Annotated in this window: 49 protein-coding genes and 1 riboswitch (2 of these 50 running past the window's edge); of the genes, 20 read left to right on the top strand and 29 right to left on the bottom strand. The window is 45.7% G+C overall.

The features are described from left to right. The 6 genes in view from E5672_RS00720 to E5672_RS00695 are tightly spaced (at most 29 nt apart) and all read right to left on the bottom strand, a layout consistent with a single transcriptional unit that may run on beyond the window. Nucleotides 1-677, bottom strand: the 5' portion of a protein-coding gene (locus E5672_RS00720) for an enoyl-CoA hydratase/isomerase family protein (protein ID WP_136780494.1). It extends 148 nt beyond the left edge of the window; the window shows 677 of its 825 coding nt (coding positions 1-677); its start codon is at nucleotides 675-677; its stop codon lies off the left edge, out of view. A gap of 29 nt (nucleotides 678-706) precedes the next feature. After that, nucleotides 707-1,621 carry a 3-hydroxyacyl-CoA dehydrogenase family protein gene (locus E5672_RS00715; RefSeq protein WP_240692126.1) on the bottom strand — a complete coding sequence of 305 codons (915 nt, stop codon included), beginning with the start codon at nucleotides 1,619-1,621 and terminating at the stop codon, nucleotides 707-709. A gap of 5 nt (nucleotides 1,622-1,626) precedes the next feature. Next, complete coding sequence (locus E5672_RS00710; RefSeq protein ID WP_136780492.1) at nucleotides 1,627-2,436, bottom strand: SDR family NAD(P)-dependent oxidoreductase; 810 nt, start codon at nucleotides 2,434-2,436, stop codon at nucleotides 1,627-1,629. A gap of 12 nt (nucleotides 2,437-2,448) precedes the next feature. After that, on the bottom strand, nucleotides 2,449-2,796 hold the full coding sequence (locus E5672_RS00705; RefSeq protein ID WP_136780491.1) for a cupin domain-containing protein: 348 nt from the start codon (nucleotides 2,794-2,796) through the stop codon (nucleotides 2,449-2,451). Continuing rightward, nucleotides 2,783-3,595, bottom strand: coding sequence for a cyclase family protein (locus E5672_RS00700; RefSeq protein WP_136780490.1), 813 nt, complete (start codon nucleotides 3,593-3,595; stop codon nucleotides 2,783-2,785). The genes E5672_RS00705 and E5672_RS00700 overlap by 14 nt, the downstream gene beginning before the upstream one ends. A 10-nt stretch (nucleotides 3,596-3,605) precedes the next feature. Beyond that, a complete protein-coding gene (locus E5672_RS00695; protein ID WP_136780489.1) occupies nucleotides 3,606-4,418 on the bottom strand; it encodes a cyclase family protein in 813 nt (270 codons plus the stop codon). 178 nt (nucleotides 4,419-4,596) lie between these two features. Between E5672_RS00695 and E5672_RS00690 the strand changes: the two genes are divergently transcribed. After that, the gene (locus E5672_RS00690) at nucleotides 4,597-5,382 is read left to right on the top strand and encodes an SDR family NAD(P)-dependent oxidoreductase (protein ID WP_136780488.1); all 786 of its coding nucleotides are present in this window, start codon (nucleotides 4,597-4,599) and stop codon (nucleotides 5,380-5,382) included. Nucleotides 5,383-5,384: 2 nt separating this feature from the next. Here the strand turns inward: E5672_RS00690 and E5672_RS00685 are convergent, their stop codons facing one another. The 3 genes from E5672_RS00685 to E5672_RS00675 are packed head-to-tail and all read right to left on the bottom strand — an operon-like array spanning nucleotide 5,385 to nucleotide 10,739. Further along, entirely contained in the window at nucleotides 5,385-6,914 is a 1,530-nt protein-coding gene (locus E5672_RS00685) for a class I SAM-dependent methyltransferase (RefSeq protein WP_136780487.1), read from the bottom strand. An 18-nt stretch (nucleotides 6,915-6,932) separates the two neighbouring features. Beyond that, nucleotides 6,933-8,330 carry an arylsulfatase B gene (locus E5672_RS00680; protein WP_136780486.1) on the bottom strand — a complete coding sequence of 466 codons (1,398 nt, stop codon included), beginning with the start codon at nucleotides 8,328-8,330 and terminating at the stop codon, nucleotides 6,933-6,935. Nucleotides 8,331-8,342: 12 nt separating this feature from the next. Then, nucleotides 8,343-10,739, bottom strand: a complete 2,397-nt coding sequence (locus tag E5672_RS00675) for a TonB-dependent receptor (protein WP_136780485.1) — start codon at nucleotides 10,737-10,739, stop codon at nucleotides 8,343-8,345. A gap of 164 nt (nucleotides 10,740-10,903) precedes the next feature. Here E5672_RS00675 and E5672_RS00670 point away from each other — a divergent pair, with 164 nt between their 5' ends. The 5 genes from E5672_RS00670 to E5672_RS00650 all read left to right on the top strand — a co-directional run bounded on the left by E5672_RS00670 (nucleotide 10,904) and on the right by E5672_RS00650 (nucleotide 16,709). Then, entirely contained in the window at nucleotides 10,904-11,962 is a 1,059-nt protein-coding gene (locus tag E5672_RS00670; RefSeq protein WP_136780484.1) for a 3-hydroxyacyl-CoA dehydrogenase family protein, read from the top strand. 9 nt (nucleotides 11,963-11,971) lie between these two features. Next, a complete protein-coding gene (locus E5672_RS00665; RefSeq protein WP_136780483.1) occupies nucleotides 11,972-12,970 on the top strand; it encodes a fumarylacetoacetate hydrolase family protein in 999 nt (332 codons plus the stop codon). A gap of 124 nt (nucleotides 12,971-13,094) precedes the next feature. Then, nucleotides 13,095-13,874 carry an IclR family transcriptional regulator gene (locus tag E5672_RS00660; RefSeq protein WP_136780482.1) on the top strand — a complete coding sequence of 260 codons (780 nt, stop codon included), beginning with the start codon at nucleotides 13,095-13,097 and terminating at the stop codon, nucleotides 13,872-13,874. Between the two features lie 13 nt (nucleotides 13,875-13,887). Beyond that, nucleotides 13,888-15,228: a fumarylacetoacetase gene (gene fahA / locus E5672_RS00655; protein ID WP_136781023.1), complete on the top strand. Its 1,341-nt coding sequence runs from the start codon at nucleotides 13,888-13,890 to the stop codon at nucleotides 15,226-15,228. Next, a complete protein-coding gene (locus E5672_RS00650) occupies nucleotides 15,225-16,709 on the top strand; it encodes a sodium:solute symporter family protein (protein WP_136780481.1) in 1,485 nt (494 codons plus the stop codon). Before fahA ends, E5672_RS00650 begins: the two co-directional genes overlap by 4 nt. A gap of 450 nt (nucleotides 16,710-17,159) precedes the next feature. On the opposite strand, the gene E5672_RS00645 is transcribed toward E5672_RS00650, so the two are convergent. The 4 genes from E5672_RS00645 to folB form a co-directional block, all read right to left on the bottom strand. Beyond that, entirely contained in the window at nucleotides 17,160-17,531 is a 372-nt protein-coding gene (locus E5672_RS00645) for a histidine triad nucleotide-binding protein (protein ID WP_136780480.1), read from the bottom strand. A gap of 183 nt (nucleotides 17,532-17,714) precedes the next feature. Next, entirely contained in the window at nucleotides 17,715-18,515 is an 801-nt protein-coding gene (locus E5672_RS00640; protein ID WP_136780479.1) for an undecaprenyl-diphosphate phosphatase, read from the bottom strand. Nucleotides 18,516-18,523: 8 nt separating this feature from the next. Next, nucleotides 18,524-19,018: a 2-amino-4-hydroxy-6-hydroxymethyldihydropteridine diphosphokinase gene (folK, locus tag E5672_RS00635; RefSeq protein ID WP_136780478.1), complete on the bottom strand. Its 495-nt coding sequence runs from the start codon at nucleotides 19,016-19,018 to the stop codon at nucleotides 18,524-18,526. Continuing rightward, nucleotides 19,018-19,371, bottom strand: a complete 354-nt coding sequence (gene folB, locus E5672_RS00630) for a dihydroneopterin aldolase (protein ID WP_136780477.1) — start codon at nucleotides 19,369-19,371, stop codon at nucleotides 19,018-19,020. The genes folK and folB overlap by 1 nt, the downstream gene beginning before the upstream one ends. A gap of 288 nt (nucleotides 19,372-19,659) precedes the next feature. Between folB and plsY the strand changes: the two genes are divergently transcribed. Then, on the top strand, nucleotides 19,660-20,262 hold the full coding sequence (gene plsY, locus E5672_RS00625) for a glycerol-3-phosphate 1-O-acyltransferase PlsY (RefSeq protein WP_136780476.1): 603 nt from the start codon (nucleotides 19,660-19,662) through the stop codon (nucleotides 20,260-20,262). Here the strand turns inward: plsY and E5672_RS00620 are convergent. Next, nucleotides 20,252-21,568 carry an alkaline phosphatase family protein gene (locus E5672_RS00620; protein WP_136780475.1) on the bottom strand — a complete coding sequence of 439 codons (1,317 nt, stop codon included), beginning with the start codon at nucleotides 21,566-21,568 and terminating at the stop codon, nucleotides 20,252-20,254. The two genes, plsY and E5672_RS00620, sit on opposite strands and share 11 nt — an antisense overlap. 193 nt (nucleotides 21,569-21,761) lie before the next feature. Beyond that, complete coding sequence (gene tsaD, locus E5672_RS00615) at nucleotides 21,762-22,787, bottom strand: tRNA (adenosine(37)-N6)-threonylcarbamoyltransferase complex transferase subunit TsaD (RefSeq protein ID WP_069943752.1); 1,026 nt, start codon at nucleotides 22,785-22,787, stop codon at nucleotides 21,762-21,764. Between the two features lie 522 nt (nucleotides 22,788-23,309). Between tsaD and rpsU the strand changes: the two genes are divergently transcribed. The 4 genes from rpsU to rpoD all read left to right on the top strand — a co-directional run bounded on the left by rpsU (nucleotide 23,310) and on the right by rpoD (nucleotide 28,492). Further along, nucleotides 23,310-23,525: a 30S ribosomal protein S21 gene (rpsU, locus tag E5672_RS00610; protein WP_012517258.1), complete on the top strand. Its 216-nt coding sequence runs from the start codon at nucleotides 23,310-23,312 to the stop codon at nucleotides 23,523-23,525. A gap of 241 nt (nucleotides 23,526-23,766) precedes the next feature. Continuing rightward, nucleotides 23,767-24,213, top strand: a complete 447-nt coding sequence (locus E5672_RS00605) for a GatB/YqeY domain-containing protein (protein WP_136780474.1) — start codon at nucleotides 23,767-23,769, stop codon at nucleotides 24,211-24,213. Nucleotides 24,214-24,402: 189 nt separating this feature from the next. Then, nucleotides 24,403-26,181, top strand: a complete 1,779-nt coding sequence (dnaG, locus tag E5672_RS00600; RefSeq protein WP_136780473.1) for a DNA primase — start codon at nucleotides 24,403-24,405, stop codon at nucleotides 26,179-26,181. Between the two features lie 478 nt (nucleotides 26,182-26,659). Beyond that, nucleotides 26,660-28,492 (top strand): RNA polymerase sigma factor RpoD, encoded by a 1,833-nt coding sequence (gene rpoD / locus E5672_RS00595; RefSeq protein WP_136780472.1) that lies wholly within the window; start codon nucleotides 26,660-26,662, stop codon nucleotides 28,490-28,492. A 167-nt stretch (nucleotides 28,493-28,659) separates the two neighbouring features. Here rpoD and E5672_RS00590 read toward each other — a convergent pair whose 3' ends face one another. From E5672_RS00590 to E5672_RS00570, 5 genes are all read right to left on the bottom strand, one after another. Then, nucleotides 28,660-30,279, bottom strand: coding sequence for a methyl-accepting chemotaxis protein (locus tag E5672_RS00590; protein ID WP_136780471.1), 1,620 nt, complete (start codon nucleotides 30,277-30,279; stop codon nucleotides 28,660-28,662). A 156-nt stretch (nucleotides 30,280-30,435) separates the two neighbouring features. Continuing rightward, nucleotides 30,436-31,617, bottom strand: coding sequence for a topoisomerase IV (locus E5672_RS00585; RefSeq protein WP_136780470.1), 1,182 nt, complete (start codon nucleotides 31,615-31,617; stop codon nucleotides 30,436-30,438). Nucleotides 31,618-31,651: 34 nt separating this feature from the next. Then, nucleotides 31,652-32,056, bottom strand: a complete 405-nt coding sequence (locus E5672_RS00580) for a type 2 periplasmic-binding domain-containing protein (protein WP_131136070.1) — start codon at nucleotides 32,054-32,056, stop codon at nucleotides 31,652-31,654. Between the two features lie 500 nt (nucleotides 32,057-32,556). Continuing rightward, nucleotides 32,557-35,664 carry an efflux RND transporter permease subunit gene (locus tag E5672_RS00575; RefSeq protein ID WP_136780469.1) on the bottom strand — a complete coding sequence of 1,036 codons (3,108 nt, stop codon included), beginning with the start codon at nucleotides 35,662-35,664 and terminating at the stop codon, nucleotides 32,557-32,559. A 13-nt stretch (nucleotides 35,665-35,677) separates the two neighbouring features. Further along, the gene (locus E5672_RS00570; RefSeq protein WP_136780468.1) at nucleotides 35,678-36,727 is read right to left on the bottom strand and encodes an efflux RND transporter periplasmic adaptor subunit; all 1,050 of its coding nucleotides are present in this window, start codon (nucleotides 36,725-36,727) and stop codon (nucleotides 35,678-35,680) included. 236 nt (nucleotides 36,728-36,963) lie between these two features. Here E5672_RS00570 and E5672_RS00565 point away from each other — a divergent pair, with 236 nt between their 5' ends. The 3 genes from E5672_RS00565 to E5672_RS00555 all read left to right on the top strand — a co-directional run bounded on the left by E5672_RS00565 (nucleotide 36,964) and on the right by E5672_RS00555 (nucleotide 39,582). Further along, nucleotides 36,964-37,509: an NUDIX hydrolase gene (locus E5672_RS00565; RefSeq protein WP_136780467.1), complete on the top strand. Its 546-nt coding sequence runs from the start codon at nucleotides 36,964-36,966 to the stop codon at nucleotides 37,507-37,509. A 65-nt stretch (nucleotides 37,510-37,574) separates the two neighbouring features. Next, the gene (locus tag E5672_RS00560; RefSeq protein WP_136780466.1) at nucleotides 37,575-38,342 is read left to right on the top strand and encodes a class II aldolase/adducin family protein; all 768 of its coding nucleotides are present in this window, start codon (nucleotides 37,575-37,577) and stop codon (nucleotides 38,340-38,342) included. Between the two features lie 55 nt (nucleotides 38,343-38,397). Beyond that, the gene (locus E5672_RS00555) at nucleotides 38,398-39,582 is read left to right on the top strand and encodes a mandelate racemase/muconate lactonizing enzyme family protein (RefSeq protein ID WP_120960909.1); all 1,185 of its coding nucleotides are present in this window, start codon (nucleotides 38,398-38,400) and stop codon (nucleotides 39,580-39,582) included. Nucleotides 39,583-39,652: 70 nt separating this feature from the next. Here the strand turns inward: E5672_RS00555 and E5672_RS00550 are convergent, their stop codons facing one another. Beyond that, a complete protein-coding gene (locus E5672_RS00550) occupies nucleotides 39,653-40,528 on the bottom strand; it encodes an amidohydrolase family protein (RefSeq protein WP_136780465.1) in 876 nt (291 codons plus the stop codon). An 86-nt stretch (nucleotides 40,529-40,614) separates the two neighbouring features. Then, nucleotides 40,615-41,406 (bottom strand): SDR family NAD(P)-dependent oxidoreductase, encoded by a 792-nt coding sequence (locus E5672_RS00545; RefSeq protein ID WP_136780464.1) that lies wholly within the window; start codon nucleotides 41,404-41,406, stop codon nucleotides 40,615-40,617. Between the two features lie 347 nt (nucleotides 41,407-41,753). Between E5672_RS00545 and E5672_RS00540 the strand changes: the two genes are divergently transcribed. Continuing rightward, nucleotides 41,754-43,514 (top strand): acyl-CoA dehydrogenase family protein, encoded by a 1,761-nt coding sequence (locus E5672_RS00540; protein ID WP_136780463.1) that lies wholly within the window; start codon nucleotides 41,754-41,756, stop codon nucleotides 43,512-43,514. Nucleotides 43,515-43,608: 94 nt separating this feature from the next. Here E5672_RS00540 and E5672_RS00535 read toward each other — a convergent pair whose 3' ends face one another. Both E5672_RS00535 and E5672_RS00530 read right to left on the bottom strand, forming a co-directional pair. Then, a complete protein-coding gene (locus E5672_RS00535) occupies nucleotides 43,609-44,154 on the bottom strand; it encodes a DUF3016 domain-containing protein (RefSeq protein ID WP_136780462.1) in 546 nt (181 codons plus the stop codon). Between the two features lie 112 nt (nucleotides 44,155-44,266). After that, complete coding sequence (locus tag E5672_RS00530; protein ID WP_136780461.1) at nucleotides 44,267-44,638, bottom strand: hypothetical protein; 372 nt, start codon at nucleotides 44,636-44,638, stop codon at nucleotides 44,267-44,269. A gap of 498 nt (nucleotides 44,639-45,136) precedes the next feature. Here E5672_RS00530 and ccoG point away from each other — a divergent pair, with 498 nt between their 5' ends. From ccoG to E5672_RS00505, 5 genes are all read left to right on the top strand, one after another. After that, the gene (ccoG, locus tag E5672_RS00525; RefSeq protein ID WP_136780460.1) at nucleotides 45,137-46,567 is read left to right on the top strand and encodes a cytochrome c oxidase accessory protein CcoG; all 1,431 of its coding nucleotides are present in this window, start codon (nucleotides 45,137-45,139) and stop codon (nucleotides 46,565-46,567) included. Then, a complete protein-coding gene (locus E5672_RS00520) occupies nucleotides 46,564-47,547 on the top strand; it encodes a serine/threonine protein kinase (protein ID WP_136780459.1) in 984 nt (327 codons plus the stop codon). Before ccoG ends, E5672_RS00520 begins: the two co-directional genes overlap by 4 nt. A gap of 119 nt (nucleotides 47,548-47,666) precedes the next feature. After that, a riboswitch (cobalamin riboswitch) is annotated at nucleotides 47,667-47,927 on the top strand. 90 nt (nucleotides 47,928-48,017) lie between these two features. Then, nucleotides 48,018-49,940 (top strand): TonB-dependent receptor plug domain-containing protein, encoded by a 1,923-nt coding sequence (locus tag E5672_RS00515; RefSeq protein WP_240692123.1) that lies wholly within the window; start codon nucleotides 48,018-48,020, stop codon nucleotides 49,938-49,940. 464 nt (nucleotides 49,941-50,404) lie between these two features. Then, the gene (locus E5672_RS00510) at nucleotides 50,405-51,037 is read left to right on the top strand and encodes a thiol:disulfide interchange protein DsbA/DsbL (protein ID WP_136780457.1); all 633 of its coding nucleotides are present in this window, start codon (nucleotides 50,405-50,407) and stop codon (nucleotides 51,035-51,037) included. 78 nt (nucleotides 51,038-51,115) lie between these two features. Further along, the gene (locus E5672_RS00505) at nucleotides 51,116-51,706 is read left to right on the top strand and encodes an HD domain-containing protein (RefSeq protein ID WP_136780456.1); all 591 of its coding nucleotides are present in this window, start codon (nucleotides 51,116-51,118) and stop codon (nucleotides 51,704-51,706) included. 70 nt (nucleotides 51,707-51,776) lie between these two features. Here the strand turns inward: E5672_RS00505 and E5672_RS00500 are convergent, their stop codons facing one another. The 5 genes from E5672_RS00500 to E5672_RS00480 all read right to left on the bottom strand — a co-directional run. Then, nucleotides 51,777-52,997, bottom strand: a complete 1,221-nt coding sequence (locus E5672_RS00500) for an alginate export family protein (protein WP_136780455.1) — start codon at nucleotides 52,995-52,997, stop codon at nucleotides 51,777-51,779. 129 nt (nucleotides 52,998-53,126) lie between these two features. Further along, complete coding sequence (locus E5672_RS00495) at nucleotides 53,127-54,002, bottom strand: ABC transporter ATP-binding protein (RefSeq protein ID WP_136780454.1); 876 nt, start codon at nucleotides 54,000-54,002, stop codon at nucleotides 53,127-53,129. Between the two features lie 16 nt (nucleotides 54,003-54,018). Beyond that, a complete protein-coding gene (locus E5672_RS00490; protein ID WP_205676460.1) occupies nucleotides 54,019-55,014 on the bottom strand; it encodes an ABC transporter permease in 996 nt (331 codons plus the stop codon). An 89-nt stretch (nucleotides 55,015-55,103) separates the two neighbouring features. Beyond that, a complete protein-coding gene (locus tag E5672_RS00485) occupies nucleotides 55,104-56,513 on the bottom strand; it encodes a CmpA/NrtA family ABC transporter substrate-binding protein (protein ID WP_136780453.1) in 1,410 nt (469 codons plus the stop codon). A gap of 569 nt (nucleotides 56,514-57,082) precedes the next feature. Next, on the bottom strand, nucleotides 57,083-57,671 hold the final stretch of the coding sequence (locus E5672_RS00480; RefSeq protein WP_136780452.1) for a methyl-accepting chemotaxis protein. It continues 728 nt past the right edge of the window; 589 of the gene's 1,317 nt are visible here — the last part of the coding sequence; its start codon lies beyond the right edge, outside the window; the stop codon is at nucleotides 57,083-57,085.

Genomic DNA, 57,671 nt, shown 5'->3' with positions numbered 1-57,671 from the left:
CGACTCTTCTTCATGATATCACCGGCGATTTCCCAAGCCCGATCGACGATATTTTCACGTTCTACCACTTCATTCACCGCACCTAATTCAAGACACTTCTGAGCATCGATAGCCTCACAGGTCAGCATGGCGTAATTGCCCCGCTTGATGCCTAAAATTTCCTGCAGGCAAAGGCCCATACCATCACCAGGTACGTGCCCGGAATCCATGCCAAAGTGGTCGTCCTGCAGTACAAAATCCGGTGTACACAGGGTGATGTCACTCATCATACACATTTCCCAGTGGATCCCTTTACCATTGATCACTGCGATTGTGGGGATTTCGATGTCATTGATAAAGTTCTCAACAATTTTAAGGGTGTCATAAATTTGCACGTCGAAACGCTTATCGTCATCTGGAGATTGCTCGACTTCCTTGAACGACTCGACATCCCACTCGTTAATCCATTTATCACCGGTAGAGGTTAAAATGAGTACTTCATTTTCTTTGTCGTGACCAATTACCGTCCATAATTCTGCGAGGGCGTGATGGAACTGATAGCTCCACTTTACAGGCCCATCTTTTGTGTGCATCTTGACTTCAAGAATGCCGTTTTCCCGTTTGAATTTGAAAAAGTCTTTAAATCTCTCGCTGTATTCTTCTAATTTCGGAACCTGATAATATTGATTGATAGCCATAACTAGCCCTCTCGTTCTGTAGTTAATTACTAATTGTTTTTATCTAATTGCGTCTGAATAAGGTGTTTCTGAACACGCTGCCTCACCTGTTCGGCCGTCGCTTCAGTCCAGGTTTTAAAACCTTCTCCGACTCTCATACCCGTTTTGCCTCTTGCCACCTTTTCCTGAAGCAAGCCTTGCGGAGTTTTGCTGTTATCTAAATGGGGATAAATGGTCGAAAGAATGCTGAGGGTTAAGTCCAATCCAACCAGATCCGACTGCTCAAGCGGACCAAGTACCGCCAACCGCTTGCCAAACCCGTGCTTCACTACTTCATCAATAGTGTCGGCATCGCATACTCCCTGACTGACCAGGGCAATAGCTTCCCGCTTCATTGCGTGTTGCAAGCGATTGCCAATAAAGCCAGGAATATCTTTCTTCACGTGTACCGGCTTCAAACCCACCTGAGAAAATAGTGTCATAGTGTTTTTTACTACATCGCACGTAGTAAACTGACTCTGCACCACCTCAACCAGGTCGACTAAGTGTGGTGGATTCCAGAAGTGCGCACCGATAATCCGCTGAGGCTTACTTTGCCCTTCAGCAATATCTCCAATAGGAATCGCTGATGTATTTGTGGCCAAAATGCAATGTTTAGGTGCAAACGTGCATAGTTCGCTAAAAATACATCGTTTTATGTCCTTTTTTTCGGGCCCGGCTTCAATGACCCAATCAGCATGTGAAACTGCTTCAGCCATTGACGTTGTGCATGTCAGTAGTTCACTTGAAGTGTCTTGCTGACACAGAATGTCGAATATTTTGGGGATCTGTTCTTTCGCATGTGCCAACGCAGCCTCATTGGGGTCGTAAAGATTCACTTTTAGACCCGCTGCCAAAAACCGCTGCGCAATGCCATGCCCCATAAGGCCGGCACCGACGATGCCAATCACTGGATTGTTCGTCATGCTCATTACCCCGCAGTGAATCCACCGTCTACGTACATGATTTGTCCGGTACAGAAGTTGGAGGCAGGCGATAGTAAATAGATAGCCATGCCAACCAAGTCCTCAGGCTCACCAAGACGTCCTAACGGCAAACGTGACAATGAACGTTGTTTCGTTGCCTGACCTAATTCATTGTTTTCGTCAAACATCCAGGCTGTAAGTTTTGACCTGAATACAGTAGGCGCAATAGCGTTAACATTAATGCCGTGGGCACCCCATTCAGTAGCCAGTACTTTAGTGAGCATATCGGTGGCACCTTTACTGGTGCAGTACCCGGTGTATCCGGAAATATTTCCGTGACGACCCCGCACTGACGAAACCATGACAACCTTGCCGCCTTTACGCTCGTTTTCGATGCGCCAGGTGCCGTAGGCCTTAGCCATAAACCAGTTACCGCGTACATTGGCGTCCATTACTGCTTGCCAGTCTTCGTAATTTTGCTCGTGAATAAAGCCTGCTTTGTTGTAACCCGAGCCGATGAACATCAGCTCGATATCGCCATAGGCTGATACAGCAGTGTCTATCATGGCGTTAGCATCTGCTAACGAGTCTGGCCGACGATTAATGGTCTGTACCCGTCCCCCGACTTCCCGACACTCATCAGCCACAGCTTCAAGCTCTTCTTTGTTACCTGCTACCAGGGTTAGATTTGCACCTAACGCCGCAAGAGCAATAGACACCGCTCTGCCAAATGCCCCGGATGCCCCGGTTACCAGAGCTGATTTACCTTTTACATCGAATAGCGACAGTGGTTTTTTTAATGGTTCTGATATCATTTTCTCGCTCTCCTAACTGGACACGACCACGAGCATGGTCACCACGCGATTGGTTCTGTTTTCCACAGCGCGCGTTTCGTTTAAACCGATAACACATGAATCCAATGTGCTTAGCTGAGTTTCCACTTCGTTGCCGCTGTCATCTTTGGTTAAAATGGTGATGTCACCATCTAACACTATGTACACTTTTTCATTATTAGACGCTGCCCATTCGGCCCCGCCTCCGGGCATAAAATAAGACAAACTGCAGGAAAAACTTTCCACGTCAGTGGTGTCCATTCCCTGCAAACGCAGTCCGGTCATTCCCCAGTGCAATTTGGCATCGTAGGCCTGAGCATCAGATAGCTTAGTTACTTGCATAGCGCTCTCCTTTCTCGATGGCGAAGGTTTGGTCCGGATTAATCACTGCAACTAAACGGATGCCGCAACCATCACCGCCCGGCCAACGCCACGGGTAAGCCATAAAGGTGCATCGTTTGCCAGTGATTTCATCAATATCTCCTCCCACGTTTTCAATACCGGGGATACCTGCTGCAAGTAACGCCTTGTGAGACGGTTCCCAATGCGGAAAATCTTCCATTACATTGCGCCCCGTTTCCTTTTTGTATTCTTCGAAAAGGTGATGATGTGTAGGACCGGGACCGTGATCCACCAGCTTAGTGCCGAGAGGGTGGTCCAATGCCTGAACATCAATGCCTAGCAACTTGATTTTGCGCTCTACCAGCCACTCTGCCCCTTCTTTGTAAAGGCCGGGTGAGTATTGGTAGTAGTCATCGTTATCACCTAAGTTTTTGTGGCTACCCGTGTTGATGATCACGATGTCGTTTTCTCGAATGGTAGGCTTTGCTTTTTCGAGATCTTCTGGTGTTACAACGCCCCACTTTCCTTTTGGAATTGAGACAACCACGCCGGTACCAAAGAACCGCCAGGGTTCAAACGCATCAATGTCTGGTGCATTTTCAGTAACGTGAATAGGAGAATCCATGTGAGTGCCACGGTGCATGATCCCTTCCCACTCCAGGATCTGACACCCGTGCATGGCGTGGAACTGCATGGTGGAAATAGCAATACCTTTAGGGCTCGAAGGCCACTGTGGCATACCGTGTCCCCAGCGATTACTGAGGTCATAAAACTTCAAGCCTTTCGTTGATGTAGTCATACATTACTCCTTACGCTGTAGTCTGGCCTGATTCAACCTGATAGCGGCCTTCTGGATCCATTAACGCCATAAGTCGAACCACACAGGCATCGCCTTCGTTCCAGCGCCATGGCATAGCATGGAATGTGCAGCGTCTTTCGGTCACAACGTCAAGGTCTCCTCCTACGTTCTCTATGGTTGGAATGTCGTTTTGAAGCAGCAAACGGTGGGCTGGCACCCAGTCTGGAAAATCGCCTTTTGCATTCCTACCGGTAGTGCGTTCATATTCTGGCGCCAGACGCTTCATCGTTGGCCCATTGCGATGCTCTGCCAACGAAGTTGCAAGAGGATGGTCGACTTGTGGTGTATCTACGCCAAGCAATTTGATTTTCTTGTCTATAAACCACTGTGCAGCCTCCACGGATAAACCTGGTGAGTGACCAAAGTAGTCCTGGCTGTCGGAATACCGTTTATGCCAACCGGTATTGATGAGCACAATGTCATCAGCCTGTACAACCCCTTCAAATACGCTGAGATCGTCAGCAGTTATCAGTTCCCACTGCTGTTTAGGGATAGACAACACCACACCCGTTCCCCAAAAGGTTTCCAATGGGATTTCACCCACGCCTTTTGCCCCCGAAACCAGATGGATGGGCGCATTAACATGAGTAGACGTATGAAATGTTGTTTTGAATTTCTGGCTCATAACACCGTGCTTTGCATGGTTTACAGAGCGATAAAGGATTAATTCATCCAGCCCGGGCAGAACGGGTTGATTGTGATGCCAGGGGTGGCTTAGCTCGACATACTGAAGGCCGGTTTCTGGTTCAGTTCTTATAGTCATGTTTCTTTCCACAGTGATTAGCGTGGAGAAAGTATTACATCCTGATGTGCTCCCTACGACACCACAATCTCAATAGTTGAAACAGATCGGAACTTTAGTTGGTTTTTATATCAACAGTGCAGAATACTTGGGTTGTACGCAGCATTTCTATGCCTAACCAAAATAAGGATTTACAAATATGTCACAATTATCGCCCACATCCCTATTTAACCTTAAGGGCAAGTCAGCTCTTATAGTTGGTGCTACTGGCGCACTAGGCGGTGCAGCAGCAAGGGCTCTCGCTGCTGCAGGTGCAAACATTACATTAACAGGCTCAAATAATGAGACACTTACAAGCCTGGCAGAGGAAATTCGACAATCTGGTACGAATGTCAGCGTTTTTTGTGGACGCCCTAGCGACGAACAAGTGGTAAAGGATATGTTTGCCACTGCCTGTGCGTCACACCCCATAGACATTGTTGTCTGTGCGTCTGGCACCAGCGTAGTGAAGCCAATAGACGATATGACACCTGAAGAATTCGACCGCGTTATGGATGCCAATGTTAAACAAAGTTGGCTGATAAGCCGGGAAGCCAGCCGGGTTATGAAATCTCAGGGCCGTGGAGGCAAAATTATTCTGGTGTCTTCAGTGAGAGCTCACTTTGCGACCGCAGCAGGCACGTCTGCCTATGGTACTTCTAAGGCGGCTATCAACATGTTAACCCGCTCACTAGCGGTGGAACTAGGTCCCCACGATATTTGCGTAAACGCTATTGCCCCTACCGTGTTCCGTTCATCACTCACCAGTTGGTTATTCGAACCTGAAGCTGCAGATAAGCGCCAACAAGTTTTAAGCCGAATTCCCCTTGGCAGGTTAGGAGAGCCTGAAGACTTCAACGGTATTTTCATGTTTTTGGCCTCTCAGGCATCAAACCTGGTAACCGGTGAAGTCATTAATATAGACGGTGGATTTTCCTGCAACTAGGTTTATTGCAGTATGCCCAAGCGAACCAGCTCGGGCGCTATTTTTTGCTTGAATGCTGGCAAACTGGACTGAATTATTGATACGAACTGATTTTCGTTCAGTCCTCTGCCATCAGGCCCGTGAAATACACCTCTCAACTCACCCAATGCCTGCCAGGCTTCTTTGAGATCTTCGCCGGTTAATGCCCATAAATAGAGTCGATCTTTAAGTGGAAGAACGAGCCTTGTACCTGTGACTGGAGAACAAAGAGGACGTCCGAACTCTAAGTGAATATCTTGCTTGAGCAAAAGTTGGTTTAATTTAGATGGCATAGATAACTCACCGGGAGTTTTTTGCAACACCGGCGCAATCGCCAGCGAGATAATACGTGTTGCTAAAAGCTGCGCTAAAAAGCTATCGAAAAATGTACACTCGCGGTTAAATGTCCCATTGTATTTGTCGGTAAAGACTTCTTTTAATGCTCCAAGGGATTGACTGTCAGCACACTTAGACAACAACGAAATATTACTTTGCGTCAGCAAGTTTGCAGCGGGAAACTGACGCGTGATAGTCGCCACCGCTTGGGTGTTCAGTGCACCTGGTGCTATGTAAAAATGAAATGAACCAAGCCGTTCACTCAATGGTTGTGTAGACGGTGCAGACTGCTTACAGTAAATATCCTTTCGCTGTGCAACGTTCCACGCTACATCCTGTAGCATTTGCTGACTACTTACGGATAGCTTATTCGCATCATCAGGCAGGCCAAGGTGGCTGGAAAATTCAGGTAAGTTGTGATGTAAACCTGCACTACCCACAAAGGAAAGACCACTCTGCTCTGCCTTTACAATAATTTCCTTACTCCACACCGCGTTGGGCTTAAGGTTAAGCACTTCGTGCGCTTCATCCTCTGCCGGGTTTGTCAGCATACGGGAAAAACGTTCTGTCGCCTGGCGATTACTTTCGAAAAATGGTCCGTTTTGTTTATGCAGCGGTGCAATCAATTGGGTGGCAGCCGTTACTCGCTGAGCGCTGGAGCCCTCGCATTCCTTTGCAACTTGCTGAACTAAGCTATACAAGGTAGCCGTTTGCGTGATACCTGGCAGTGCACAATAATCGAGGTATAACACCCCATTAGGCGTAAGAAGACGGTTTATCTGGTTGAAAATATGATTTTGCCGTTCAGCATCTAACCATGAGTATACGCCACTAATAGCACAATAATCGAAAGGCTCGAAGTCAGATGCCTGCAACGCCAGTAAGTCTGCACACAAATAGGTAACATTGGTGAGACCCGCGTCCAGCGCCACCTTTTGCGCATGAGCGACATGCTCAGCATTGATATCAATGCCCACAAACTCCGCCTGCGGATGCGATTCAGCGAGTAACGAAAGCGTGTGTCCGTTTCCGCACGCCAAATCTAAATAGCGAAAGTGACCGGAAATATCATTGGGCTGCCAGCCTGATAAGGCCTGAGCGGTAGTTAAATGAACTGGTGTTTGTAGAGCACCAAAGTCAGAATTAAACGTAACATCCTGCGTGTATTCAGAGTGCATACAAACACCTCATTGTAGTTATTGTGCAGATTCAGCCCACGGCTCCCGCGTTTCCGGTTTGCGAACGTTGTAGTTAAACGTGCCGTCTGGATTTCTGAACAGTGATTCTGGCGGTGGGCCTTTGGCCGCCTTAGACGGCAGTGAAAGATCTTGCTGCAAATAGCCTTGTAAACTCGATGCAATTTCCGGGTTACGCTTCAGCAAGTCAGTGGTTTCAAAACTGTCTTCTTCGAGATTGTACAAATGCAACTGCCCTTTGTCTGACAACAACTTCCACGGCCATTGATACACTGCTTTGGATTTTGCGGTGCCTACTATCACCGCTCGTGACGGTACTTCAACAGAACTTTGTTGTAGGGATGACAGCATGCTGACCCCTTCAAATTCGTCAGCGGAATAATCAATACCCGCGGCATCCAGCAGTGTGGGCAACCAGTCTTGGGTGAACAATGGAACATCCGTTGCGCCGCCTTCAATATTGCCTGGCCAGTGAACAATCATGGGCACGCGTACGCCACCTTCAAACGCACTGCCTTTGCTTCCTTTTAACTTCCCGTTACTGGCACCTGCTTCCAAGTTGCCACCATTATCACTCATGAAAACCACAATGGTGTTGTCAGCTAAACCAGTTTCTTTGAGGGTGGCCAGTACACTACCAATGTGAATATCCACATCGGTGGTCATTTCAGCAAAGACTCGGCGATCGGCATCGGCAATATGACTGTAGTCCTCGGTAGGATTAGGCACATATTGCAAAGGCGTGTGGGGCGCACTATAAGCCAGATACATAAAAAAGGGCTGCTCGCCTTGGTATGAGCTTAGGTGCTCTATGACTTTTTTGGTAAGGAGTTCAGTTACATGCCCTTCTTCTTTGACCGATTTTCCGTTGTGCTGCCAATCGAGCCCTCCGAAGTAAACGTGGGTGTAGTAGTCTACAAACCCACCTAAAAAGCCGTAAAAGTCATCAAAACCACGGTTGTGTGGCATAACCGTCTGCTTTGCCATGCCCAAATGCCATTTACCCACCATCCAGGTGCGGTAACCTGCTTGCTGAAAGCGTTCAGGCATGACAATTTCCTCTTCTGGTAACATGGCGTCATTTTCCATGGGTCCGTCGATGCCAAACGTTAGCGGATTTTTCCCCGTCATCAATGCCGCTCTGGTTGGACTACAAATAGGATATGCATACCCATGGTTGATGACCGTGCCTTGTGACGCCAGAGCATCAATATTCGGCGTGAGTATTTCAGACCCCTGATAACCCACGTCGTCGGCACCTAAATCATCGACCACAATGAACAGTACATTCGGACGGGTGTCTGATGATTTATCAACTAGCGCTTCATTTTTTGCATCCGTGCAACCAGCGCATAGCATCATCACCAGTGTCATTGTTAACCACGAATTAAATTTCATAACGACTCACTCTTAGAAGAAACTATAGGAAAGGTTGATACCCGCAGTGCGAGGCTGTCTCAACCGCACACTAGTGTTGTAAGACATACCCGCAATTCGGCCGTCAAAGAATCTCACTGCACCAGCTGGTGAGTCTTCATCGAAAAGGTTGTCTACGTAAAGTTCTACAGACCAGTTATCTTTTCTGATGCCGCTACGCAAATTCACCATAGAATAGCCGGGCAAGTAGTCTGTATTTATTTGTTCAACGTAACGCTTTGAACGGTATTGATAATCCGCCCGTGTATAAGACGTTAGCCCGTTGCCCAACTCTGCAATATACGTTGCATTTATCGCTGCGGTAAAGCGGGAAAGCATAGGCGGCGCGTTTCCACCAATGGTAGTTGCACAGCTATAAGGTTCTGTTCTGGTAGCAGTAACACCGTAATCGAGCGGGATAGGTGAACAAGCATCATCTTTGAATTCCAACCCGGTGTAGGAAAGCGTACCGCCAATATCCAGGTGATCAGTTGGCAACCATTGCCCCTCAAATTCAAGCCCTGCACCACTTAAATCCCCCGTGTTCATAAACAGCCGACTGTAATAGTCATCGGCTGCAGTGCCGTCTAATAATACGCCATCTGCGGGAGTCCAGTTAGCGGTAGCGGGTTGAACATAGCCTTCCCAGTCGAGGTAATACGCGGCCAATGAATACCGGAAATCGTATTCGTCTAAGCTCCCCTTTAACCCCATCTCATAGCTAACAATCACTTCTTCATCGTAGGTTTGGAAAGCTTCCAAAGCAAAGCCTTCAGATTCAGCGGTTTCTACTAACACCGGATCCAGCGCATTAGCGTTAAAGCCTGCAGGGTTAGTCCCTCTTGCCAGTTGAACATAAACATTGTTGTCGTCATTCAAAGCATAAGTAAGGGCGATACGAGGCTGAAAAGACGAGGTTTCACTGCTTGACGTAATATCTGAAGTTGCACCACGGGCCTCATTTTCCGGATATACACTGTCGATTTCATCCCACTGATAGCGCCCTTCCAGTGAGCCTGTTAAGCGTTCGGACAACTGATATCCCACGTTGAAAAACACCCCGATATTTCGAGCACCTTCGGAGTAAAGATCCATCACCGCGCCAGCACTTTTATTGGCATAAACGGTATTGAGATAATCGTATTCGTACATTGATGCACCCACCAACCAGTCGAACTTGCCTTCACCAGTAGAACTCAAGCGGGCTTCGGCGTATATTTCGTCACTTTCCGGGGACGAGGCCACGTGGATAGTGGTGACATCGGTGTAAGCATCGCGGTCAAACCAGGTTTCACCTTCTTCGTCTGTTACCGCACCTAGCAATGTCAACATCATGTCATTATCGAACTCAATTTCGACGGAGCCTTGCAGTCGCTCCCGGTCAATGCGCGTACCTGGGTCTAATACCGGGTTTACTGCATGGTCAAAGTTGAAATCGAACACCAATGGAACGTTATCTATTGCGCCATTAATGACACACGCATTCGAACCGCCATTGACCACACACAAACCATCACTGTCGAGTGCATAGGGTTCGAGCTGATCTAAATTGGCAAACAGTACCGCAGGATGATCGTCGTCAATATCCTGTTTTAGATACATAAGTTCAGCTTTGATGTAATCAGTTGGGGTGTAAACCAATTTTACTGAACCCAGCCTATCTGTGGTGCCCCCTAGCTGCACACCGCTTGTTGTGCGCCATTCGTCAGGGCCGCCATAGTTATTCGATTCAAGGGTAACCGCCATAGCCAAACGATCTTCAACGAGCGGAGTAATTAACGACAAACTGATATCCCGGGTATTATCGGTACCAATATTTGCCCGTACATCAAATTCCAATTCACCCAGGGTATCCGGATCACGGGTTACGTAGTTTATAGCCCCTCCAAACGTCGAACGCCCAAACGCTGAACTCTGAGGCCCTCGCAATACTTCAACTTGTTGTAATCCGGCGAACGAACTAATGCCCTGCGCTCCAACAATGGGGATGCCATCAATGAAGGTGGTTACTTTGGCGCGAATCGACGAATTTTCTGTTGAACCAACTCCGCGAATGGCGGGCTTATTGGCAATTCGGCTCCCGTCTGCGTTATTTTCAACACCTGGCATTAACTGGAACATACTGGTTATATCAGTGACACCGGCTTCTGCTAATTCATTGCTACTCATAGCAGACATGGAAACCGGAACATCTTTTTCCTGCTCTCCTCGTTTGCGTGCAAAGACGAGTATTTGTTCTACGTCGTCCGACTCCTTCGATGCTGGCGTCACTGCTGTAGCGGAGCTTTCCAACTCCTGAGCCTGCAAGAGGGGGGGTCCAGTGAATAATAGTGAACAAACAGCTACGGCAACTGGCTTCATTGGAAATACTTTTTGTGCGTCCCGATCCATCTTTTACTCCTTAATGCCTGTGCATTAATGTTAAAAAATTAAAATGTAATAATTTTGTAAAATCGAGGTTACATTCAAGAATTTCTACGCACAATCCTTCAGTTTCAATTATTGATACACTCAACAACTACTTAACAATTTATTTAAAAAATTATACAACCGCAATGATAACAGTCTCATTATTTGAGACACCTCTATTGAGTAAGATAATTTGCCACCCTAGAATTATTAACGAAACATTAACAACACGCGGAGCTATCGTGGCAGAAAGTCAAATTAAGCACATTGCAGTTATTGGCGCAGGTACCATGGGAGTAGGAATCGCTCAGGCATTCTTACTAGCAGGCAGGACAGTCACAATCATTGATGTTTCGGCTGAAGCACTGGAACGTTGTAAAACACAATTACAGCAGAACGTACAAAGTTTCATTCACCACAAGCTCACGACCCATTCCATTGAGAAAGTTATGGAAAACGTAACATTTCTGCAATGCGATATCACTGATATTCCACTGGATAACATTGATATGTATGTGGAATCTCTGCCGGAAATCGAGGAGCTAAAACGGTCACTGTTCAGTCAGCTTTGCAATACCGATGAACACGTCATTCTCGCAACTAATACAAGTAGTATGACAGTGTCCAGGATTTGTAACGAACTGCCAACTCAGCATCGGATGATAGGACTTCACTACTTCAATCCCGCTCACATAATTCCTGCGGTTGAGGTACACAAGGGGCCTCTCACCTCTAAACAAACTATCGATACCACCCTGTCGTTGATGAAAGCCATTGGTAAGCAACCCGTATTGGTACAAAAAGAAGTACCCGGATTTATCATCAACAGACTTACCGGTGCTATGGAAAGAGAAATTGACTTTTTACTCGATGAAGGTGTGGTGTCGCCGGAAGATCTCGATATCGCAGTTAAAGCCAGTTACGGTTTTCGCCTAGCTACGCTAGGGCCCATGGAAGCAGAGGACATGATTGGTCTGGATACTGCAGCTCGCGCTTCAGCAAATATATTTCCCACATTGAGTAATGCTCACCTACCGTCAAAACAGTTGCTGGAAAAAGTAGCCAACAATGAGCTTGGTATAAAAAGCGGCATTGGCTGGTACGACTATCGCAACAGCCAAAGTACTGAGGTGTTAGCTAACAACAACGAAAAGCTGCTAAAGCAACTAAGTTTGTTTCTTGCGCAGCAGCCGCAGGGTAAATGAGGAGCCTCTATGAAACTTGTTACATTTTCGACCCCAACACCACATGGCGATATTCAGCGAGTCGGCGCACTTCACGGTGACAACGTTATCGATCTCAACTACGGGTTAGTAGCCTTGTTGGAAGATCAGGGTGAAACCGAGCGCGCTCAAGCGGTTGCTGATGTTTATATTCCCAGTGACATGCAACAATTTCTAATGGGCGGCCAACTGAGTATGAGCAAAGCAAAAGACGCTTTGCATTATGTTCAAGCTCGTTATGACGGCACTCAAGCTATCTCAACGAGCAAAGACCAATGTATGGTTTTTGCGTTGTCAGAGGTAGCCTTACTTGCCCCCGTAACTCAGCCAACGTCAATTCGCGACACCATAAGTTTTGAAACCCATGCGAAGAACTTTGAAAAACGAACGGGCAAACCCATTCCCGAACTCTGGTACCAACAGCCTCTTTACTACAAGGGCAATACGCATACGGTACAGGGTAACAACGCGGTAATCCCATGGCCCCGGTATACAGAAAAGCTGGATTATGAACTGGAGTTCGGGATCTACATTGGCAAAACCGGCACCAATATTCCTGTGGAAAAAGCCAAAGAATATATTGCTGCCTACACCATATTTAACGATATCAGCGCCAGGGATGTATTACAGCAAGAGGTCACCATGTTGCTTGGACCAGCCAAAGGTAAAGACATGGATGGTGGCAATATCATGGGTCCGTGCATGGTAACACCGGATGAACTTGACCCAAGTAACCTCAGCATGGTGGCAAAAATAAATGGCGAGGTATGGTCACAGGGCAACACCTCAGATATGTACTGGAGTTTCGAGCAAATTATTGCTCATGTGTCGCAGTCTGAAACCCTTCACCCCGGAGACTTCATCGGTTCTGGCACCATCGCTTTTGGGTGTGGTGACGAACTCGAGCGTTGGATTCAACCCGGTGACGTTATTGAACTGGAGGTGGAAGGTATTGGTGTATTGCGCACGATTGTTGGTGAACGCAATTAATCGAGGAACCGTCGCCCGTTTGTTTTCGTTGCCTTGTTAAGCGCGTAAAAAAATGTAAACAACAATATCTTAACATAGCATCTCAAATATCAAGACAATACGGGCAACCCATGGAGTGTGATAAATGAAAGATTGTGAATCCGTTTCTACCGTCGACAAAGCCATCCGAATTTTGCTTACTCTGGCAAATGAAAATCAGGAAATGGGCACAACCTGGCTGGCAAAAAAGCTCGATATTCACAAGGCAACAGTCTCGCGTTTGCTCATTAGGTTAGCCGACCACGAATTTGTGTATAAAAACAAGGAAACCGGTAAATATTGGCTAGGTCCAGCCATTTATCAGCTTGCAATGACTATGGCCGACGTTAACTTTAACGATATTTTACACCTGGCAAGAGCCCATATTGACGAGTTGCGTGATACGCTTCAAGAAACAGTAACATTGGAAGTATGGTTGGGTAACTCTACTGTACCCACCTATTCTGCTGCATCAGAACACCCGCTAAAAGTGGTTTTGCCACCAGGCGAAGTTCTCCCCCTTCACACTGCAGCCGGCGCTAAAGCTATTTTATCTTATATTCACGAAGAAAAAGTGGAAATTCTGCTCAAGGGTGAACTGGAGGCAATCACGCCTAACACCATCACAGATAAAGCCACATTAAAGGCTCGCCTTACCGAGTACAACAAACAAGGTTTTGCCACTGATGAAGAAGAACTGCATTTAGGTATTTGTGCCGTTGCAGTGCCCATTTTTAACAGCATACGCCAACCCATTGCGGCCGTGGTCGTACTTATGCCCTCTTCCCGCTTTGCAGAGAAAGTAAACCCGGGTTTAATTAGTACGCTGAAGAAAAAAGCAACGGTGATTGGCACGGAGATGATGAAACGTGGTATCAGATACTGACACAACAATCGCTATTGCACAGCCAGACGAAACCCATGACGAAGCTCTCTTCTCGTGGCTGAAAAGTGCTAACCAACACCCGGATTTTCCCATTCAGAATTTGCCAATGGGGGTGTTTAAAACCCGTGATCTTCCGCCACGCTGCGGTGTGGCTATTGGCGATGAAATTATTGATCTTGCAAAACTGGCAACTTCGTCGCCGTTTGACGGGTTGGCTGGTGAGGCCCTTTCCACATTAACTGGCAAAACGCTAAACCCTTTTATTCAATTGCCTCGAAGCTATTCCGCAGCCTTCCGCCTGGCGCTTTCACGCAGTTTGCGAGCAGGTTCCCGTTTGGAGGCCATTGTCCGTGAAACGCTGATAAGTAAGCATGACGTTGAGATGTGTTTACCTTGTTCCATTGGCGACTACACGGATTTTTACACATCAATTCATCATGCCACTGCTGTCGGCAAGCTTTTCCGTCCGGATAACCCTCTTTTACCTAACTACAAATGGTTGCCCATAGGTTATCACGGCAGGGCATCAAGTGTTGTTGTGTCTGGGCAACAGGTTTACCGGCCCAATGGACAAGTGCTTCGCCCCAATTCCAATGAACCTGTGATGTTACCCAGTGAAAAGCTTGACTACGAAGCCGAGCTAGGCATTTTCATTGGCTGTCCGTCACCGCAATTTTCTCCGCTTGAAATTGAACAGGCAGAAAAACACTTTTTTGGTGTATGCATGCTGAACGACTGGTCTGCAAGAGATATTCAAGCCTGGGAGTACCAGCCACTTGGTCCCTTTTTATCCAAAAACTTTGTTACCAGTATTTCGCCCTGGATTGTTACCGCAGAAGCACTTATCCCCTTTCGGGTTCAACCAACCAAATATTCAGACAGGCCTTATGTGGCAGCGCTAAACAGCCCGTTCAATACTTCTAATGGCGGCCTTGATATTCAAATGCGTGTTTCACTGCGAACAGCCCAAATGAAGGCCTCAAATGAAGCGCCGGTGACTCTGAGTAAAACCAGCTTCAAACATGCCTACTGGACGGTAGCGCAGATGATTTCTCATCACACCACAACGGGTTGTAATTTAAATGCTGGCGATCTCTTCGGTTCAGGTACGCAATCAGGGCCAGAGCCAGAAGAAGCAGGTTCTTTGCTTGAGTTAACCGAAGGCGGGAAGAAGCCCTTAACATTACCCAATGGCGAGCAACGTACTTTTCTCGAGGATGGTGACGAAATTATATTGTCAGGCTTTTGCATTTCATCCTCTGGTCTTCGCATTGGTATTGGCAACGTGAGCGGGCAAATAGCCTCTACTACACCTGGGCCCGGTGCGCCCATGTTCTCTGGACAATCATTATGAATATTACCGTTATTATCTGTGTTTTGATGTACGAGCTCGTGCTGATTACTGGTGTTGGGTATTGGGTTGCGAGACAAACAAAACAGCAGCCTCATGCCCATGACGCAGAATTTACCCACGGAGGCAGACAATTGGGTGTAACTGTTATTGCTGCGACTCTTGCCCTGACCGTGCTTGGCACTCCTCACATAATGGGCATCTTCGAGCTTTCGTGGAGCATGGGAGCTACCTCCTTATGGTTTTCCATTGCCCACGTTATTTTGCTGGTTATCGTTTGCCTTAGTACTGGTTTGTGGATGCGCAGAACCGGTGTGACCTCTGTACCTGAGTTATTAGAAGCCCTTTACAGCCCTGTAGTGCGGATCATTGTTAGTTGTGTGATGGCGGGTTCGATTTTCGGTGTTCTGACTCTAGAAACCCAAGGCTTGGCTATTTTACTGTCGGCAATGACTGGTTGGAACGTACAGTACAGTGCCATTGCCGGCGGAGTGTTAGGCATTCTTTACGTAGTTCTTGCAGGCATTAAAGAGGTTGGTTGGATTAACGTGGCAAATGCGATCCTTATGTACATTAGCGTTATACTCGCCACTGTATTTATCGCCTTCCAATTACCCAACGGCGACTTCAGCTCAGTTTCCGATTACTACGTAAACGGCGGGAACGAAGCCGCGCTGTCTTTATTCGGGTCGCCCCATTTACTAATCACCTTTGCCTTTGGCTTGGTGGTAGCGCTTGTGTTTAGTCAGCCTGCTAACCAACCTCTTCTGCAGGTATGTATGAGTGCCAAGGATGAAAAAACTATCGTGAAGGCACTGTGGTTTGCGGCCCCTATTAATGGCATGTTTGGGGTATTTATTTGCGTTATCGGGCTTACCGCTAAAGCGCTACCGGAGTTTCACGCCCTGGGCCCAAAAACCGCAGCCACCGCCATGCTGGTATCCATGTTGCCAACCTGGTTAGTTACACTATTACTTGGATCATTTATGGCAGCCATTCTATCGTCATTTGCCATGACAGCATTGGCGCCGGCTACGATTTTCAGTAATGACATATACCGCCGCTTTTACCGGCCGGATGCCACCGAAAAGCAAATCGCAAAAGTTACCCGCATCGTCATTGTCATACTTTCCTTTATCGCTATTGCTGTGGGCTCATTTCTACCACAAATTCTCGCTTCAGTAGGATGGGTGCTGGCCTGGCTAATGCCTGTTTTGTGGCTAATTGTTTGCGGTTTATTTTGGAAACGTTCATCGACTGCCGCTGTGGTGACGTTGTCGAGCGTGTGGATCATCAACACCATTTGGTCATTTACCCGAATTCCCGAATACCTGGGTATGGCAGATATTAGCAATGCCTACATCATGCTTATGCTTACGCTGGCAATTGGTGTTAGTACTAATTTGTGTTTTAGAGGCAAACCAAAATATTTCAATTCTGCAGAATACAGCGCCCTAGTGGTCGCAAATAACGAGACAAACTAAAAAAGGACGCATTATGTTCTGGCATATATTTTTACAAGTGCTTATCATAATTATAACAATCATGATGTTGGGCTATGCGATATACCGGATATTCAGGATTGGACACGATTAACCTTTTCCACCTGGAGGAACTGTCATGCAAGATTTTGATATTACCCATTTCTGGATGCTGGGCGTGATGTTTATTATGGTGCTGTTCTTGGGTACGGCGTTGTTTGGCCATTTACATAAGCACTCGCAATAGATAAACCTTACCATCTATATCTTATTGAATTCCCAAAGGGCGTTTGCGCGCCCCTCATATTTTAATTGCTCATATAGCTAAAAGCTCATCTCAATTCTGTTTTATAGCCAACCAATTTGAGCATAGGGTGTAAAGAGTGCGTGCAATGAAAAATTTAATCGCTATACAAACTGAATTTAGACAATGCCAATTTAAATAGAAACTACTTACTCTACGTGTTGTTTCATGTTTTCAGTATATGGAGGCCAGCCTAGCGGTTTGCCCGCCAATACGTGAAGGTGAATGTGATATACCGTTTGACCACCGTATTCATTACAATTCATAACCGTACGAAAGCCCTGGTCGGCAAATCCTTGCTCCTTGGCTATTTTTGCCGCAACAAATGACAAATGCCCCACTACTTCGCGGTCTTCTTCGGTAATATCATTTACCGTTGCAATTTGCTTTTTCGGAATAACCAGAAAGTGAATAGGTGCTTGAGGATTAATATCTTTAAACGCCAGCGCCAATTCATCTTCGTACAATATGTCTGCTGGAATTTCCTTGCTGATAATTTTATCAAATATTGTTTCTGCCATGTCTCATGTCCCTTCCAATGAGGTCTTTGCCAAATGCATTAATGATGTTAAAAATTCACCCGCTAACTTAGAGGCTGTTGACCTTACTGTACATCAAGGTCAACAGGCACTAATAAATTCTAAGCGCTTTAGTTCAGCGCTAGGGCGCGATATTGAACGAAGATTAACACCCTTGTTTTTTACTTAAGCGAAAACAAACCATAGTAGTAATACGCCTAACGCTAAACGATAGATAACGAAAGGCAGCATGCCTATGCGCGATATCCAGCTTAGGAATAAATAAATACAAAGGTAGGCGCTTACGAATGAAAACGCCGCGCCATAAAGCAGCGCATACCAGTCTACCGCTTCATTGGCTTTGAGTAGGTCAAGAGTAGCTAACAAACCCGCGCCCAAGATAACAGGGATAGACAATAAGAAGGAAAAGCGCGCACAGGCTTCACGCTTAAGGCCTAACATCAAACCTGTGGTCATTGTAATACCTGAACGAGAAGTGCCTGGAATAAGCGCCAGCACTTGAGCCAACCCGATGTAAATGGCTTGCTTTAGCGTTAGCCCTTCTAGCTCTTGCTCACGTTTTGCAGTGGCATCGGCATACCATAGCAGCAGACCAAAAATGATGGTGGTGCCTGCTATTACCAGCGCCGTACGAGCATTTTCCTCTATCCAGCCTTTCATTAAAAAGCCAATAATAACCGCTGGAATAGTCGCCACAATTACGTACCAAGCAAGTTTGCTGTCGGTAGATTGTTGCTTGCTAAATCCTTGCGTTACCCATGCCACGGTCATCTGCCCTATTTCTTGGCGAAAATAAATCATTACCGCTAGAAGGCTTCCCACATGTACAGCAACGTCAAACGCCAATCCCTGACTTACCCACCCAAAAAGTTCAGCGGGCAACAATAAATGCCCAGAGCTACTAATGGGAAGAAACTCAGTAACGCCCTGAATAATTGCTAGAATAATAATTTCAAAAAGTGTCATTCCTTTGGTTAACTCCAAGTAAAGTCAATCGGCCATAATTGCTGTTTCTGTTTATCAAAGTTTTGCCACATTTGGGCATAGGTTTCTTGCGTTTCGGGGTGAATGTCGTCGGGAACAAGTTCAGCTAACGGCCAAAGCACAAACGCGTTGTAGCAAATCTCTTCGCGAGGCAAAACCACAGGGGTTGTGGTTATCTTACTATCATAGGTAAGCAAATCGAGATCAAGGGTTCTAGCGCAGAATTTTTTGTCCGTATGTACCCTGCCATTGTCTTTCTCAATGGCTTTAAGGGTTGCGCACACTTCCTCAATACTTTTTGAGGTCGTCGCACGGGCAGCAGCATTATAAAAAGGGCTGCCGTTAAAGCCCACCGCTTCGCTTTCGTAAACCGAAGACACTGAAACATCAGAGAAGTGTTGTTTTAGGGCAACCAAAGATTGCTTAGTGTAATGCTCGCGCTCAATATTAGAGCCAATGCTGATTAAGATGGTGTGTTGTGACATTAATTGCGCTCTTTACGCATTTCAACGGCAACGGTTTGCGCATTGGGAAGAATTTTAGGTTTAACTATTTTCAGGGTTATCGATGCAACGGAGAAGTTTGCAAGTACCGCGTCCATAACTTTGCTTCCGAAAGCCTCAAGTAATTCGAACGTGCTTTCTTCACCTACTTTTACGATGCACTCGGCTACTTTGGCATAGTCTACCGTATCAGCAACATCATCACTTTGCATCGCCGCGCTTAAGTCAACATCAAGTGTTACATCGAGAAGTAGCTGGGTGGTTCTTACTCTTTCCCAGTCATAAACACCAATCAGGGTGTCTACTTCAAGCCCTGTTATATAAATTTTTCCCATGGAATTTTTTCATCTTGTCTGTTATCAAACCAGTTTATTGCCCTACTTTCCGGCTCCAATACTGGTCTTACTACTGCGCTTTCAACCACATATTGCTGGTAAACGGTGGTATATCGCGTTTGGATGGAGTAGCTTTACGCTTATGTGGCACAACTATACCGCTGTATGACAACTGGGAGCAACCAAGGTTTTGTAATTTAATGGGACACTAGCCTTTAGCCTCCTACAAAGGAAGTGAAACCTGAAAGGTCGTGCTTCTAAAACGCTTTTGATAATTAGAATGAAAAAATGATTTCGCTAACGCTTTTAATGACCGCTGTTGCCTACCTTTTCGGTTCACTTTCAAGTGCTGTGGTAATAAGCCAATTGTTTGGTTTACCCGACCCAAGAACCGCCGGCTCTAAAAACCCTGGAGCTACCAATGTGTACCGCTTGGGAGGTCGTATTCCTGCGCTACTGGTGCTTGTTATGGATATTTTGAAAGGCACCATTCCCGTTTACGGCAGCTACTTTTTGGGCATAGAACCAATTATGCTTGGCATAATTGCTATTTTTGCATGTTTAGGCCATATCTTTCCGCTTTATTTTGGTTTCAAAGGCGGTAAAGCCGTCGCTACCGCCTTTGGTGCCATGCTGCCTATTGGGCTGGATTTAGCAGGTTTGCTTATTTTAAGCTGGGTAGTGGTGGTTTTTCTTACCGGCTATTCTTCGCTCGGTGCACTCATTGCTGTGTCGCTAGCGCCACTTTTTACGTTTTTAATAAAGCCTTTGTACACGGTGCCGGTAGCAATGCTTTCGCTTCTTATTATTTTACGCCACAAAGACAACATTGCCCGGCTGTTAGCAGGCAATGAAAGTAAAGTGTGGGATAAAGGCAAAGTTAAAGAGTAAGCGCCTTTTCCAGAACATCTAGCTTGCCGTCTATCGGCGTAACAGGCTTGATACCCAATATTTTAGCCAGCGCTGGATAAACCTCTAAATTGCTGAACACAGGTAAGGTAGTATTCGTTTTAAATGCAGGCCCTATGGCAACAAACGTCGCCCCCATATCAGGCAGCGTGTTCATGTAGCCATGCCCACCTTTACTAATATGCATGCTGTTGGCGTTTTTAAAGCGTGCTGGCGGGGCTATCTCAATAATAATATCGCCGGTTCTATTTCCCACTTCCATATGTCGCTCAGCCCGCTGGGTATCATTGAGCACAACGAAGCGGTTTTCGGCTATATAGGTAAGACGCTCTATTTCTTCTGTGATTTGTTTATCGGGCACGCCGTCTTTAGCGTAAAGATGAACTTGCGCCCCTTCATTTTCAATAATGAAGCTATCAGGAATGGATAAAGACTCGACCTCTATAAGCTGGCTTTCATCAATAGATGTCATGCCGTGGTCAGACACCACTACCAGATTTACGGGCAAATCTAATGCATTTATGCGTTCATAAAGTTGACCGATAAGCGCATCCACTTCCTGCACCGCATCATTAGTTTTGTCGGCAAAAGGTCCTTCATCGTGTCCTACCGAATCGGTAAGCGAAAAATAACCCGCAATAAAGCGAGGGCGCGATACCTCAGGCAGTTTTAGCCAGTTGATGATCTGATCAATACGCATCTGGTAATCAGCATATTTTGAGTAGTGGTAAAAATAAGTTGGAGAAGCACCCGATATGCGTGCGTCAGACTCTGGCCAGAAAAAGGTAGCAGCCTTCATCCCGTGGTATTCCACTAAATTCCATAGCGGTGTTGCCGTAATCCACGTGCTGTCCATTCCGCCATAACCTAGTTGATATTTTGCATAACCCTCTTTTGTAGGGCGGGATTTATCATAAAAACGGTTATTCACGATGCCGTGATGTTTAGGAAGCAGCCCAGTGATCAAAGAAATATGGTTGGGAAAGGTATTCGACGGATAAACAGGGGTCATAGACGAGGCTCTTACCCCCTGCTTTGCAATGGCGCCAAGATGCTCCGCATTGTGTAACTCTATATAGTCGTGGCGAAATCCATCAAGAGAAATGAGCACGACATACTGATCTTGCTGCTCTTGCTTCGGGCCTTTTTCAGAGTCATTCAAGGGTGCTTTGCTTGATGCAAATGCATTGGACGCGGTGAGCGCTGCAAAAGTAAGCGAAATAAATAACGACAATGCTAAATAGAATAGCGGTGCATTTTGTTTTGTTTCGTCTATTGCCAAGCGCATGGTGTTTTACGTCCTTACTCAAAGTTCATTTTACTAAAACAAAAGGCAATGGAATGTGCTCCCATTGCCTTTTATTTATGCTTTTTTTGTTTTGCCTGCTTGCTATGCTCAATATTTCCCCAGTGAACTTAGGGAAGGCATAGTAGCGTTTGCAACGAGGTGTGGCACTTACTTACTGGCTTTTTATGAATAGCTAAATCGCCGATAAAGTATCAAGAGGCCAGCGCGGCTTGGCTTGTGAAGATAACGCCAAGGTTTCCCCAGCTTTCAAACGCTGCATGCCCGCATAGGCAATCATGGCTCCATTGTCTGTACAATACGCTAAGCTAGGATAAAACACCTCACCTTTTAGCTCTTGCATCAGGGCTTTCATCTCACTGCGCAGCATTGTATTTGCACTTACGCCGCCAGCAATAACCAAACGCTTCATTCCCGTCTGCTTCAACGCCCGCTTACACTTAATAATAAGCGTATCAACGACGGCTTCCTGAAACGCGTAGGCGATATTCGCTTTAATTTGCTCAGCATCAGCACCGGTTAGGTCAGCATCGCGAATGGTGTTTGCAGCAAAGGTTTTCAGACCGCTAAAGCTGAAATCTAGTCCTGGTCTGTCGGTCATCGGGCGAGGAAACTTATAGTGTCCCGCTTCTCCCTTTTCAGCCAGTTTGGCTAATAAAGGACCACCAGGATAATCTAGCCCCAGTAATTTGGCGGTTTTATCAAAGGCTTCACCAGCGGCATCATCAATAGACTCGCCAAGTACTTCGTATTGGCCAATGCCTTCAACTTTAACCAACATTGAGTGGCCGCCTGACACTAATAGTGCAACGAAGGGAAATTCCGGCGCGTCATCTTCAAGCATGGGCGCTAATAAATGCCCTTCCATATGATGAACGCCCACCGCAGGTACATTCCACGCATAGGCCAATGAACGCCCTACCGACGAACCCACTAATAACGCCCCCACTAAACCTGGGCCTTGGGTAAAAGCAACGCCGTCAATCTCTGTTGGCTGGGTGTTAGCGTCTTCCATAGCCTTTTCAATTAAAGGAATGATTTTTCTCACGTGATCCCGTGACGCAAGTTCAGGTACTACGCCACCGTAGTCGGCGTGCAGCTTTACTTGACTATATAGTTCGTGCGACAACAACCCTTTTTCGTCGTCGTAAACGGCAATGCCAGTTTCGTCGCAAGATGTTTCTATTCCTAAAATACGCATGGGGAGTAACCCTTTTACTACTAACTTCTATGCCTAGTTTCTGGAATTACTGTCGTCTTTTTATCTCAACAGGTGTCCCTACAATTGTTGAGAGCCATAATGACTAAGCGAATACCAAAAACTGAGAAAATAATTCTGGCGATCTAGTGCGATCATCTTTATGATCCCGCCGCGATCATAACACTACCCTGTTCAGGATCATTGGCTCTTTTCTTTTGATCACTTTCGTTTTTCGAAAGGGAAATGAGCAAGAAAACGTTCTGAAAAGGGCGCTTATATAAGCCGAGTTAAACAATACGCTGCTTAACGAGCGCAGAGTTTACCTTTAATCCTGCATTCATGGAATGCCAGTGAACAGGTAAATGAACGGTAAATGCACAATATTGGCTATTTTTTGGCAATTCATCCTTTACTTTCTCTGTAGATATGATTAGAATTTCGCACCATTTTTAACCCGGGTGGCCTTTTTAGCGCACAATTTTACCCGGATTTACACAGTAAAAGTTTTGAGGTGAGTGTTTAATGCCTATCGTTAAAGTTAGAGAAAACGAGCCGTTTGATGTGGCGCTGCGTCGTTTTAAGCGTTCTTGTGAAAAAGCAGGTGTTCTTTCTGAAGTTCGTCGTCGTGAATTCTTCGAAAAGCCAACTTGGGAACGCAAGCGCAAGAAAGCTGCCGCTAAAAAGCGTCATCTTAAGAAGCTAGCTCGTGAAAACGCACGTCGCGTAAAACTCTACTAATATAGGGTTAAGTAACGAGTCTGAAAGGTGTTGCAATTGCAGCACCTTTCGCGTTTCTGGGCCTTTATTTTTTTGGCCTTAATCCTAACGACTCCATTTTTCCCGTTTCAAAATGGTTGCATTTGATTTTCAACCTGGGGCTTAATAATACCAGCCCGCATAGATCATTACCTTCTGAGTGGGCAATGATCTATGCGGATAGGTATCAGCTCAGTCTACTAATAAAAAATCAGGAAACATCATGGCACTAATTGATGATTTAAAAGCAGCGCAAAAAGATGCGATGCGTGCAAAAGAAAAAGTACGTCTCGGTACTATTCGTATGGCAATGGCTGCCATTAAACAAAAAGAAATCGATGAGCAAATTACGCTAGACGATAGCGCAATCTTAGCGGTACTAACCAAAATGGTTAAGCAGCGCCAAGACGCCGCCGCGCAATACGACGCAGCCAATCGCGACGACCTTGCTAGCAAAGAGCGTGAAGAAATCACTTACATTGAAGATTTCTTACCCCAGCCTTTGACTGACGATGAGCTAAATGCACTTATCGACGAAACCATGGCTGCGACCGGCGCATCGGGTATGCAGGACATGGGTAAAGTCATGGGCGCCTTGAAACCTAAGGTTCAAGGCCGCACCGACATGGGCGCTCTAAGTGCAAAAATTAAGTCGCGTTTGAACGCTTAAGCTTTGCCCTTTCGTAAAAGTGAAGCGTGTAGAAGGTGTGCATTGTCACACCTTCATTGTTCTCATTTTAACGCTTCCCTGTTACAGTACTTCACTGTTTTTATTACGTTGTAACTTGTCGTCTCAAACGCTGTTACGACTTGTACTTTTCTAATTCTTTTTTAACTTACTCTTGTTGAAAGTACCCTCATGGCTGGAAAGATACCTCGCGATTTTATAGACGACCTGCTGTCACGTACCGATGTGGTAGAAGTGGTAGATAGCCGAGTTAAACTTAAAAAAGCAGGTAAAAACTACCAAGCGTGCTGCCCTTTTCACAACGAAAAGTCGCCATCTTTCACTGTTAGTCAAGACAAACAGTTTTACCACTGTTTCGGCTGTGGCGCTCACGGTAATGCTATCTCGTTTATTATGGAATTCGACCGCTTAGAATTTGTCGAGGCGATTGAAGAGCTAGCCCGTTATCACGGACTTGAAGTTCCCCGCGAAAAAGGCAGTCGCCCTGCCATGAGCGAAGAGAAAAAGCAGCAACAGCAAGACGATTACGCGGTAATGGAGCAAGTTGCACGCTTTTTCCAGCATCAGTTACGTCAAAATGGTAATAGTAAGAAAGCCATCGACTATTTGAAAAACCGTGGGTTAAGCGGCGACATCGTTAAACAATGGGAAATTGGCTACGCGCCAGACAGCTGGGACGCGCTGCTAAATACCTTTGGCAAAGATCCACAGCGCATCAAGCAACTGGTCGATTTAAAGCTGGTCAACAAAAACGACCAAGGACGTACCTACGATTTCTTTCGCGACCGCATTATGTTTCCTATCAGGGACAAACGGGGTCGTGTGGTGGGTTTCGGGGGCCGAGTATTGGATGACGGCGGCCCTAAATACTTAAACTCGCCAGAAACCCGCATTTTCCATAAAGGCAGTGAGCTCTTTGGCTTTTATTCTGCCAGACAAAAAAATCGTAGCCTGGATACCGTCGTTATTGTAGAAGGCTATATGGACGTAGTGGCGCTAAGTCAATTCGATATTAATATTGCTACTGCTGCGCTAGGTACAGCTACCACACCTGAACATATTCAAATGCTGGTTCGTGCTACGTCTCATATTGTGTGCTGTTATGATGGCGACCGCGCAGGCCGTGAAGCGGCTTGGCGCGCCTTAGAAAACGCCTTACCCGCATTAAAAGACGGCGTGCGTATTTCGTTTTTATTCCTACCCGATGGCGAAGACCCCGACACTATGGTGCGTCAGGTGGGCAAAGACGCCTTTATGGACATGCTTAATGACGCTATGCCGTTATCCCGCTTTTTCTTTGAGAACTTATTAAAAACGCACAATGTGGGCACGCCGGAAGGTAAAATTGCCCTTAAAAAAGCGGCAATGCCGCTTATTGAAAGCACATTAGGTGATGATCAAAAGCAAATGTTGCTGGAAGAATTAGCCAAGCACACCGGCGAGTTCGATCGATTTAAACTTCAGCAAGATATCACCAAAGCCAATCAAGGTTCGAAGCAAGCTTATTCACCGAATCGCAATCAGGTAAACAAGCCTAAACTATCACCCCTTCGCATGCTGATACGCTTGCTACTTGATAAACCTGAATTAGCCACGCTATGTGAAGACGTTCAAATTGATATTTTCGCGGGCAGTAACGCTGCTGGCATGGATTTATTACGCGATGTGCATCGCTATTGCGTAAGTCACCCTCAAGCAAAAACCGCACAGCTTGTTGAAAATTTCCGCGACCATCCCCATTCTTCTACTATCGCGAAATTATTGTTACAAGAACACTTGGTTAAAGACGAGGACGCTGAACGGGTTTATAACGACAGCTTCGCTCGCTTACTGGACGGGCATTTCGATAGCCGCATTGAAACCTTAATTTCACGCTCGCGGGTTCAGCCGCTGACACAGGCGGAAAAACAGGAACTGAACCTACTTATGAGGGAAAGACAGAAGAGTTAACCTTGGGCAAACTGACCTAGAGGTTAGCCTGTTTTTCCGTAGGCTTTTACATAAGGCGATTTTAAACGCTTATGTTAATGAGTTTGTATTAAGGAATTTATTTAAGCAAGAATACGCGCTGTGATTATGCGCAGTTTTGTAGCTTAAAAACACTGGCTAAAAAATCGGCCATCAATCTGGTAAAACCACCGCTTATTCTGCTATACTGGCTAATTCGCTGTGGGCACAGATAAACGTGTCTCATTCACGATAAAGTGAACAAAAATGCAGCAGCACGAGTAGCAAAGATATAGCCGAACATAACGGGCAGATCCGAACCCGAGCAGATGTGCATCGCAACATAATGGTATAGACCAGCGTGGCATCGAGCATTAACGGCCTTGATACAAAAGCAGTACTACAGCAGAACGGGGAACATACCTTTGTGTATGTTGTCTTTTCTATTGCTAACTAATTGAATGTGAGAAGTGTAGGTTATATGGCGCAAAGCAAGCAGTCTCAGATTAAACTCCTGATTGCAAAAGGTAAAGAGCAAGGTTACTTAACCTTTGCAGAAGTAAACGACCACCTGCCGCAAGATATTGTCGATTCTGATCAAATCGAAGACATAATCCGCATGATTAACGACATGGGAATTCAAGTTTCTGAATCAGCTCCTGATGCAGACGAACTTCTCATGCAAGAAGCGAATGCTGATGAGGATGCTGCAGAAGCGGCAGCTCAGGCGCTCGCTACTGTAGAAAGTGAAATTGGCCGTACGACTGACCCGGTCCGCATGTACATGCGTGAAATGGGTACGGTTGAGCTTCTTACTCGTGAAGGCGAAATTGAAATCGCTAAGCGAATTGAAGATGGTATCAACCAGGTACAATGTTCAGTTGCTGAATACCCAGAAGCCATCACTTATCTATTAGACCAGTGGGATCTTTACGAAGCAGAAGAGATTCGCTTAAGCGACATCATCTCTGGTTTTGTTGATCCTAACGACGAGCAAGACCTTGCTCCAACGGCTACTCACGTTGGTTCTGAATTATCTGAAGAAGAATTAGATGATGAAGACGACGATGAAGATGATGACGATAGCGATGAAGACGATAGCGGTGTAGACCCAGAGCTTGCCCGTGAACGCTTCACTGAGCTACGTGAACAATACCTAAAAACTCGTGAAGTCATCGAGAAGAAAGGTCGTGCTCATGCTGACTCTCGCGCACAAATCAACGCATTAAGCGATGTGTTCAAAGAATTCCGCCTGGTTCCAAAGCAATTCGATCGCATGGTTAAAAACATGCGCGAGATGATGGATAAAGTGCGTATTCAAGAGCGCCTTGTGATGAAGTTCTGCGTGGTTAACGCAAAAATGCCGAAGAAAGACTTCATCAAAGCATTTGCGGGTAACGAGACGTCTAACGCGTGGTTACACGAAGCAGTTAAATCAGGTGCTCCATACGCCGCTGACCTTGCTGTAAACCAAGAAGAAATTGAACGCTGTATTAGCAAAATGAACCAAGTTGAGCAGGAAACTGGCTTGGTGATCGCAGATATCAAAGACATCAACCGTCGCATGTCAATCGGTGAAGCGAAAGCACGCCGCGCGAAGAAAGAAATGGTTGAAGCTAACTTACGTCTTGTTATCTCAATTGCTAAGAAGTACACCAACCGCGGTCTTCAATTCCTTGACCTTATTCAAGAAGGTAACATTGGTCTAATGAAGGCGGTGGATAAGTTTGAATACCGTCGTGGTTATAAGTTCTCAACTTATGCAACGTGGTGGATTCGTCAGGCGATTACTCGCTCTATTGCTGACCAGGCGCGTACTATCCGTATACCTGTTCACATGATTGAGACGATTAACAAGCTTAACCGTATCTCTCGTCAAATGCTTCAGGAAATGGGTCGTGAGCCTACCCCTGAAGAATTGTCAGAGCGCATGCTAATGCCTGAAGACAAAATTCGTAAGGTACTAAAAATTGCAAAAGAGCCAATCTCGATGGAAACCCCTATCGGTGATGATGAAGATTCACATCTTGGCGACTTTATCGAGGACAGCACGATTATTCAGCCCCTCGATTCAGCAACTGGCGGTAGCTTAAAGGATGCAACGCAGGAAGTACTAGCAGGCCTGACCGCCCGTGAAGCAAAGGTACTTCGCATGCGCTTCGGTATCGACATGAATACCGACCACACCCTTGAAGAAGTAGGTAAGCAGTTTGACGTAACCCGTGAGCGTATTCGTCAAATTGAAGCGAAAGCACTTCGCAAGCTTCGCCACCCTAGCCGCTCTGAGCAGCTACGCAGCTTCTTAGACGAATAGAAAAAGCATTACTTTAAAATAAAAATCCCCGGCCTTAGCTGGGGATTTTTTTATGCCTTTCTTTTATCTTTAGGTAACAGAAAACACAGCCTTTGATCTGTTAGCTAAACCCACAAAAAAGCCTCCATACGGAGGCTTTCAATTCATGTTTATTGATAAGCTATCGCTTACACTCTAAATTGCTTAGCAATGGATTCAAGGTGCTGCGCAAGGTCGGCAAGTTCATTACACATGGTGCCTAGTTCACCTGAACGGCTTGCGGTTTGTTCGGTACGCTCATGAATCTCATCAACGTGACGTACGATATCAACCGCCACTGTGCGTTGATCTTCAGTATTGTGCGCGATTTGCTCGTTCATTTGGTTTATGCGCCCAATCGTGCTGGTAATGGTTTCTAAGCTACTTCCCGCTTTGTTGGCTGTTTCAACGCTGCTTGTTGCTTGCTCTGTACCACGCGACATCACCTCTACTGCTGAGTGTGCTGCGCTTTGAAGCTGTTCGATGGTGCTTTGAATTTCTTCCGTAGACTGTTGAGTACGAGACGCTAGCGTTCTCACTTCGTCGGCTACAACCGCAAAGCCTCGTCCTTGTTCACCAGCCCTTGCAGCCTCAATGGCGGCATTCAGTGCTAGCAAGTTAGTTTGCTCTGCAATACCTTTAATTACATCTAGCACCGAGCCCACTTTATTAGAATCAGACTCTAGGCGTGCAATAACGTCTGCTGTTTCACGAACGTTCTCAGCAAGTTGCTGAATACTGGTTACAGTTTGCTGCACAATTTGACGACCTTCACTTGCCGCTGTCGTCGCTTCGTTAGCGTCACTGGCCGCTTGCGCTGCGCTATGTGCAACACCGTCAACAGAACCACTCATAGTGTCTACCGCACGCTTAGCATTGGTTGCAGACTTTTGCTGTACATCAATGGTGCGCTGGGTTTCTTCCGTTACACCGCGTAAGTTCTGCGCAAGGTTGGATAGCGGTAAACTCGCTTCCACCACATCACGCACCACGCCTTGTAGTTTGTCCATAAATTGGTTGAACCAGTATACCAGCTCACCAATTTCATCTTCGCTTTTGGTTTCAATACGAACCGTTAGGTCGCCATTTTCTTGAGCAATATCTTTAAGCGAACGGACCACGTCATCAATGCTTTGTTTTATACCACGTACAATAGGCACCGCTGTACCAAACAGCAATATAGTCACAACCACGGCTAAAATGACGCCTGTGCTGATTAACGAGGTGTTGGCGCTATCAGTGTTTTTAAATGCCTCTTCGAATGCCGCTTGCTGTGCATCGCGAAATGTTGACATAGCAGCAATGGCGCCATCATAAGACTGATTCATCTGGGCAGAGAGTTCACCCAATCGGCTAAAGTCAGCCGTGCCATTGACCATAGACTGGGAAACGTCATAGGCAACGTCAAAGTATTGATCGAAGCCTGAAGATATACGCGAGATATCGGAACGAAATTCTGGGCTGATTGCCGCTATTTGGTTAAGTCCTTTCTTAGCTTCTTCTGCTAGCTCTTGCGCGACAGTAAGCGTGTCTTGGTCGCCCGTCGTTACCGCGCTTGCAAGGGTATCACGTACCTTTTGCATCTCGACTAATGTTGAAGCCGATAGCTGTAAAGCAGGGAATTGGACTTTCTGAACTTTCTCTAGAGTTGCGCCATTATTTAAAGCGGTATAAACAGTGATAAGTAGGTAAATGATAAAACTTAGCGCCGCTATCCCTGGTATCAGGAATATCTTCGTCGCGATTGGCATTTTTTTTAGAAAGTTCATTAGCTATCCCACTGTTTTTTTATAATCGTCCAGCGCTTTTCAGTGAAAGGTGAAAACGACCGAACTTTAATACATCTACCTAATTTATCTACCTGTAAACAAAAAACTTTAGTGAATTTATGGCCTCGCAGATGGTGCAAGGCCATACTTAGGTAGTTAGAACGTGTAATTTACGCCAACTTTCAGTAATGTTGCATCGTTTAAATCATTTAGATCGTCTGAGTACCACGTTACGTCAGTTTTAAGCGCAAAGCCTGGTTCAACATCGTAACGAAGACCCACAGTAACCGCAGATACATCTAGCTCTTGTTGCGCAGCGATACCTGCAGCACCTTGATAGACAAAAGCCCAAGTCGCATCAGTAACCGCATCTCCGGTAGAGATAGTTGAAGGTAGAGCAGCTACAAGACCAAGCTGAGTGCCGTTATCCGCCTCTTCAACTTCATAAGTAATGTGCGGTGTAAACTTACCGAAGCGCATACCTGCCGTAACGTACCAGGCTTTATTATCGGCAATTACAGAGCCATCTACTTCAGTCTGAGTGAATTCTGCACCTACAAACCAATCATACTTGTCGATATCAACTGCTACCTCAAAAAAGGTACCAGTATCATCATTAACACTGAAACCTTCAGCCGCCGCCGTCGCATTTGGTATCGCTGCACCGAACGCCGACATTCCTTCTACAAATGTGTCAAAATCTTCGTTCACAGCACTGGTCGTTCCACGCGCAAGCAAGGTACGAGCGCTGAACCAGTCACGAGTCGCTTCAAAAGAAACCGCCACTACATTTTTCAGTTCTAGCGCTGCAGGCGTACCTGAAATAGTCGTATCTGTTTCAACGCGCCCCATTGTAAGCTGAGCGCCATACTCCCAGTCACCTGAGTAGTTCATGTAGTCAACGCGAACACCGTCAATATTATTGAAGTCGATGCCATAAATTGCATCCGGTGGAGTCAACCAGTGGTAAGAGTAACCAATATCAAGTGATGCCGAGTATTTGAAAAGAGGCATACGTAGACGACCGGCGCTGATGTTGAAGTTATTGTTCAACACATAGGTCATGTACGCCCACTCAAAATCTGCGTCGTAGTCTTCGCTTCCACGGCCTACTAGCTGTGCGGTCGCAGAGAGTTTGTCGCTTACATCACCACGTACCTGAAGACCAAAAACACTTGCAGGGTCGAAGTTAAAATCGCTGTCGTAGCCATACACTGACTCATCATCGTCCAGTGTCATACCGCCAATCAGGTTTGCGAAGCCGTTAATTTGAATGTCGGCTATTGCTGGAGTAGCCAAAAGGCCTGCCATAGTTAATATAGCTAATTTGGTTTTCATGCGTGTTCCTTAAATTCTTTGTATTAACGGTAAGTTAAAAAGTCGCGACGACACGTACGCTATCGTTCACAGCGCCAGCGTCTACATAACCTATAGCGCTTGGATTTCCTGCTACCGCAGATATCACATCTGCGTCACTACCCAACGCTTTCGGCGGTTGCCCTTTACCGGTAAACACAAGTTTTGACCAAAACGCAGTAAGTTGTGCTGCGGTTTTGTTTAACACTTTGCCGTTAAATTCATCGGTTGCCGATTGCCCTTCAGCAAGCGCAACAGGTTGTGCTGGTGTACCGCTCGGAAATGCTTTCGCTTTATTTAAGAAAAGTCGGCTAATGCTGTCTTTGTCTAGCGCATCGCCGTTGCTGGGATGCACGATGACTGCAACGTCAGCAATCGCAACGTTGCAGCACAGTCCTGCTGCAAGTATCCATTTTTTCATCATATGTCCTCTGGAGTCTTTGTGAATGCTAGCTCATCGCTCTTTACTATTTTTGAAGGCGCTAAAAACGACATTTGCGTATTTGAGCGATATAAAACAAACATGTGCTTGTATGTCCAAACATTTACAACGAAGTAAGTATTGGTCACAAATACAATATTCGCCACTTTAAGCTTTAAATTTTTACCTTATATAAATTAATAACTTATATAAGCATTCGGGAATGGCGCGCAGTGTAGTGAAAGTAGAAAGTTAAACAACTATACAATTGTCTAATGCATACCTTTGAAGCTTATAGTTGCTTATAAAAAAGTTAAATAGACCACCTGTTTTGGATTATAAGCATTTAAAATCAACAACTTGAAATTAGTAAGACAGGCATCACAAGTGATAGAAACCTATATTGCAGTATGAAAATGCATACCTTAAGGTTATCCAGTTTGCGCCAACGAATGTTGGCGGCTGAGTGAAATTCAAACAACAAACAGTGGGGCGAGCCGTTAAGACTCGCCTTTTTTATAGGGGATCGCTTTCTCCAGCTCGTCAATTTTATTGGTTCGCTGCATTGGAGAGCCTGTATTTCTTGCTAGCCAACTGTACGCAGTTGGAACCACGTAGAGGGTCATAAATGTTGATAGAAGCACACCCGAAAAAATAACCATACCGATCACCATTCTGCTCTCAGCGCCAGGCCCAGAAGCAAGTACAAGAGGCAGTGAGCTAAATACCGTAGTAAAGCCTGTCATCACTATGGGTCTTAAACGCTGGGCGGCTGCTCGCTTAAGTGCTTGTTCAAACTCCATACCTGCGTCGCGAAGTTGATTAGCAAACTCCACAATCAGAATACCGTTTTTGGCAGCAAGTCCGATGAGCATAACCAAACCAATTTGACTGTAAATATTGATAGTCATATTGCTGAAAAACAGCCCAATGTAGGCACCAACCAAGGCCAGCGGCACGGTGAGCATAATAACCAATGGGTGTACCCAGCTTTCAAACTGCGCTGCTAATATTAAATATGTCACAGCAAGCGCCAACATGAAAACGTAAACAAATGAGTTACCCGCCTCTTGATAAAGTTGAGACTCGCCTTTGTAATCAATAGACACATTGTCTGGCAATTCCGTGGCGACAATATCTTCCAAGTAGGCTAGCGCTTCACCCAAGGTGTAACCGTCTGCTAAATTTGCTGATATTGTCACAGCGCGCATTCGATTATAACGATTCAGCTGCGCAGACGTTGCCTGCTCTTCGAATGTTAGTAAGTTATCCATGGGAATGAGTTCACCAGTGCGAGATGAGCGAACGTATAAATTTTCTATGCTGTTAGGGCTTCTGAAGTCTTCCTCTATGCCTTCCATGATGACATCGTATTCCTCACCTCTATCGAGGAAAGTCGACACTCTACGCTGTCCTAGCATCACTTCTAACGTACTACCAATATCACTAATTGATACGCCCAGGTCTGCTGCCCTGTCGCGATTTATATTTACTAACAGCTGTGGCGAGGTTTCTTTATAGTCAGAGTCTAGCCTAATCAGTCCAGGGTTTTGCGCGGCCTTTTGTATTACTGTGTCGCGCCACTCAACCAGGTTCTCGTAGGTGTCACCTTGTAATACAAACTGAACAGGACGACCTAGCCCACCTCCGGAAATACCGCTACGCATAATCGCAAAAGCACGAACGTCAGGCACACTGTTGAGTTTGGCGCTAATTTCGTCCATTAAAGAGAATGTACTAAAATCTCGTTCATCCCAGTCTGCCGAGCCAACTATCGCAATCCCTGCATTGCCACCAAAACCTGGCGTTCTTACTAGTAGGCGATTAATTTTACCACTCTCGCGGTAAGGCATTAGAACGCTCTCAATTTGCTCTAGGTTCCTAGCATTACTTTCAAAACTCGCGCCCTCTTGTGCATTCATTAAGATAAAAAAGTTGCCTCTATCTTCTTTCGGAACGAACTCACTGGGCACTTTCTGAGAAAGTTGGACCAAAGCTATCACCGCAATAACCAGCAAAAGTAGCATCAAAATGGGTTGGTGGAGTGTTTTGCCTAACGTATTAAAATAGCCTGTTTCTAGCTGTGTAAACCGCTTATCCATCCAACTACCAAAGCCAGAAGAACGGGGGCGCTTTTTAAGTATTTTTGACGCCATCATGGGGGATAGCGTGAGAGCCGTGAAACTTGAAAATGCCACTGCTGCAGCAATGGCCAACGCAAATTCGGTAAATAACCGTCCAATATTTCCTTCAAGAAATACCAGTGGAACAAACACAGAAATCAACACTAACGTCGTGGCAATTACGGCAAAACCTACCTCTCTGGCCCCTCGATATGCAGCCAAAATAGGCGGCTCTCCCATTTCTATACGTCGATAGATGTTCTCAAGCACAACAATAGCGTCATCCACCACTAGGCCAATGGCTAATACCATAGCAAGTAGCGTTAGTAGGTTAATTGAGAAGCCTAGCGCATACATCACAATAAATGCGGCGATAATAGAGACGGGCACAGTGACCGCGGGGATAAGCGTTGCGCGAATATTTCCCAGGAAAAGGTAAATCACGATAACTACCATTAGCATTGCGATAGCCAGCGTTTCATACACTTCGTCAATCGACGCTTCGATAAACACCGACGAATCGTAGCTTGGCACAATAAAGATATTATCTGGCAAAGTAGCTTCTATTCTTTCAATTTGCGCTTTCGCTGCGCGGGCTACTTCAAGTGTGTTTGCTTTTGATTGCTTGATAATACCAAGGCCTATCATGTTAACGCCATCGCCACGAAACTCGGTTTCGTCATCTTCGGCGGTTAACTCAACATTAGCAATTTCACCAAGTCGCACAAGATAACCGTTGTCTCCTACGGCAACCGTTAGCGCCGCGAAATCGTCAGGTGTTAGAAAGGTGCGTGCTACGCGAACTTCAAAGTTGCGGTCTGTACTTTCTACTTCACCTGCTGGTAATTCTACATTTTCAGCACGTATTACTTGCTCTACATCACTTACGGTTATGCCTCTCGCCGCCATAGCATTGCGGTCTAAGAACACTTTCATGGCATAACGTCTGCCACCGCCAATTTGTATGCGGGCCACGCCATCTACAATCGATAACCTGTCCACTAACACCCGCTCGGCGTAGTCCGTCAACTCCATAGTATTAAGGTTCGTGCTTCTAAGGTTGTACCACACCACGGCACTTTCATCTGAGTTCGCTTTCGATACTTCTGGTGGGTCGGCTTGGTCTGGCAGGTTATTAAGTGCGCGACTTACTCGCTCGCGTACATCATTAGCTGCTGCATCTATATCTCTAGAAAGTTTAAATTCGATGGTAATGTCTGAACGACCATTACGGGACGTGGATGTAACGTTTTTAATCCCCTCAATACCTGAAATTCTGTCTTCTAATAGCTGGGTAATTCGGGTTTCCACTATGTTCGCAGAGGCGCCCGTGTAGGTTGTACTTACCGATACAATAGGCGGGTCGATATCTGGGTATTCGCGCAAACTCAGCATGGAAAAAGCGACGATACCAAAAATAATCAGTAGTAGATTGATTACGGTTGCAAAAACCGGGCGCTTCACAGAAACGTCTGACAATAACATGACTGCGTGCCCCCTAGCGGTTTAACACATTAACTGGAGACTGATCGCGCACGCGAAGAGTGCCTTCGGTTATCACTTCGTCCCCTTCATTCAACCCGCTAACAATTTGCACTAGCCCTGGGCGGCGTTCGCCTATTTTCACTTCTGTTTGATGGGCAACATCATCTTTAACAACATAAACATATTGCTTATCTTGCACTGGAACTAATGCTTTTTCCGGTAGGACTAAGGCGTTAAGAACACGTTTTTCAACCACCACTGTAAGCAACATTCCCGGGCGAAGGCGCCCGTCTTGATTATCAATGGTTGCCCGCACGCGAATGGAACGACTAATGGGGTCAAGGCGTGTGTCGATGTTGGTGATTTTCCCCGTAAATGCTTCCCCAGGATAAGCCACTGAGGATGCACTAACCGACTGCCCTTTCGCTACGCTTGCAAGATGATTTTCAGCAATACTGAAGTCAACTTTAATGAGACTAATGTCATCTAAACTAGTAATGGTGTCTCCGGGCTGTACTAGTGAACCAATGCTGATTTCACGGTTGCCTAAAAACCCACTAAATGGCGCGCGAACTTGAAGGTCATTAAGCTGAGCCAAGGCAATGTCTAACTGGGCTTGTAGCGCTTTCACCCGGGCTTGCTGTTCATCGAGAAGTTGTTCAGACGTTGCATTTGACTGACGCAGGTCAGCGATACGGGTAAACTGACGTTTAGCTTCATCAATATTTGCTTTTAGCTCTTCAACTCTAGCCCGCTCTTCGGTGTTATTAAGCTGCACCAGAAGCTCGCCTTCTACTACTTTATCGCCATCATTAAAGTTTATTGCCTTTACCGTATCGGTAACTTGTGCAGTGACATTTACTGACTCGTTTGCGGTAGCCGTACCCAGTGACTCTATGGTGATAGGAAAGGCTTGAGACGAAACAACGCCCGTTTTAACTGGCGTAGCTCTTGCGCCGGCGTTTTGTTTACTTTCTTCCTGAGGCATATTCAAATACACCACAACGCCAGCAAGTAGCACCACGCCTAGTAACAAGGGTGATAACGATAATCGTGAAGACATAACCTTTCCTATTGGTAAAATAGTATTCCTTTGAGCAAGAATTTTTTAAGCGCTCAACGGACACTCAAGTACACAAATTCGCTTAACGTCAAACGTGAGCGTTCCCAAACATTGTTTCGTGTACCGCGTTATTATTGTTTGTTGTGTTATTTTTATTTTTGCGTAGAGTCTGTGTGGTAAATATGATTGCTTTTAAAACAATTACAAACAGACACTAGAGTATTTTACCCAAATCAATGGTCATCTTATTTCGCTTATCAGCTATATTTGCTGTTTTAACGCTTTTCGCATGTTCAAAATCTTCACCTAACTCTCCAATGTGCCGCGTTTCAGAAGCGCTTTTATCTGAAAGTGTGCACCTTGGTAGTAGTATGGGCGAATCTCCTGTTGGCGCTGCCTGTTTAATAAAAACCGGCAACAAGGTACTGATGGTAGAACATCGGCTGTCTGGCAAATTAGACTTTCCAGGCGGGACTTCGGATAAGAATGAATCACTTGCCTGTACCGCTCACCGGGAAACATGGGAAGAAACTGGGTTCAATGTAGAAGTGAGCGCGTATCTCTCGACGACCTCTAACGGCTTAGTCATATTTGGTTGTGATGTAGACGCCGGCATTGAACGGCTTCCTGACACCTTCGATGCACCATCATGGGCAAAACTAGAGGTAGTAAGATTGATTAAAGCAGATCCGTTTATGCTAGACCACGATGGGTTGAGGTTTGCAGACGATCTTATTCCCTTGCGCGATGGCTATACCCAATTCGATATAAAGCAGCGCTGACAAAGCATTGTTCATCGTTGCGGGTATTGGTAAATTGTCGCTATAAAACAAACAGGAGAAGTGGCTTGTTTTCACTCCCAACCTTAAGCCTAAAAGGCAAAGTCTCTGATCAAGAATGGCAAACTCGTGTCGATTTAGCTGCGTGCTATCGATTAGTTGCAGATATGCGATGGGGCGACCTTATTTACACGCATATTTCAGCCAAGGTACCGGGCACTGATCACTACTTGGTTAACGCCTTTGGCCTGACATTTGACGAGGTTACTGCCTCTAATCTGGTTAAAGTCGATTTAGAAGGTAACATCCTTGACGATACGCCTTACGGCATTAACCCTGCAGGCTTTACCATTCACAGTGCTATCCACGAAGTGCGCCACGATGCCCAGTGTGTTATTCATCTGCATACACTAGCCACAATCTCAGTCGCATCGGTTAAAGGCGGACTTAAGCCGTGGAGCCAGTATTCAATGTTTTCACTACCGTCACTGTCTTATCACGGCTACGAAGGTCTGGCCGTTGATGATAGTGAAAAGAAACGTTTGCAGGACGACCTCGGCGACACTAACCATATGCTTTTGCCTAACCACGGCGGTTTAACCCTTGGTCCCACCGTTGGCGACGCCTTTATGCGCTTTTACGATTTGCAGCGTGCGTGCGAAATTCAGCTTGCCTTGATGCAGTCTAATGAAGAGGTTATCGAGATACCGCAAAACATTATTGATGGCATATACGCACAGGCCAATGTGGTGCACAGCGGCGAAACGGGCGGACAAAAAGCATGGCCTGCCATGCTTCGCAAAGCTTACAAACTAGATCCAGGCTTCTGCGAATAATTTAGCTTAGTCAGCTAAACGCCTACTTATTTCAAACAGGAATTGTTAATACATTATGAAAGTCACCAAAGTAGAAATTTTTGATATCGAATGCCCTAAGCGCCCTCAGTGGAACCCAGTTTTCGTGCGCGTGTACACCGACGAAGGTATTACCGGTGTGGGCGAAGCAGGACTGGCTTATGATTGGGGTCACAGTGCCGCTGCGCACATGATTAAAGAAATTGCAGAAGCCATGCTGATTGGTTTTAATCCTTTTCACACCGAACTGCTTTGGTCGAGAATGCTGCGCGAGGGCTTTTGGGGATTAGGCGGCGGCCCGGTTATTTATGCTGCGATGAGCGCCATTGATACTGCACTTTGGGACATTAAAGGCAAAGCGCTTGGCTTGCCGGTTTACGAATTACTGGGTGGCAAAACTAATGGCAAGCTTCGTAGCTACGCCAGCCAGCTTCAGTTTGATTGGGACAAAGAAGTGACCAAGCTTAACGACCCTGCTGACTATGCTCGCGCCACTGAAAAAGCACTTAAAGATGGTTACGATGCGGTTAAAGTTGACCCCATCGTTTACGATAAAGACGGCAACACCCACTTTGACAGAACCAAGCTGTTCACTAAGCCCGAGCTTAAACTGTTCAAAGCCCGCCTTCAGGCGATTAGAGACACAATGGGCGAAGATGGCGACATCATCTTTGAATGTCACAGCTTATTAGGTGCATCAACGGCTATCCAGCTGGGTGACATCGTTGAAGAAATTGGCTGTCTATATTACGAAGAGCCTGTGAATTACCTTAACTCAAAGCTTCACGATAAAGTAGCGAAGAACGTGAACGTGCCTATTGCGGGCGGTGAGCGCCTGTACCATCGCTGGGATGTACGCCCTTACCTTGAAGACCAATCTATTGATGTACTTCAACCTGACGTTGGCCTTTGTGGCGGTTTCACCGAAGCGAAAAAGGTGTGTGACTATGCCGACATTTACGATGTACGTATTCAGGCTCACGTTTGCGGCGGCCCTGTTGCAACAGCGGCAAGCCTACATTTAGAAACGGCCATTCCAAACTTCTTAATTCACGAGCACCATACCTACGCTATTAAAGACTGGAACCGTGAACTTTGTATTCAAGATCCTCAGCCAGTAAACGGCTTTATTGAAGCGCCTGACACACCGGGAATTGGTATCGATCTAAACGATGAGGTGGTTTATCGCTCGCCACACATGACGGTAACTGAGCTTAAATAAAACTGAAACTTAACGGGTTTATTGAAGGCAATAAACCCGAGGCGAGTTCAGCAGCTCAACTAAGCTAGCTTTACGCGATGTCGTACCACCGCTTCGCATTTTCGTACAGCAGCGCCGCTTTTTGCGTTTCAGTAAGCGGCGTTGTCATATTGACAAACCCTTGCCACAGCGCCGCATACGGCATTCGCCACTGACACAGCGGGAAGTTGCTGGCAAACATCATGTGATTTGTGCCAACGGTGTCCAACAAGGTTTCAAAAATATAAGACGCACGCTGCCACTGCCAACGGCGATCTTGCATTTCTAATCCCGAGAACTTAAACACAACTTGCTGCGTTTCATTCAAGTCGCGAATATTCTGCCGCCATGTTTTAAACGCAAAGCTATTTACGTCAATCGGCGCTATTGCAGCATGGTTTACAGCCACGTTTAGCGAGGGTGTTTGTTCTAATACCGTTAGCAGTGCATGCACAGCATTGCTATCTGCAAGATTTAACTGGGCCTCAAAAGACAAGCCTTGTGACGCCATATGAGAAAGCCCCCATTTAACTTTAGGGGTGCGTAAAAGTACTTCAGCATCTTCATCTAATATATGACGAAGCCCACGTATTGAGGGGTACTGCTTTAGCTTATCGATATGACTGCCAACACTATTTTCTGTTAAATCGATACACCCAACTGAGCGGAATGGCAGCGTACAATGACGCTCCAAGAACGCAATTTCACGCCAGGGTCTCTCGTTATCGTAACCCGCTTCAATGTGAACAAAACCGCCTAACTGCCCTAACGAAACGCGATAGAGCAAGTGCTCTGTAGTATGTTTTGCAATCGCTTTTTTATCTGGCCAGAAGGGGGCATTGGCTGGTTTCAGCCAGTCATAGTGCCCTTCGTCTAGGGCAAAAAAGTGGATATGAGGATCTATCCAAGTGATTGAAGGCTTGCTCATCGTTGTTTATAAAACCTTAGTTTATGCTATTGCTGATAAGACATTTCGCGCTGCTTTTCTATTCAGTCCTATCTATTCATCCCTTTCTATTGTGCTGTGTAGCCCCCATCCACCGCATACAAGCTGCCCGTGATGAACGAGGCTTTGTTACTGCATAGGAAATAAGTCAGTTCAGCTACATCTTCGGGCTGGCCCAAACGTCCTATAGGCTGCGCAGCGGCTTCTTCGGCTACTACTTCATTTTTATCTGCCCCAGAACGTGCCACGTAATTATCAATGGCGTTATGAAATAGCGGTGTTTCGATGGTACCCGGGCATACCGCATTAACGCGGATATTATAGGGTGCGTAGTCAAGCGCGGTGGTTTTAGCCATAGACGCCAATGCACCTTTGCTGACACCGTAGGCGAACGAATTGCGCTTTCCAATAAAGGACTGATCTGAGCCCATCACCACAATCGCACCGCTGCCCTGTTCTTTCATGGTTGGCAGGCAAGACTTAATCGCGCCATACGCCCCTTTTACGTTTAGGTTTAGTACCTTATCGAGCAGCGCTTCATCAGTGTCTTCAATGGTTGCTGAAACATGTATACCGGCGTTACACACCAAGGCATCTATGCGGTGATGAGAAGCAATAACCTCATTGACAGCGGCCTTAATATTGCTCACTACACTTACATCACAAGGCTTCCAGATAGCATTAGGTAGTACTTGCTCAAAGTCTCTAATATCCAGGTTAATGACGTGATAACCGTTTTCACTAAACAGCTTGCATACTGCAAAACCGATCCCCAAGCTTCCCCCCGTTACAATACAAACTGGGTTCTGCGCATCATCGTTGCTATTTCTAAAGTTGTTCTTTGCGCTATCTAACTTCATGTTTTTAAGTACCGTGTTGCTTGTGCGTATGTGAATGGGTTATTTCAATGTAGGCTAAGCATGCCTGCGAGAATATGAATTGCAAGCGAGCTTACCACTTGAGTTCGCTGTTCTATATTAACATCAATACGTCAGACATCATTATTAGCGCCTGTATGACCTTTGCCGCACATTAAAAGTCAACGAGCCCAAGTAAACCTATGTGTTGCTTTAATATCAGTCTGCATAGATCACTCCCCACATCATCCAAATTTATTATTAACTTTCCTTTAACGGACTATTCGGACTACGCTTTTTGTGACTATAATAGACAAAATTAAAACACTTGTTTGAAAAAGGAGTCTTCCATGCCTCTGTACCACGCCCCTACGACTGATTTTCAGTTCTTGTTAAAAGACTGGCTTGGACTTGATGCTCACTACGAAAAGCTCGGTATCAGCGACTTTGATAGCGAACTGGCCAACGAAATTATTGCGCAGGGCGCAAAATTTGCCTTGGATGTGGTTGCCCCGCTTAACCGTGAAGGCGATGAAGAAGGCTGTACGCTAAAAGACGGCAACATTACCACGCCCAAAGGCTTCGCTGATGCTTATCAGGAATATGTTGCTAACGGCTGGAATGCAATGCTAGGCACTGCTGAGTACGACGGGCAAGACTTGCCGTATACCATGGCTGTGCCTGTTCATGAAATGCTAAACGCGGCGAACTTAAGCTGGCGTTTAACCACCATGCTTACTGAAAGCGCTACACTTGCGGTTACTAAGCACGCGAGCAAAGAATTAAAAGATATCTACCTTGCTAAGCTAATCAGCGGTGAGTGGACAGGTACCATGAACCTGACCGAACCTCACGCAGGAACAGATTTGAGCTTGCTTAGCACCAAAGCTGAGCCACAAGGCGACGGCAGCTATAAAGTAACCGGTAATAAGATTTTTATTACCGCAGGTGATCACGACTGGAGTTCGAACGTTATTCACCTTGTTCTAGCTCGTCTACCTGACGCCCCTAAAGGCGTTAAGGGTATCAGCTTATTCTTAGTGCCCAAGTTCCTTCCAGATGCCAGCAATGAGCCTGGCGAGGCGAACAGCTTGTCAGTGGGAAGCATCGAACACAAAATGGGGATCAAGGCGAGCCCGACTTGTGTGATGAATTTTGACGGTGCAACGGGTTACCTTGTAGGTGAAGAAAACCAAGGGCTGGCATGCATGTTCACCATGATGAACGATGCACGTTTCCAAGTAGGCCTGCAAGGTTTAGGCGCGGCAGAAGCCTCTTACCAAGGCGCGCTGACCTACGCCCGTGAACGTGTGCAGTCTCGCGCACCTCAGGGTATTCAAAATCCAGAAGGCAAAGCAGATCCAATCGTCTTTCAACCTGACGTAGCACGTATGTTACTTACGCAGAAATCATTGATTGAAGGATGCCGTGCACTTTCACTTTTCTACGCCAAGTTTATGGATGTAGAGAAGCTTGGTGAAGGCCAAGAAAAAGAAGATGCCGATAAGATACTTCAGTTTTTAACCCCAATCTGTAAAGCCTTTATGACGGATATGGGTCTTGAAACCACCAGCCTAGGTGTACAAGTATTTGGTGGTCACGGCTTTATTCGTGAATGGGGTATGGAACAACTTATGCGCGACGTGCGCATTGCTATGTTATATGAAGGTACCAATGGTATTCAGGCGCTAGACCTTATTGGTCGAAAGCTTACCCGAGATGGCGGTCAGATGATGGAAGCGACCTATAATGCGTTTAACGCACTGGTTAGCGACATTCAAGACAGTGAGGCAAAAGGCCTAGCTCAAGGTATTCTTGATGACTGGCGTGCATCTTCAGCCGATTGCTTAGGTATGGATGCCACTACCGCTGCTTCTGCTGCTTGTGATTACCTAGCGTACAGCGCCTATTCACTTATTGGTGTACTGTGGTACAGCATGGCCGACAAAGCACAAGCTTCTGGTAATGCGGTACTTGCAGCGTCTAAGATGAAGACACGTGACTTCTACATGGAACGTATCTTAGTACGTCGCGATGCGCACAAAGCCGCTTATAAAGCTGGCCCTGAAAGTACCCTTGCAATATCAGGTAATGAGTTTGATTATCTGTAGGCAGCTTATACTGCTATAGCCCGTGAAATATGGGCTATGAAAGCAAAAAAGGTCACTATATGTGACCTTTTTTATTTGTACTTAGCGTGCTTTACTAGTTGTTGACCGCTACCTGAGTAGAAAACGTGTCGGCAAACCAGTCATTCAACATGGCTTTTTCGTAAGTCAGAGATTCGGTTCTATTACGGCGGATTGTCGACTCCATAAAATCCATATCTTTGAGTTTTACATCTTCGCCACTTAAAATGATTTCCCCTTCAGCGTTAGTCAAAGAGTAACTAAACGCCATTCTTGGAATGTCTATGCGCTTGATAATGCGAACATCGCTTCCACCACCTGAGCCGAACCCGACGAATTGACTAGGCCATACTTGCCCCGCCAAGTCCACGTTAGTCACTGTCATAGTCAGCACTTGAGAATCAGGTAAGTCACTGGCTAACTCAACAATATGCTGCTCTAAATCTTCCAATGTACGTTCGCGAAAGCGTTTGCGAGACTCATTGGTTGGCTTAACATCGCTATACGTTTCAGGCTCTTCCCACGTAATTTTAACTTCTGCCGCATGAGTGGGAGCGAATGCAACAAGAAGTCCAACTGCAGTGGCACAACCTAAATAAGAAAATGTACGTAATTTATTCACTTTGATGCTCCTAAATACAGCCGTTTGAACAGTGGGTTTTACGAGGTATTGGTACGCTATTAATTGGAACCAGGCACCGACCTTATGGCTTTAGCCTATTCGTAGAAATCGGTTAATCTCGCTTTGCTACTTGCATAACTGGCGACTGTTTAATGATTAGGCATAGTTGAGCGCGTTTAGTTCCCGTAAAATTGGGGTTTATGTCATCGTTTTCACAATAGGTGTGATAAAAGCGTTTAACGCTCGCACTGTCGGCGGTGATCTGTTCTACATAATTCTGCTGATAAGGCTTTAAGGGGCTTAAGCGAATATTTATTTTGTCTTTTAAACTACGTAGTTCTTCTCGCTCAGGCAGAGTGGCTACAGATACCAGCCAGTCGGAAACTGAATTTTGAATATCTTCAAAGAGATACTGAACAAAAGAGGATCGCAGCACTATAATTAAAATAATAATTTCAGCAGCGATAATAAAGAACCTAAACATGACTTCTCAGCTAACTTTGACGGACGTTTACTACAGATAACACTAATATTGGGTAAATTAAGCCACAAGTTGCACCACAACTTTTTGCCGTTTTACTTTATAACGGCTCCCACTGTACATGATTTGCACGGTAATTGACCATATTATTGTTTCTGATAGTAATTCGATGTCTGGTTGTTAATAAATACAGCAATCTATACGCTAGTATACCTAATACACTTATATCTACTGATTACTTGCAGGCTGTGATAACGCGAATACGACAGTTACCTTTTATTTTTAGTAAGTAACTTTCCTTTAACTGTACGCAAAGTTTTACAACCAGCCCTAATCAAGACGCAGGGAAAACATGAAACCAAAAAACTTTCTGAAGTTTCAGTATTGACTGAAACTTTAAAAAGATAGACCATACGCCGCATTATTGATCTATATTAATTATGACGTGTTAAACGCAGTTATACTGCACAGGCAGTTTGTTACGTCACATAAGGTTAAGCTATGAATGAACAAATACCGGTAAAAACCGTTACACCGGTAAAGGTACATAAACCCAAAGGGGGTCCTGAAGGTAAACGCCACGACTCTCGTAGCCGTATTTATGTGCGTGCTGTACAAGGCCCTTTAGAGACGTTTAGACGCATGTTTGGCCTTTTCTTTTTGGGCCTTTTTGCCATCATTCCATGGATTCAGTACAACGGGCATCAAGCCGTGCTACTCGACATCGGCGAGCAGCGATTTACCATCTTCTCACTAACCTTATGGCCTCAAGATCTTACTTTGCTGGCCTATATATTTATAGTTTCCGCCTTTGCGTTGTTCTTTGTCACCACTTTCGCTGGTCGCGTGTGGTGTGGATTTATGTGCCCTCAAACAACATGGGTATACATTTACACGTGGTTTGAAGAGAAGTTTGAAGGCCCGCGTAACAAGCGTATAGCGCTAGATGCACGCAAAATGGATGTGGATAAATTCTTGCGTAAAACGGCTAAGCATACCGCTTGGGTATTGGTAGCGCTGTTAACCGCTTTGACCTTTGTTGGCTACTTCACGCCAATTGATGCACTGTTTATCGATTTTGTAACGTTTAACACCAGCTTCTGGGCAGGTTTGTCGGTTATTTTCTTTGCGGTATGCACCTACGGAAACGCAGGTTACATGCGAGAAATCATGTGTACGCACATTTGCCCGTATGCGCGTTTCCAGTCGGCCATGTTCGACAAAGATACCTTTACTGTATCGTACGACGCCAAACGTGGTGAACAGCGAGGCCCGCGACCACGTAAACTTAGTCACGAGCAAGTAAAGGAAAAAGGTTTAGGCGACTGTATAGACTGTAATTTATGTGTTCAGGTATGCCCAACCGGTATAGATATTCGAAACGGCTTACAATACGAATGCATCAACTGCGGTGCTTGTGTTGATGCCTGTAACGGCGTTATGGATAAGATGGGTTATCCTAAGGGTTTGATAAGCTTCACTTCCGAAGAAGAACTCGCTGGCGGTAAAACCCATGTATTGCGCCCTAAGTTAATTGGCTATTTTGTCGTGCTCGTCGTTATGATCGGTCTGCTGTTCGCTAATATTTGGATGCGTAGCCCTACAGAAGTAGACATTATCCGCGACAGAAACTCGCTATATCGCGAAACTAATGAAGGGCTTATTGAGAACGTTTACACCATAAAAGTGCTTAATAAAACGCAGCAAACCCAGTCATACACGATTGCGATAAAAGGATTGCCTGACTACAAATACATTGGTGAGCAAAAGGTAACAGTTAAAGGTGGGGCGGTATACAGCACACCAATTTCTGTTGCAACTGACGCTTATAATCTGGAAGATACGGTTACCGATATTTTTATCAGTGTAACCACCACAATTGATGGGGAAACGGTTACCGTTGATGAACCAACTAAATTCCTTTATCGATGACAGATTTTTCTTTCTCTGGGCTTAGCCCAGACACCATATTAGATGCCCTGGAAAGCCAGGGCATTTTTCTTCAAAGCGGACTACTTGCGCTTAACAGCTATGAAAACCGCGTATACCAATTTTTGGCTGAAGATGGCCAGCGCTACGTTGCGAAATTCTATCGTCCCGGCCGATGGACAGATGCGCAAATTCTTGAAGAGCACGAGTTTGCCGCTGAACTTATTGAAAGTGAAATCCCGTTGGCCGCGCCTATGGCTCTAAACGGCAGCACACTGCATCATCACACGGTGGCAGAAACTGACTATCGATTTGCGCTATTTCCTTCAGTAGGCGGCAGACAATTCGAGAATGACAACCTTGACCAGCTTGAATGGATGGGGCGTTTCATTGGTCGTATCCACCGCGTTGCCTCAGCGAAAGGGTTTACTCATCGCCCTTCAATTGATATTGAAAGCTACCTGAATGAGCCCAAGCAGGTTCTATTGCAAAGTACGCTGCTGCCTGAGCATCTAAAAACGGCGTTCTTCGCCATACTCGACCCCGTGATAGAGGCAACTAAAAAGGCTTATAGGCCAACATCAAGCATTCGTCTTCACGGCGACTGCCACCCAGGTAATATACTATGGCGCGATGGCCCAACCTTCGTTGATTTAGATGATTGCCGCATGGGGCCTGCGATCCAAGACTTATGGATGATGTTAAGCGGCGACCGTCAGCAACAGCTGTTACAGCTTGATACCTTAGTTGAAGCTTACGAGGAATTTCACTCGTTTGACTCGGCGCAACTGCCCCTTATCGAACCTCTTCGTGCAATGCGAATGGTGCATTATATGGCATGGCTTTCTCGACGTTGGGAAGACCCAGCATTTCCTCGGGCATTTCCTTGGTTTGCTGAAGATAAATACTGGGAAGGCCAAATACTTGCTTTGAAAGAGCAGCTATCCGCACTACAGGAGCCTCCGCTAAAATTGGGCTACTGAGCCTGCAGCCTTACTGCTGAAAAAACGCTTTTTCAATGACCCTTGCCCAATAACCGTATACGGGTACGAAAAAGCGTAAGGTATAAGAAACCGTATTCGCTATCACATTTTAACTTAGATATACTTGCTAGCGTGTAGGTGCTTTTGTCACGCTTTAAAACAACCTAAGTGACAAGAGTTAAACGGGAAATCAGTGAAAAACTGATGCTGCCCCCGCAACGGTGAACTCAACGCCCTGTCGTTTTCTTTTCATACGCCACTGTCTTTTACGTTATCGCGCTATTGCGCACTTAACGCCATTAGATGGGAAGGCAAAAGAGCCATTATATTGCTAGTGATGGTGAGTAAGCCCGGATACCGGCCTGTACTTCATGGTGTCGTTTGCTTGCTCACATCCATAATTAAGCAAGAACGTGCACTTTCCCTAATCATGTGCTCGGGTGGAGCGCATCAAAGACAACATAAAAACCATGCGTACACATTTTACTAAAGCAGCCATTAGCGCTGCTGTTATTTCGTGCTTAAGCACACCAGCCTTTGCTCAAACTTCAGATCAAGATATCGAAACCTTAACGGTTACAGGCACGCGTTTGCCTATTTCATTGACCAAGCTTCCTGGTTCAGTATCGGTACTAACTGAAAGTGATATTAAAGCTTCGGGTGCACTTCAACTTACCGATCTCATTCGCGGCCTACCCGGCGTTAGCTTGTCTCAGTCAGGCAGCCCTGGCGGATTAACAGAGCTACGCGTGCGCGGCGGTGAAACCAACCATCTGCTTGTTTTGATTGATGGTGTTATTGCTAATGACATTGGCCAAGGTAGCCTTGTCGATCTTGCTCATCTCACTAGCGCAAACGTGGTGCGTATTGAGCTTGTTCGCGGGCCGCAAAGCGCAAGATGGGGCAGCGGCGCTATCGGTGGTGTATTAAGCATCACCACAAAATCAGGCCAGTTTGCCGACAGTTCATCACACGTAGACTTCTCTGCTGGAGTTGGCACACAAGGTACACTCCAAGGTAGCATGAACGCACGTTCGCAAAGCGATAACGTAGGTGTTTCTGCATACGCTAGCTATATTCGCACTGACGGAGATAACGTATCTCGTGTGGGTAATGAAGATGATGGCTATGACAATATGACCGCGGGCATTAACCTTAATTATGCTGCTACTTCTGAGCATACGTTAATAGCTAACCTTCGCACAGTTCAGTACAAAAACGACTACGACGGCACTGACTTTGTAACAACAGGCCTTCCCGCCGATTCAGATAACGTGACAGATGGCACACAAGTTAGTGCGAAATTAAGGTGGGAATTTGCCCCTGAAAACACAGACTATCGCTCAGCGCTAAGCGCACACTATCGCAAAGACGAAAACGATAACACTGAGTCAGGTTCAGACACAGGCGGCACTACCGGTGAGCGCATAGAGTTAAACTGGACAGGATTTTATACCGTCGACAATTGGAATTTTGCGGGTGGTGTTGAATATCTTCAGCGTATTTTTACCCAGCGCGGTCCTATTGTGTTTGGTGACCCCAATCAGAAGCAGCATGACAACACCTACAGCGTATTTGCAGAAGCAAATAGCGAGTTAACTGAATCGTTAACCGCGTCACTTAGCGCCCGATTCGACAACAACAGTGAATTTGATAACGCCGTAAGTTTTCGCGGCGGTTTGACATGGCAGCTTAACGAGAACTACGCTGTTTTCACAAGCTATGGTAAAGCCGTTAAAACACCTACCTTCACCGAACGCTTTGGCTACTTTCCTGCAAGCTTTATAGGCAATCCCAACTTAGAGCCTGAAACCAGTGAAGAGTGGGAAGTGGGTGTTAAAGCCAATTGGACATCACTGTCTGGTCAAATCAGCGCTTACACTACTGACCTTGAAGACGAAATTAACGGCTTTGTATTTGTATCTGACTTGGGTGCGTTCAGTTCTGATAATATCGACGGGAAAAGTTCACGAGAAGGTGTTGATGTAGAGCTAAATTGGGACAGTGGCTATGGTGACATTACCGCAGCCTATAGCTATTTAGACGCTGAACAAACCGACGCTGGGATCACAAGTACCGAGTTACGTCGCGCTCGCCATCAAGGTTCACTTACTTATACCACTAACTTTGGTACGGAAAAGTTTAGCTTCTACACTAAGCTAGCCTATACCGGAAGCCGTTATGACACCTTCTTCCCACCATACCCTGAACCATCACAAACGTTGGCACTTTCAGCTTATACCCTTGCTACTGTGAACCTGAGCTACCAAATTGACACGCAGTGGCAGGTTTCTTTGAAAGTAGATAATGCATTTGATACCGACTATGAAGACATTGTGGGCTATGCGGGTCAGGAACGTCGTGCACTGTTTTTAGTTAACTACACTATGTAGCTAATCAAAGTAAGACCTACCTCTCGACACAAACGTTGATCTACATTCAACAAATTGAAGGGTTACACTGATTTGTAACCCTTCTCTTATGCTTTCTTGAACCTAGTTTTCCTACAGCGGTATTTTTCAACATTATTTCTGGTATGGTCCAGAGCATTTATCTATCCCCTGCTACGCTCTTATGTACATTCACCCTTCTTAAGGTTCATATTCTGTTCATGGTTGAGCATTTATCCTGTATCAGTCGTTCACCTCATAAAACACAGAGTTACCCAGCTATTTGTCGCTTTTTATGAAACAACGGCATTTTTTCGCGATAAAGCATAAACCTTGTCGTTGAATCCCGTTTTTTAGTGAGCTTATCGCGTACTAAGGCGTTGAAGTAAAACAGGTCCTAGTTAAGCGAATAAGGCTGTGATAATCTCACCATCGAAAGATTGTTTTTTAATACAGGATCATAATCCATGAAAAAGTTTGCAGTAATGTTTGTCATGGCAATGCTTTTGCCATTAGCAGCCTGCGCGCAAGAGCCAGCGTCTAAATGGAAAGAAGGCACGCACTATAAAGTGCTTGATAAAGAAGCCACAGATAAACCCGTTATTACTGAGTACTTCTCATTTTGGTGCCCTCACTGCTTCCAGTTCGAACCGATCGTTGCACAAATTAAAGAAAAGAAAAGCGACGGCACTAAGTTTAATAAAGTTCACGTGAACTTTATGCGCTTTACTGGCCCGGAAGTTCAAGACGATGCGACTAAAGCTATGCTAATTGCCCGCGCAATGAAGCAAGAAGATGCAATGAACGGCGCTATTTTCAACTATATTCACAAACAACGTGCATCTATCACAGGTTTAAAAGACCTTCGCAACATCTTCGTGGTAAACGGCGTAGACGGTGAAGAATTTGATAAAATGGCCAAAAGCTTTGGCGTTAACAGCATGGTGCGCAAAAACCAACAGCAAATTGATGAATACCGCGAGCACCTAACAGGTGTACCAAGCTTCATTATCAACGGTAAATATCAGCCAACATTCACCGCTGATATGTCGTTCGATGACATCGCTGACCTGATTGTGTGGTTGTCAGAGCAGAAGTAATTTGGTTTAACAACCAATAACATCTTTAATTATAAAATGGGCGCTTTGGCGCCCATTTTTACGCCTAGGAGCCCCCGAATGTATGCAGTAAGCGACTTTGCTGAATTCATCTGTGAACTTGACCAGCTAAAAGCGGTGAAGCGCCAGATCACCCTCCCGTGTGATAACTATCGACAAGAAAACTCCGCAGAGCACAGCTGGCATGTTGCATTAATGGCAAATATGTTGAGTGAATATGCGGCTAAACCTATCGATATTACCCGCGTTATTCGCATGATCCTTATTCACGATATCGTGGAAATTGACGCTGGCGATATGTTCGCTTTCAATGATCAAAGTGACCATGACGCGCAAGCCGAGAAAGAGCTTGCTGCAGCCAAGCGCATTTTTGGGTTGTTACCGAGTCCACTGGATAATGAAATGCTTGAGTTATGGCTTGAGTTTGAAGCAGCCGAAACCGCAGATGCAGAATTTGCTAAAGCAATGGACCGAGTGCTACCCGTTTTCCAAAACATGAAAGACAATGGGGGAAGCTGGAAACGCCATTCAATTGCAAGAGAGAAAATTGAAAAACGTAATGCCCATTTAAAATCTTGCGCACCAGCGCTGTGGGACTACGTATTGCAGCAGCTAGATATAGCCGTTGAAAAAGGTTGGCTAAGTCAATAACGACTAAGCCAACCTAAATTTGGTGTAGCTATTGCGCTACGCGGTATCTAAAAATAGATTCCCCCTGCGATTAAAAGCGGGTACCAACCCACATCCAAAAGCGGTTAGCATCTACTTTTATATCGCCCGCGTCATAAGTACCGTACTTGATACCAAAATTATACTTTCCAGCGAATTTCTTAGTATATTGAACGTTAATTTCGCTACCTAAATCGTCAACACCATTGCTGCTATCGTCTGCAGAAAAGTCATGGTAAGCCAATAGCCATTTTCCTCCAGCTAAGCCTCCAGATAGTGAAAACTTAAGGTCTTTCAGACCCTGGGCAGGCGTACCCAAAAACTGATCGGTCCATCCATTGAATTTGTGTAGGGTAGCAAGGGGCGTTGCAAATCCGTACATGCCATCGTCTGAGCCTAAGATTTCGTAATCCACTTTAGCCGTTACGCCAGAGAATGTGGCAGCTAAATATGCATTAAGATAAGACGCATCGAAATCGGTGGCCGTTTCACCCGCACCAGCTTCGCTCGATTGAGTCGCAAATTCACCACCGTAAGCCCAACTAACGCTATCGCCTTTCATTTTACCATCGTAGCTTACACCATAAGTATCTAGTGCGTTGTCAGTATCGTTATCAACTTCTAACAAATAAGCATAGGCCACAAATTTACCTATCTTAGATGTATAGGTTGCGTGAAGGATGTGGTCTTTTGAATCAAGATCAGCGGCCTCTGCGAAGATACGGTTGCGCTTGTACAAATAGCTATAGAAAAGCTCTAGATTGTCCGATGCCGCATATTTAGCACTTACGGCGTCGAAGGTCTGACGGTCTTGTCTCCAGCCAACGTGGCCAACAAATCTGTGATCATCTAGCGTAATCACCTGGCGACCTACTTTGGCAGTGAACTTATCCGTTTTATATTGAATAAAAGCTTGGTCAACTTCCGTTGTTTCAGGGTCGGCAATTACCGAGTATTCACCTACATTAAAGCCTGTAGGCCCTACAGTAAACTCGTCCTGCCCCATTACGATGCGGCTGTCTTCGACTTCAGCAGTAAACGAGAAACCATTAACGCTGCCCGAACTAAACCCTAAACGCGTGCGCAAAGTCAGAGCGCTAGCATCTTCTAATGCATTGTCTTGATCAACTGACTCGTAGCGCAAGTTCAGGTCTGCCCATGCTTTTGAATCACTAAGGGCGGCGTGAATATCGGCAGCCATCGCGCTGCCGCCTAATACTGTCATAACAGATGCCGCTAGCACATTCATGCTTAATTTTTGTAACGTGTTCATGTGTATTCCCTATCGGTTTTGATTTTTATTAGCCAACACTTACCCAGCCAGCTTTAAAACACTGGTTGAAAAGTGAAATTCGTAGGTTGTGGGCGGCGAAGCTACCGCCCTTATCAGATGCCGATAATGCTAGGCAGCATCTGATTTTTTATCGTCTTTTTTTTCAGATGTCACCCCGCTGGGTTTTGATGACGCGCTACTAGCGCGTGAAGTAACGGTTTCAACCTTCTTCTGCTTGTCGTATAAGAAGGTCAGTACCTCATGTCGGTAGTGGTTGTATTGTTTATGGTCTGCAAGCGCTAGTCGGTCTCGTGGACGAGGTAATTCAATATCCAAGATTTCGCCAATAGTGGCCGCAGGGCCATTGTTCATCATAACAATGCGGTCAGATAGCAATACTGCTTCATCCACATCATGCGTTATCATGATGACGGTATTACCTAAATCAGCATGAATTTCCATTAGCGAGTCTTGAAGGTGAGCGCGCGTTAACGCGTCTAGTGCGCCGAACGGTTCGTCCATCAATAACACTTTAGGCTCCATCGCCAGCGCACGCGCAATGCCTACTCGCTGCTTCATACCACCTGAAATTTCACTAGGCAGTTTGTCAAGAGCGTGCGTCATGTGTACAAGCTCTAAGTTATGCATGATCCAGTCACGCATCTCGCCTTTACTCTTGCCCCGCATGGTCGATTTAACTGCCAGTTCAACATTTTTATAAACCGTAAGCCAAGGCAGTAGCGAATGGTTTTGAAATACTACGGCGCGCTCGGGTCCAGGCTGCTTTACTTCAGCGCCATCTAATATCACGCCACCAGAGGTAGCCTGATGCAAACCTGCGATAATATTTAGTACCGTCGATTTTCCGCAACCAGAGTGGCCAATTAATGAAACAAATTCACCTTTGCTAATTTTAAGATTTACATCTTGAAGCGCAGTAAATGGCCCCTTCGGTGTTGGGAAGTCGATACCTACCTGCTCTAACTCTAGGTGTTTAGTGTGCATAAATTTCTCCTCAAAATTAGCGTAATACGCTCGACTTATCCCAGCTTACCGCGCGCTGAATTGATAGCATTAAGCGGTCAAGAACAAAACCAATTGCCCCGATAGTAAGCACTGCAACCATGATTCTGGCTAATGACTCTGAACTTCCGTTTTGAAATTCGTCCCAAACAAATTTTCCTAACCCCGGGTTTTGAGCAAGCATTTCGGCAGCAATAAGTACCATCCAGCCAATACCAAGCGACAATCGAAGTCCGGTAAAAATCATAGGAATAGAAGACGGCAATACTATTTTGGTTAAGTGTGCAAAAGGGGTAAGACGCAGCACTTTACTCACATTGATAAGGTCTTTCTCAATGTTTGACACGCCCACTGCGGTATTAATTAGCGTTGGCCATAAGCAGCAAAGCGAAACCGTAAAAGCAGATGTCACAAAAGATTTAGAAAACGCCGGATCTTCACTAACATAAAGCGCGCTAACCACCATGGTAACTAACGGCAACCATGCTAGCGGTGAAACTGGCTTAAACAACTGAATAAGCGGATTTATTGCCGTGTATGCCGATTTACTCAAACCGCACAAAATCCCCACAGGCACTGCCACTACTGACGCGATAAAAAAGCCAACCATAACAGTGTAAAGGCTTGTCCATATTTGGTCGAAGAAAGTAGGCGCTCCTGTAAACTCTCTAATTTTAGGCTGATATGTAGGGTCTTGCGCTATACGTGCAGCATTTCTCGCTTCTTGACGCTGGTAAAACGCATCCGCTTTCTCACGCTGAGCAATATGCTCATCGACTAAGGCACCAGCTTGCTCAAAAACTTGAGCTGGACCTGGAAACTGCCCTAACGACGTGTCGATACTCTTTGCAACGCCATTCCAAATGGCCAAGAACATTAGCAAGCCGATAACGGGCAACAGCAACGCAGGCATGGATTGATATAAACGACTCAACACAGAGTTGGCGTTTGACGGCGATGATGGAAGGCGAAGAATGGTTGTCATCTTGCTCATTGCTTGCTCCTGACTCTTTGTATGCGCTAATGCGCTGTGTAAGTGCCCCGCCTTCACAAAGGCGACGACGGGGCGGTTCTACAAGACACTTAAAGTACAGTGTCACCCTTAAGACCAATATCAAATTGCTCTAAGTAAGCGTTAGGTTTGCTTCCATCAAACGTCACGCCATCAATAAATTCGCTTTGAGGTGGTTTATAACCAGTTTCCGTTCCAAACTCAGGGAAGTCAGAAGCTTTAGCCTTACCTTCTGCGATTAGCGCTTTAGCAGCCTGAGCATAAACCTCTGGTTTGTATACTTTTTTAGCCGTTTCTTTATACCAGTCATCAGACTTTGCTTCTGAAATTTGGCCCCAGCGACGCATTTGAGTGAGATACCAAATTGCATCACTGTAGTACGGGTAAGTGGCGTTGTAACGGAAGAATACGTTGAAGTCTGGAACTTCACGCTTGTCGCCTTTTTCGTATTCAAAAGTACCTGTCATGCTGTTAGCCAGTACGTCTTCGTCAGCGCCAACGTAGTTGCTCTTAGCAAGAATCTTTACTGCTTCAGGGCGGTTAGCATTGTCGTTTTCATCTAGCCACATTGCGGCACGGATTAATGCTTTTACCACGCGGATATGAGTATTAGGGTATTTTTCAGCCCAGTCTTGGCTTACGCCAAATACTTTTTCTGGGTTGTTTTTCCAGATTTCATAATCGGTGATCACAGGTACACCAATACCTTTAAATACCGCTTGTTGGTTCCATGGCTCACCAACACAGTAGCCATAGATAGTGCCGGCTTCCATTGTCGCAGGCATTTGTGGTGGAGGCGTTACAGATAACAGTGCTTGAGCATCAATTTGACCTGCAGTATCCCCTTTGTGCGGTGCGTAGTAACCTGGGTGAATGCCACCAGCAGCAAGCCAATAGCGCAACTCGTAGTTATGGGTAGAAACAGGGAATACCATACCCATGTTAAATGGCTTTCCTGCATTGCGATACTCATCAACCACTGGCTTTAAGTAATCAGCCTTAATGGGATGCACAGGCTTGCCATTTTCTTGTGGAATGTGCGCCTTCATTTTGTCCCAAATTTCGTTCGAGACAGTAATGCCATTACCATTTAGATCCATACTAAACGCGGTAACTACATGGGATTCCGTACCAAAGCCAATTGTCGCACCAAGTGGCTGGCCTGCAAGCATGTGAGCGCCATCTAACTGGCCATCAATAACGCGGTCAAGCAATACTTTCCAGTTAGCTTGCGCTTCTAAAGTGACGTATAGCCCTTCATCTTCGAAGAACCCTTTCTCGTACGCCACAGCGAGTGGCGCCATATCTGTCAGTTTAATAAAACCAAACTTCAGTTCTTCTTTTTCAGGCCAGCCAACTGCAGGGGCTTGTGCTGAAACAGAAGTTGAAAACGTTGCTACAGAGACAACAAGTGCAGCACAAACGCTCGCACTCGCCGCCCTAAAGCGTTCCAATAGTGATGTTGTCTTTAACCCAGTCATACGTGTTCCTCGTAACCAAAAAAAAACCCACCTACTATCGACATTAAACTGTCTAGCATGGTGGGCTTCGTTGCCGTGTTAGTAACATCGGAGTAATTACTAACGCATCAAATTGTTGTTGGTAAGTCAGGAATTCCCGCTCACACACCTCATCTTAAAGGGAGGTTATTTAAAAGCTTTAGCTTAAAAAACCATCTTTTATTATTGTTATTATCATTTGCCATAAATGCCGGAGAAGATGGAGCTTCCTTACTGCTCTCCATTGATTCCTGATAATTTTTCTTATTCACACTATGGTAAATGTTGTGCTGTACACACTGCGCAAACAGTTGTGCCACACTCGCTGCCTTATATGACAACGTAGATATTGCACGTATTGTTTAGCAGCGAGCGTGCCAAAATTTTAAACACCTGATAAATATAAGGTTTTCAAAAAAATCAACATTATCAAAAGGGATTGATTAATGATTTGGTGCACCAAAACGGTGGAGGTGTTCAACCATGGTGCGAATGAGCGTGCACCATGGTTGGTCTAATACAACCTAAGTAAGTGAGATGTATATTATCTTCTATAGACGTTTAGTGAATTGTCCGATGGCGTTAACCACCTCGTTTGCGCCGCTTTGAATTTCTCCCATTGCATGACCAGATTGCGTTGAGTACTCCAATGCTTCGCGGGCTTTTTCTTGCCCAGCCTCAATCAACTGAACCGCATTCTCGGTAAGCTTTCTGTTCTCTACCACTACGTTTACTATTTCTTCGGTTGCGCTGCTTGTCCGTGACGCCAATTGCCTAACCTCGTCGGCAACAACAGCGAAGCCTCTACCTTGATCACCCGCCCGAGCCGCTTCTATTGCCGCGTTTAAAGCAAGCAAATTGGTTTGGTCTGCAATGCCACTTATGCTTTTTACCAAATCGGCAACTTTCTGAGATTGCTCATCAAGGTCTTTGATCCCTTCACTTGCATTACCCATTTGTGTTGTAAGCTCATTCATTGCTTTTACTGTAGCGTTCAGCACTTCGTTGCCTTTGCGCGCCTGCTCACCCGTTTCTTGCGATATGTTAAACGCCACATTAGCCGCTTCAGAAATGGCAAACTCACGCTGCATTTGCTCGGTAATTACCGTGGCAAACTTAACGACTTTATAAAGATTGCCG

The organism is Alteromonas portus, assembly GCF_005117025.1.
GTDB lineage: Bacteria > Pseudomonadota > Gammaproteobacteria > Enterobacterales > Alteromonadaceae > Alteromonas > Alteromonas portus.
The sequence above is the reverse complement of the archived record's forward strand: the minus strand, read 5'-3'. Positions and strand labels throughout refer to the sequence as shown.

Coding starts and splice junctions, on each gene's coding strand:
- E5672_RS00590 (WP_136780471.1), bottom strand. CDS start 30,279: ATGAACTTTCTAAAAAAAATGCCAATCGCGACGAAGATATTCCTGATA.
- E5672_RS00510 (WP_136780457.1), top strand. CDS start 50,405: ATGAAAAAGTTTGCAGTAATGTTTGTCATGGCAATGCTTTTGCCATTA.
- E5672_RS00645 (WP_136780480.1), bottom strand. CDS start 17,531: ATGGCAGAAACAATATTTGATAAAATTATCAGCAAGGAAATTCCAGCA.
- rpsU (WP_012517258.1), top strand. CDS start 23,310: ATGCCTATCGTTAAAGTTAGAGAAAACGAGCCGTTTGATGTGGCGCTG.
- E5672_RS00670 (WP_136780484.1), top strand. CDS start 10,904: ATGATAACAGTCTCATTATTTGAGACACCTCTATTGAGTAAGATAATT.
- plsY (WP_136780476.1), top strand. CDS start 19,660: ATGATTTCGCTAACGCTTTTAATGACCGCTGTTGCCTACCTTTTCGGT.
- E5672_RS00650 (WP_136780481.1), top strand. CDS start 15,225: ATGAATATTACCGTTATTATCTGTGTTTTGATGTACGAGCTCGTGCTG.
- E5672_RS00705 (WP_136780491.1), bottom strand. CDS start 2,796: ATGCAAGTAACTAAGCTATCTGATGCTCAGGCCTACGATGCCAAATTG.
- E5672_RS00680 (WP_136780486.1), bottom strand. CDS start 8,330: ATGAAATTTAATTCGTGGTTAACAATGACACTGGTGATGATGCTATGC.
- E5672_RS00710 (WP_136780492.1), bottom strand. CDS start 2,436: ATGATATCAGAACCATTAAAAAAACCACTGTCGCTATTCGATGTAAAA.
- dnaG (WP_136780473.1), top strand. CDS start 24,403: ATGGCTGGAAAGATACCTCGCGATTTTATAGACGACCTGCTGTCACGT.
- ccoG (WP_136780460.1), top strand. CDS start 45,137: ATGAATGAACAAATACCGGTAAAAACCGTTACACCGGTAAAGGTACAT.
- E5672_RS00540 (WP_136780463.1), top strand. CDS start 41,754: ATGCCTCTGTACCACGCCCCTACGACTGATTTTCAGTTCTTGTTAAAA.
- E5672_RS00685 (WP_136780487.1), bottom strand. CDS start 6,914: ATGCACTCTGAATACACGCAGGATGTTACGTTTAATTCTGACTTTGGT.
- E5672_RS00490 (WP_205676460.1), bottom strand. CDS start 55,014: ATGAGCAAGATGACAACCATTCTTCGCCTTCCATCATCGCCGTCAAAC.
- E5672_RS00520 (WP_136780459.1), top strand. CDS start 46,564: ATGACAGATTTTTCTTTCTCTGGGCTTAGCCCAGACACCATATTAGAT.
- E5672_RS00665 (WP_136780483.1), top strand. CDS start 11,972: ATGAAACTTGTTACATTTTCGACCCCAACACCACATGGCGATATTCAG.
- E5672_RS00570 (WP_136780468.1), bottom strand. CDS start 36,727: ATGTCTTCACGATTATCGTTATCACCCTTGTTACTAGGCGTGGTGCTA.
- tsaD (WP_069943752.1), bottom strand. CDS start 22,787: ATGCGTATTTTAGGAATAGAAACATCTTGCGACGAAACTGGCATTGCC.
- E5672_RS00530 (WP_136780461.1), bottom strand. CDS start 44,638: ATGTTTAGGTTCTTTATTATCGCTGCTGAAATTATTATTTTAATTATA.
- E5672_RS00500 (WP_136780455.1), bottom strand. CDS start 52,997: ATGAACACGTTACAAAAATTAAGCATGAATGTGCTAGCGGCATCTGTT.
- E5672_RS00505 (WP_136780456.1), top strand. CDS start 51,116: ATGTATGCAGTAAGCGACTTTGCTGAATTCATCTGTGAACTTGACCAG.
- E5672_RS00620 (WP_136780475.1), bottom strand. CDS start 21,568: ATGCGCTTGGCAATAGACGAAACAAAACAAAATGCACCGCTATTCTAT.
- E5672_RS00565 (WP_136780467.1), top strand. CDS start 36,964: ATGGTCATCTTATTTCGCTTATCAGCTATATTTGCTGTTTTAACGCTT.
- E5672_RS00580 (WP_131136070.1), bottom strand. CDS start 32,056: ATGAAAAAATGGATACTTGCAGCAGGACTGTGCTGCAACGTTGCGATT.
- E5672_RS00640 (WP_136780479.1), bottom strand. CDS start 18,515: ATGACACTTTTTGAAATTATTATTCTAGCAATTATTCAGGGCGTTACT.
- E5672_RS00605 (WP_136780474.1), top strand. CDS start 23,767: ATGGCACTAATTGATGATTTAAAAGCAGCGCAAAAAGATGCGATGCGT.
- E5672_RS00495 (WP_136780454.1), bottom strand. CDS start 54,002: ATGCACACTAAACACCTAGAGTTAGAGCAGGTAGGTATCGACTTCCCA.
- E5672_RS00545 (WP_136780464.1), bottom strand. CDS start 41,406: ATGAAGTTAGATAGCGCAAAGAACAACTTTAGAAATAGCAACGATGAT.
- E5672_RS00575 (WP_136780469.1), bottom strand. CDS start 35,664: ATGTTATTGTCAGACGTTTCTGTGAAGCGCCCGGTTTTTGCAACCGTA.
- E5672_RS00515 (WP_240692123.1), top strand. CDS start 48,018: ATGCGTACACATTTTACTAAAGCAGCCATTAGCGCTGCTGTTATTTCG.
- E5672_RS00555 (WP_120960909.1), top strand. CDS start 38,398: ATGAAAGTCACCAAAGTAGAAATTTTTGATATCGAATGCCCTAAGCGC.
- E5672_RS00690 (WP_136780488.1), top strand. CDS start 4,597: ATGTCACAATTATCGCCCACATCCCTATTTAACCTTAAGGGCAAGTCA.
- rpoD (WP_136780472.1), top strand. CDS start 26,660: ATGGCGCAAAGCAAGCAGTCTCAGATTAAACTCCTGATTGCAAAAGGT.
- E5672_RS00660 (WP_136780482.1), top strand. CDS start 13,095: ATGAAAGATTGTGAATCCGTTTCTACCGTCGACAAAGCCATCCGAATT.
- E5672_RS00675 (WP_136780485.1), bottom strand. CDS start 10,739: ATGGATCGGGACGCACAAAAAGTATTTCCAATGAAGCCAGTTGCCGTA.
- E5672_RS00485 (WP_136780453.1), bottom strand. CDS start 56,513: ATGACTGGGTTAAAGACAACATCACTATTGGAACGCTTTAGGGCGGCG.
- E5672_RS00695 (WP_136780489.1), bottom strand. CDS start 4,418: ATGACTATAAGAACTGAACCAGAAACCGGCCTTCAGTATGTCGAGCTA.
- E5672_RS00700 (WP_136780490.1), bottom strand. CDS start 3,595: ATGACTACATCAACGAAAGGCTTGAAGTTTTATGACCTCAGTAATCGC.
- E5672_RS00550 (WP_136780465.1), bottom strand. CDS start 40,528: ATGAGCAAGCCTTCAATCACTTGGATAGATCCTCATATCCACTTTTTT.
- folB (WP_136780477.1), bottom strand. CDS start 19,371: ATGGGAAAAATTTATATAACAGGGCTTGAAGTAGACACCCTGATTGGT.
- E5672_RS00715 (WP_240692126.1), bottom strand. CDS start 1,621: ATGACGAACAATCCAGTGATTGGCATCGTCGGTGCCGGCCTTATGGGG.
- folK (WP_136780478.1), bottom strand. CDS start 19,018: ATGTCACAACACACCATCTTAATCAGCATTGGCTCTAATATTGAGCGC.
- E5672_RS00585 (WP_136780470.1), bottom strand. CDS start 31,617: ATGAAAACCAAATTAGCTATATTAACTATGGCAGGCCTTTTGGCTACT.